We start from the raw sequence: 42,221 nt of genomic DNA, 5'->3' as shown, positions 1-42,221 counted from the left end.
GGCCCAGCCGGGCCCGCCCGCGCCCGGCGACGGCGGCCCCGTCAACTACACCCACCCGCGCCGCCAGACCAGCGCGCCCCCGCCGCCCCCGCCCGCCGCACCGGCGGCCGCGCCCGGACAGCCCGCTCAGCCCGTCGCGGGCGACGCCACCGGCTGGTCCCTCGAGGAGCGCCTCTACAACCAGGTGTGGGGCATGTTCGAGGACCTGGCCCGCTCCACGGCGGCGTACCGCAGCGCCGTCGACTTCGCCGACTCGCGCATGGAGCAGGAGCTCGACAAGGTCCTCTCCGACCCGCGCAGCCGCATCGGCGGCGCGGGTGACGCCGCGCGCGAGACGGCCCGCGCCAAGCACGGCGACCTCGTCGACCAGGCCAGGGCCGCGCTCGACCGCGACCTGGGCCAGCTCGCCGCCGAGGCGGACGTCGTGGAGCCCGCGTTGCCCCCGGCCTTCGCCGACTGGTCGAGCCCCGTCTGGCACGCCTACCGCGCGCCCATGGAGATCCCCATGGCCGTGCGCCTCGGCGGGCTCCAGCTGCCGGAGCGCCCGGAGCTGCGCATCCCCATGCTGGTGCGGCTGCCTCTGGAGCGCGGTCTGTGGATCGACAGCGGCCGCTCGGGCGCCGACTCGCTCGCGGACGCCGACACCCTGCGCCGCCTCGCCCTGGACAGCGCCGTCGCGCACGCGGCGCGGCTGCTGGCCGTCTATCCGCCCGGCGAGTTCACCGTGCACGTCATCGACCCGGCGGGCACCGGCGCGGCCGCGCTGGCCCCGCTCGTGACGTCCGGGGCCCTCGACGAGCCGCCCGCCTCCGGGGCCGCGGGCACCGGCGCCGTCCTCACCAAGCTCACCCAGCGGGTGGACCTGCTGCAGATGGCCGTCCGCGGCGGCGTCACCTCGTCCCTGCCGCCGGACCTCGACACGGGCGAGCACCTCCTGGTGGTCAACGACTTCCCGCACGGTTTCGACGACCGCGCCGTGACCCAGCTGCGCTACCTGGCCGACGAGGGCCCGGCTGTCGGCGTCCACCTGATGATGGTCGCCGACCGCGAGGACGCCCGGGAGTACGGCCCGCTCCTCGACCCGCTGTGGCGCGCGCTCCTGCGGCTGACCCCGGTGCCCGACGACCACCTCGCCGACCCCTGGGTGGGTCACGCGTGGACGTACGAGCCGCCGCTGCCGCCGTCCGGCAGCGAGGTCCTCCACCACGTCCTGGCAGGCGTGGGCAGGGCCCGGCGCACGGGCAGCCGCTGAGTCATCCGCTGACGCGCGAGGGCGTCCCTGGCGAGTGATGCGTAAGTCGACTAAGTGACCGCTTGCGGTTCTGACCTGGTCATTTGGTAGCCGTTTGCCGTGGCCTTTACCAAACCTTGGTCTTTCGCGTAGGCTTCTCCGTGCGGAGGGGAGTACTCCCGTACGCGACGTGCCCGTCAATACGGACCGCCATCGGTCCCGGGGCGTCGGCCCGGCAGGCACCGAGGGGGCCCGGGTGGAAGAGACCTCCGGCAGCGACGACGCTGATCAGTAGCCGTACGACGCCGGAGGCGCAGTGGACGTTTCTATGACCTTGTGGGTGACGACCGTTCTCGGTCTGTGTGCCCTGATCGCGGTCGACTTCTTCATCGGGCGCAAGCCGCACGATGTGTCGATCAAGGAAGCCGGTATCTGGACGATCGTCTGGATCGTCCTCGCGGCGCTCTTCGGACTCGGCCTGCTGATCGCGGGCGAGAGCCAGGCCTCGGGTGAGTTCTTCGCCGGCTTCATCACCGAGAAGTCGCTGAGCGTCGACAACCTCTTCGTCTTCATCCTGATCATGGCGAAGTTCTCGGTGCCCTCACACCTCCAGCAGCGCGTGCTGCTGTTCGGCGTGCTGATCGCCCTGGTCCTGCGAGCGATCTTCATCGCCGCCGGCGCCGCGGTCATCGCCAACTTCTCCTGGGTCTTCTACATCTTCGGCGCCTTCCTGATCTACACCGCCTGGAAGCTCATCCAGGAGGCGCGCGCCGACGAGGAGGAAGAGGACTGGGAGGAGAACCGCCTCCTGAAGTCCATCGAGAAGAAGTTCGGCGTCTCGGACCGCTACGAGGGCACGAAGCTGTTCGTCCAGAAGAACGGCAAGCGCATCATGACGCCCCTGATGGTCGTCATGCTCGCCATCGGCACCACCGACGTGCTGTTCGCGATGGACTCCATCCCCGCGATCTTCGGCCTCACCCAGGACCCGTACATCGTCTTCACCGCCAACGCCTTCGCCCTGATGGGTCTGCGGCAGCTGTACTTCCTCATCGGCGGCCTCCTGAGGAAGCTGGTCCACCTCAGCTACGGCCTGTCGGTGATCCTCGGCTTCATCGGCGTGAAGCTGGTCCTGCACGCCCTGCACGAGAACGGCGTGCACGTCCCCGAGATCTCCATCCCGGTCTCGCTCGGCGTCATCTGCGGTGTCCTGGTGATCACGACGATCACCAGCCTCATCGCCTCCAAGAAGCAGCAGGAGCGCGAGGCGGCCGCCGCGGCGACGGGCAAGGACGACGCCCCGAAGGACAGCATCGAGGCGTAACCGCTCTCTCCGTAGAGAGGTAGTACGAAGGCGCCCCTCTCCGTAGGGAGCGGGTACCGCCGAAAGGAACCACCGGAGCGGTGCACAGTCCACGACTGTGCACCGCTTCCGCATAGAGAGGAATGTATGGAGTCGCGGCCCTCCCGCGCGCGGGGCAGCATCGAAGACATGATCCCTAGACTCCGGGCCATCGCCTCGCGGTGGACAACCGCAGTGCCCGCTCTCGGAGTCGTCCTGCTCGCCTGCACCTGGGGGCGGGACCTTCCCGGTGGCATCGTCGCCCTGGTGACGGTGGTCCTCGCCGGGGCCGTGCTCGCCGCGGTGCACCACGCCGAGGTCATCGCGCACCGCGTGGGCGAACCGTTCGGCTCCCTCGTCCTCGCCGTCGCCGTGACGATCATCGAGGTGGCCCTGATCGTCACCCTGATGGCCGACGGCGGCGACAAGAGCTCCACCCTGGCGCGCGACACCGTCTTCGCCGCCGTGATGATCACCTGCAACGGCATAGTGGGTCTGTGCCTGCTCACCGCGGCCCTGCGGCACCGCGTCGCGGTCTTCAACCCCGAAGGCACCGGAGCGGCCCTCGCGACGGTCGCCACGCTGGCCACGCTCAGCCTGGTCCTGCCGACGTTCACGACGTCCAAGCCGGGCCCGGAGTTCTCCACCTCGCAGCTCACCTTCGCGGCCCTGGCCTCGCTCGTCCTGTACGGCCTGTTCGTGGCGACGCAGACCGTGCGCCACCGCGACTACTTCCTGCCGGTCACCAAGGAGGGCGAGGTCCGCGACCCCGACGACCACGCCGAGGTCCCCTCCGCCCGCACCGCCATGATCAGCCTCGGGCTGCTCGCGCTCGCCCTGGTCGGCGTCGTCGGCCTCGCCAAGGGCGTGTCGCCGACCATCGAGTCGGGCGTCGAGTCCGCGGGCCTGCCGCACGCCGTCGTCGGCGTGATCATCGCGCTGCTCGTGCTGCTCCCGGAGACCATCGCGGCCGTGCGCGCCGCCCGCCGCGACCGCGTGCAGACCAGCCTGAACCTGGCCCTCGGCTCGGCGATGGCCAGCATCGGCCTGACCATCCCCGCCGTCGCCATCGCCTCCGTGTGGCTGACCGGACCGCTCGTGCTCGGCCTCAGCTCGACCCACATGGTGCTGCTCCTGCTCACGGTCGGCGTCAGCACGCTCACCGTCGTGCCGGGCCGGGCCACCCTCCTGCAGGGCGGCGTCCACCTGGTGCTCTTCGCGGCCTATCTGGAGCTGGCCATGAACCCGTGAGCCCAGGGCGGTGCCCGTCACCCGGTGACCGGCACCGCCCGGCTCGCGGGCCGCGTCTCCGGCAGCAGCGCGAAGCAGCCGAGGCTCAGCAGCGCCACGCCCGTCAGATACGCCGCCACGCCCCAGGGCGTGCCCTCGCCGCGCGCCATCGCGGTCGCCACGATCGGCGTGAGCGCGCCGCCGAGCACCCCGCCGAGGTTGTAGCCCACCGAGGCCCCCGTGCAGCGCACACGCGGCTCGTACAGCTCCGGCAGATACGCCGCGACCACGCCGAACATCGCCGTGAACGCGATCAGGGCCACCAGGAAGCCGAGGAACATCAGCAGCGGCTGTCCTGTCGCCAGGAGCGCCACCATCGGGAACATCCACAGGGCGAGCGCCGCGCACCCGAGCAGGCACAGCGGACGCCGCCCGTAGCGGTCCCCCAGGTGCGCGGACACGGGCGTCAGCGCACCCTTGGCGACGACGGCCGCCATCACGCACGCCAGCATCACCGTGCGGCTCACACCGAGCCGCTCCACTCCGTAGGCCAGCGACCACGTCGTCACGGCGTAGAACACCGCGTACCCGACCGCGATGGCGCCCGCCGTGAGCAGGACGAGCCGCCAGTGGCCGCGCAGCACCTCCGCGAGCGGCACGCGCGCGGGCTCGCGTACCCCCAGGAAGTCCGGGCTCTCCTCCAGGGAGGCGCGCAGCGCGAGCCCGGCCGCCGCGAGCAGACCCGCCACCCAGAACGGAACCCGCCATCCCCAGGAGGCGAACTGCGCTTCCGTGAGCATCACCGAGAGCCCCAGGGTGATGCCGTTGGCGAACAGGAACCCGATCGCGGGGCCCATCTGCGGGAAGCTCGCCCACAGCCCGCGCCGCTCGGCGGGGGCGTGCTCGGCCGCCAGGAGCACCGCCCCGCCCCACTCACCGCCGAGCCCCACGCCCTGCACGAAGCGCAGGACGAGCAGCAGCAGGGGAGCGGCGACGCCGATCGACTCGTACGTCGGCAGGCAGCCGACGGCGACGGTGGCGAGGCCCGTCATGAGCAGCGAGACCACCAGGACGGGCCGTCGGCCGTGCCGGTCGCCGACGTGCCCGAAGATGACGGACCCCAGCGGCCGGGCGACGAAGCCCACCCCGAACGTCGCGAACGCGGCGAGCGTCCCCGCCAGGGGCGAGAACGTCGGGAAGAACAGCGGCCCGAGCACGAGCGCCGCCGCGGTGCCGTACACGAAGAAGTCGTAGAACTCGATGGCGGTCCCCGCGAGCGCGGCGGCGGCGAGCCGCGGCAGCGACGGAGCGGCACCGGTCCGGGGGTTCGACGGAGAGTCACTGGTGTGCACGGTGCGTCAACCAGGCGCCGTGCGGGGCGGTTACGGGAAGCGCTTCAGTACGTGACCGTAATGCGCCTCTCCGAGCCGTCCACCCGGATCACGCCCCCATAGGGGATCACGTACTGCGGATCCGTGTGCCCCAGGTCCACGTCGAAGACCGCCATGGTGTCCGGGGCGTACGCGTCGAGCGCGCGGAGCACCGCCGCGCGCTGTTCGAGGGCGTAGCGGGTCCGCTCCTCCGGGCCGTTGGGCCGGTCGAAGCTCCAGCTCTTCGCGCGGCCCATGACGAGCGCGCCGAAGCGGGCGAGGAGCCCGCGCTCGCCCATGTTGCGCAGGATGCGGAACACCTCGGCGGCGGAGGGCAGTTCCTCGGACGTCTCCAGGAAGAGCACATGACCGTCGTACGCGGCCGGATCGGAGGCGATCTCGCGGTCCGCCATCAGGAGCCAGGACAGTACCTCCAGACTGCCGCCCCAGGTGCGCCCCTCCACGACCCGCTCGGCCCCTTTGGGTAGGCGCCAGGTCCAGCCCTCGCCCGGTTCGGTCGCCGGCTCGTCGACGAACGTGTCCGGGTCGTCCCAGGGGACGTCCATGACCCGGAAGCGGTCGGCGGGGACCACTTCGTAGGGGCCCGGTACGAAGAGGGCGGCCCGAAGGGAGTCGGCGGTCTGCCGGGCCACGGCTCCCGGCCGCCCCAGCTCGCACATCACGGACGCGCCGTGGAAGCTGACGACGCCCGTCTGCCACAGGAAGGCGTGCAGGACGGTGTTGTCGCTGAACCCGAAGAACGGCTTCGGGTGCGCGCGGATCAACTCCCGGTCCAGGAACGGCAGCAGGGTGATCTGGTCGTCGCCGCCGATGCTCGCGATGACGGCCTTCACCGTCGGGTCGGCGAACGCGGCGTGCAGGTCGTCGGCCCGCTCGCGCGGCGAGGCGCCCATCTTGCGCGTCGTGGGGTACTCCACCGGCTCCAGGTGGAACTGCCCCTGGAGGCGCGCGAGCCCGAGGTTGTAGGGCAGCGGGAAGAGCTCCGGCAGTCCGGAGGACGGCGAGACGACCGCCACGCGGTCACCGGGCTGGGGCTTCGGCGGGTACTGGGGCGGTACCACGGACGGCGTCATGCCCGGCAGCGTACGTCGGTCCGCCCGGCACCCGCACCGCGATAACCGGCACCCGCACCGCGAGAGACGGCCCGTGCCGCAGCGCGGCCGACGGCCCGTGCCGCAGCGCGGCGGACGGCCCCCGGCACACCGTGCCGAACGGCCCCTGACGCGCCGTGATAGACCGTCTGTGAGCAGCCGCCCGACGCACGGAGGTCCCTGTGCCCCACACCCTCGCCACCGCCCCGATCATGATCCTGAACGGGCCCAACCTGAACCTCCTGGGCAAGCGGCAGCCGGAGATCTACGGCACCGACACGCTCGCCGACGTGGCCGCCCGGTGCGCCGAGGCGGCCGCGGCGCACGGCGGGACGGTCGACCTCAGGCAGTCCAACCACGAGGGCGAACTGGTGGACTGGATCCACGAGGCGCGCGAGCACCACGTGGGCATCGTCATCAACCCCGCCGCCTACTCCCACACGTCCGTCGCGATCCTGGACGCGCTCAACGCCTGCGACGGCATGCCGGTGGTGGAGGTCCACATCTCCAACATCCACCAGCGGGAGCCCTTCCGGCACCACTCGTACGTCTCGCAGCGCGCCGACGGCGTCATCGCGGGGTGCGGGGTGCAGGGGTACGTGTTCGGCGTCGAGCGGGTGGCCGCGCTCGTGGCGCGGGGCTGACGGCGGCGCCGGGGTCCGGCGCCGCCCACCGGTTCACCAGCCGCGCTCGCGCCACTCCGACAGGTGCGGGCGCTCGGCGCCCAGCGTCGTGTCGTCGCCGTGCCCGGGGTAGACCCAGGTCTCGTCCGGAAGCGTGCCGAAGATCTTCGTCTCGACGCCGTCGATGAGGCTCTTGAACCGCTCCGGGTCCTCCCACGTGTTACCGACGCCGCCGGGGAAGAGGCAGTCGCCCGTGAAGACGTGCGGGTGGCCGTGCGGGTCGTCGTAGACGAGCGCGATCGAGCCCGGGGTGTGGCCCACAAGATGGCGCGCGGTGAGCGAGATCCGGCCGAATTCGATCGTGTCGCCGTCGTCCACGAGGACGTCCGTCGGCACCGGGATGCCCTCGGCGTCCTCACGGCCCGCGTACGTCCGCGCGCCCGTCGCCCCGACGACCTCCTCCAGGGCCTGCCAGTGGTCCCCGTGCTGATGCGTGGTGACGACGGCCGCGATGCCGTCGCCGCCGATCAGGGTCAGCAGGGTCGCGGACTCGTTCGCCGCGTCGATCAGGAGCTGCTCGTCGGTGGCCCGACAGCGCAGCAGATAGGCGTTGTTGTTCATCGGCCCGACCGCGACCTTCGAGATCATCAGGTCCCGCAGCTCGTGCACGTCCGCGGGTCCACCGACCTTCACCGCTCCGCTGTACGTCATGGAAGTCAGCCTAATCCGTCCTACAGAGGGGGCAGCGAGGGGAGCGGGCCACCCTCGACGGTCAGGGCGGCGGTGAGCTCCGCCGGGTCGCGGCGGCCCGCGAGCCAGCCGAGCAGAGCGGGGGCCGGGCCACTGACCGTGACCTCCGGCTTCTCCCCGCTCTCCTGGACGCGGCCCGTGCTCCACGCGCGCGTGCCGTCGGTGACACGGGTCGCGGGGACGCCGGCCTTCCCCAGGAAGCGGTCCGTGAGGAAGTCGATCTCGCGCTCCACGAAGTCGGCGGGCAGGTCCTCGAGCTCGTACCCCACGCCCAGGTCGACGTGGTGCAGCTCCATCTCGATCCAGCGCCGGAACGGCACCCGGGACGCGGAGTCCGTGACGCCGTTGCGCAGCTCCACCGTCCGGGACCAGTCCGCGGGCCGGTCGGCCTCGTCCTGGAAGCGGGCCGCGGAGAGCCGCAGGTCCTCGATCTGCTCGGCCAGCGGGCGCGGCGCGCCCCGCTCGATGTCGCCGTCGCGGGCCTCGGCGCTCGTGTACATGGGGCGGCCTGCGAGAACGTTCACCAACGCGTCGGCGTTCCGTGCCAGGTGGGTGAGGACGTGGCCGCGGCTCCAGCCCGGAAGCCGTGACGGCTCGGCGGTCGCGGCGTTGTCCCATGCGGAGACTGCGCTCAGCAGCCTTTCGGTCGCGTCACGTACAGACGCCAGGTCGCGCACATGATCAATCATGGGCCAGACGATAGCCCCGCCACACGTTCGGGTGAAGGCGGTGGAGGACCCCCTCAAATCGAATGTCCGTGCTATACGCTCGGTAGCAGCATCGGGCACTCTTGATGGTCCGGGTTTCACCAACCACAGGATCCGGCCCGTCGTTGTCAGTGGGTCGCCCTAGTCTGTGAAGGACGGGGGCCCCGCCCCTGTCACTTCTCTCAAGAAAGGTGCGGACCGGCGTGGCCGACCGTCTCATCGTCCGTGGCGCGCGCGAGCACAATCTCAAGAACGTCTCGCTCGACCTCCCGCGTGACTCCCTCATCGTCTTCACCGGTCTGTCCGGGTCCGGCAAGTCCTCGCTCGCGTTCGACACGATCTTCGCCGAGGGTCAGCGCCGGTACGTCGAGTCCCTCTCGTCGTACGCGCGCCAGTTCCTCGGCCAGATGGACAAGCCGGACGTCGACTTCATCGAAGGCCTCTCGCCCGCGGTTTCCATCGACCAGAAGTCGACCTCGCGCAACCCGCGCTCGACGGTCGGCACCATCACCGAGGTGTACGACTACCTGCGCCTGCTGTTCGCGCGCATCGGCAAGCCGCACTGCCCCGAGTGCGGCCGCCCGATCAGCCGCCAGTCGCCGCAGGCCATCGTCGACAAGGTCCTGGAGCTGCCCGAGGGCAGCCGCTTCCAGGTCCTGTCGCCGCTGGTGCGCGAGCGCAAGGGCGAGTTCGTCGACCTCTTCGCCGATCTCCAGACGAAGGGGTACAGCCGCGCGCGGGTCGACGGCGCCACCATCCAGCTCTCCGAGCCGCCCCAGCTCAAGAAGCAGGAGAAGCACACCATCGAGGTGGTCGTCGACCGCCTCACGGTCAAGGAGAGCGCCAAGCGCCGCCTGACCGACTCCGTGGAGACCGCGCTCGGCCTCTCCGGCGGCATGGTCGTGCTCGACTTCGTCGACCTCCCCGAGGACGACCCCGAGCGCGAGCGCATGTACTCGGAGCACCTGTACTGCCCGTACGACGACCTGTCCTTCGAGGAGCTGGAGCCCCGCTCCTTCTCGTTCAACGCGCCCTTCGGAGCCTGCCCCGACTGCACCGGCATCGGCACCCGCATGGAGGTCGACCCCGAGCTGCTCGTCCCGGACGAGGAGAAGTCGCTCAATGAAGGCGCCATCCACCCCTGGTCGCACGGCCACACCAAGGACTACTTCGCCCGGCTCGTCGGCGCCCTCGCCGACGCGCTCGGCTTCTCCATGGACATGCCGTGGGCCGGCCTCCCGCAGCGCGCCAAGAAGGCCCTGCTGTACGGCCACAAGACCCAGATCGAAGTCCGCTACCGCAACCGGTACGGTCGCGAGCGGGTCTACACCACCGCCTTCGAAGGCGCCGTCCCCTTCGTCAAGCGGCGCCACTCCGAGGCCGAGAGCGACTCCAGCCGCGAGCGCTTCGAGGGCTATATGCGCGAGGTACCCTGCCCCACCTGTGAGGGCACGCGTCTGAAGCCGATCATCCTGGCCGTCACGGTGATGGGGAAGTCCATCGCCGAGGTCTCCGCGATGTCCATCAGCGACTGCGCGGACTTCCTCGCCCAGCTGAAGCTGACCGCCCGCGACAAGAAGATCGCCGAGCGCGTCCTGAAGGAGGTCAACGAGCGGCTGCGCTTCCTCGTCGACGTGGGCCTCGACTATCTGTCGCTGAACCGCGCCGCGGGCACCCTCTCCGGCGGCGAGGCCCAGCGCATCCGCCTGGCCACCCAGATCGGCTCCGGCCTGGTCGGCGTGCTCTACGTCCTCGACGAGCCCTCCATCGGCCTGCACCAGCGGGACAATCACCGCCTCATCGAGACGCTGGTCCGGCTGCGCGACATGGGCAACACCCTCATCGTGGTCGAGCACGACGAGGACACCATCAAGGTCGCCGACTGGGTCGTCGACATCGGCCCCGGTGCGGGCGAGCACGGCGGCAAGGTCGTGCACAGCGGCTCCCTGAAGGAGCTGCTCGCCAACGACAAGTCCATGACGGGCCAGTATCTGTCGGGCAAGAAGGAGATCCCGGTCCCCGACGTGCGCCGCCCCGCCGACCCGAGCCGCCAGCTCACGGTGCACGGCGCCCGGGAGAACAACCTCCAGGACATCGACGTCTCCTTCCCCCTCGGCGTGCTCACCGCCGTCACGGGCGTCTCCGGCTCCGGCAAGTCGACCCTCGTGAACGACATCCTGTACACGCACCTGGCCCGGGAGCTGAACGGCGCGAGGTCGGTCCCCGGCCGCCACACGCGCGTGGACGGCGACGACCTCGTCGACAAGGTCGTCCACGTCGACCAGTCGCCCATCGGCCGCACCCCCCGGTCGAACCCGGCGACGTACACCGGCGTCTTCGACCACGTCCGCAAGCTCTTCGCGGAGACCACGGAGGCCAAGGTCCGCGGCTACCTCCCCGGACGCTTCTCGTTCAACGTGAAGGGTGGCCGCTGCGAGAACTGCTCCGGCGACGGCACCATCAAGATCGAGATGAACTTCCTCCCGGACGTGTACGTCCCGTGCGAGGTCTGCCACGGCGCGCGGTACAACCGCGAGACGCTGGACGTGCACTACAAGGGCAAGTCCATCGCCGAGGTCCTCGACATGCCCATCGAGGAGGCGCTCGACTTCTTCGAGGCGGTCCCCGGCATCGCCCGTCACCTGAAGACCCTCCACGAGGTGGGTCTCGGCTACGTCCGCCTCGGCCAGCCCGCGCCCACGCTCTCCGGCGGCGAGGCACAGCGCGTCAAGCTGGCGAGCGAGCTGCAGAAGCGCTCCACGGGCCGCACGGTCTACGTCCTGGACGAGCCGACCACCGGTCTGCACTTCGAGGACATCAGCAAGCTCATCAAGGTCCTGTCCGGCCTCGTCGACAAGGGCAACACGGTCATCGTCATCGAGCACAACCTCGACGTGATCAAGACAGCCGACTGGGTCGTCGACATGGGCCCGGAGGGCGGCAGCGGCGGTGGCCTCGTCATCGCCGAGGGCACCCCCGAGCAGGTCGCCGGAGTCCCCGCCAGCCACACGGGCAAGTTCCTGCGGGAGATCGTCGCCGCCGACCGCATCAGCGACGCGGGCCCGCCTCCGGCACGGCGCACGCGGAAGAAGGCGGCCGTCGCGGCCACCTCCGCCCCCGCGAAGAAGACGGCGACGGCCAGGACGACCAAGACCGCCGCCACCAAGAAGACGGCGGCCGCCACCAAGGGCGCCGCTGAGAAGGCCCCCGCGAAGAAGGCCACCACCAAGAAGGCGGCCGCGAAGAAGGCCCCTGCGAAGAAGGCGACGCGCAGCCGCAAGGCCTGACCGAGCGGGCCGCAGGGCCCGACCGTGCCCAGGCCCCAGGGCCGGGCCGCACACCAGGGACGTGCCCTCCGTAAGGACGGCGCGTCCCTGGCTTGTCGCGCGGCGCGCCCCCGTGATCGGCTGGGGCGGCCAGGACCGATCGTGCCCGGTGCTTGGAGGCGTATGACCACCGGGGAGCCTGTACGACCACCAGGGAGACGGACGACATGCCCACACCCGCAGCGCCCGCCGTCCGCACCGAGCGGAGCGGACCCGTCACCACCGTGGTTCTCTCCCGCCCGGACGTGCGCAACGCCGTCGACGGACCCACCGCCCGCGCCCTCGCCGACGCCTTCCGCGCCTTCGACGCCGACCCGGACGCGTCCGTCGCCGTCCTGTGGGGCGAAGGCGGCACCTTCTGCGCGGGCGCCGACCTCAAGGCGCTGAACACCCCGGACAGCAACGACGTCGCCGAGGTGGACGGCGTGCACGACGGCCCGATGGGGCCGACCCGCCTCGCGCTGACCAAGCCCGTCATCGCCGCGGTCTCGGGGCACGCCGTCGCGGGCGGCCTGGAGCTCGCCCTCTGGTGCGATCTGCGGGTCGCCGAGGACGACGCCGTGCTCGGCGTGTTCTGCCGCCGCTGGGGCGTGCCGCTCATCGACGGCGGGACGGTACGGCTGCCCCGGATCATCGGGGAGGGGCGCGCCATGGACCTGATCCTCACCGGGCGCCCCGTGGACGCCGCCGAGGCCCTCGGAATGGGCCTCGTCAACCGCGTCGTACCGAAGGGCACCGCGCGTGCCGCCGCCGAGCGGCTGGCCGCCGAGATCGCCGCGTTCCCGCAGACCTGTCTGCGGCACGACCGGCTCTCCGCCCGCGAACAGCACGGGCTTCCCGAACAGCAGGCATTGGCGGGCGAGTTGCGGCACGGCCTGCACGCGCTCGCCGAAGCGGCCGAAGGCGCCGCCCGGTTCACCGCAGGAGCGGGACGGCACGGCGCCTTCGGCGACGGCTGAACGACGGCTGAACGACGGCGGCAACAACAGCGGAGGCCCGCCCTACGCGTCGCCCTTCCCGGGCTCCAGGAACTGCATGTCCAGCTGGATCTTGACGACCTCGCCGAGCATCCCGGGCGCGAAGGAAAGCCCGTACTCGCTGCGCCGGATCTCACCCGTCGCCTCGAAACCGGCGTGCCGGACGTCGCCGAACTCGCCGAGCCCGCCGAACTCCACGGCGAGCGTCACCGGACGCGTCACCTCGCCGATGGTCAGCTCGCCCTCCATCGTCCAGTCCTCGCCCGCGCCGTGGAGGCGCGTCGAGCGGAAGACCATCGTGGGGCGGCGCTCCACGTCGAGCAGGTCGGACGCGCGGACGTGCGCGTCACGGTCCGCGTTGCCGGTGTCGATCGACGCCAGCTGGATCGTGGACGTCACGGAACTGGTCTCCAGGGTCTCGCCCACGACGAGCTCCGCGTCGAACTCGGCGAAGCGGCCCCGCACCTTGGAGATGCCCAGGTGGCGGATCGTGAAGTTCACCGCGGAGTGGAACGGATCGATGGCCCAGCGGCCCGCGGGCAGGGGAAGAGGGGTGGTGGCAACGGCGGCGTCAGTGGTTTCGAAGCTCATGCCGACCACTCTGGGGCGGGCCGGAAGGCGGAGGAAGGCCGGGCTGAGACTGGTAGTGACAGGGCCACGATCAGGGCCCGCGACCGGCACGGCCCCCTGATACGTTCGCGGGGTGAGCGACAACGAGTTGGGCGCCTTCCTGCGCACACGCCGGGAAGCCGTCACTCCCACCGAGGTCGGCCTGCCCAGCGGGCCGCGCCGGCGCACCCCCGGGCTTCGCCGCTCCGAGGTCGCCACGCTCGCGGGCATCAGCGTCGAGTACCTGACCCGCCTCGAACAGGGCCGCGACCGCAACCCGTCGGCGCAGGTGCTCGGCGCGCTCGCCGACGCGCTGCGCATGACCATCGAGGAGCGCATCCATCTGCGCCGTCTCGAAAAGGCCAGCAACGGCGCCGAAGGCCCGTGCTGCTCGGCGGCCCCGCCCCCGGCCAGGGAAGTGCGCCCGACCGTGCGGGCCATCGTCGACCGCCTGGAGCCCACCCCGGCCGTGCTGCTCAACCGGCTCAGCGACGTCATCGCGTACACGACGGGCTACGAACGCGTCGCCCGCCCGCTGGGGCTGCTCGACGGCGACCGGCCCAACCTGCTGCGGTTCGTCTTCACCGACGAGCGGGCCCGCACCGCCTTCCCCGAGTGGGAGCGCGTCGCCGACGAGCAGATCGCGCACCTCAGAAGCGAATCACCGATGATCGACCCCCATGTGGTGCAGCTCGTGGACGAGTTGACGGTCCTCGCCGGAGCGCCGTTCGCCGATCGCGTCCAGGCCGTGCCCGGCGTGCCGCGCCGCAGCGGCGTGCAGCGCCTCGCCCATCCGCAGGTGGGCGTGTTGCGGCTCGCGTACGAGTCGCTCGCCACGCCCGACGTCGACGGGCAGCGCCTCCTGGTGCACCTCCCGGCCGACGACGCCACGTCGGCCGCGCTCGACCGGCTGAACGGCCGCCAGCCGGGCGGCCTGCGCGCGGTCAGTGGCTGAGGCGAGACCCACCGGCGCACGCACCCCACCGACCCACGCACCCCACAGACCCACGCGAGCACGCGTAGGCGGTGTCGGCGTGCCCTACGCCCTACGCGTCCACCTCCGCCGCGTACGGCGGCTCGGCGCCCGCCCGTGAGCAGGTCACGGCCGCCGCGCGCGCCGCGAACCGCAGGACGTCCGCCCACGCCCCGGCGTCGAGCCCGGCCACGGCGTCCGCCGACAGCGCGTCCCGGGCGGCCAGACCGTGCAGCAGCGCGGCGTTGACCGTGTCGCCCGCGCCGATCGTGTCCACGACGTCCACGGGGACGCCCGGCACGCTGACCTCGCCGCACGCGCGCGTGAGCACCGACATGCCCGCGCCGCCCCGCGTGACCACGACGGCGGCGGGCCCGGACGCCAGCCACTCCTCCGGCGTGCCGCCCAGCCACCGCGCGTCCTCCTCCGACAGCTTCAGGAGCGCCACCGACGGCAGCCAGCTCTTGAAGCGGGCGCGGTAGGCGTCCGCGTCCCGGATGAGCCCGGCGCGGATGTTGGGGTCGAGGGCCGTGAACACGCCCTCCGCCGCCGCGCGCCGCATCAGCTCCTCGTACGCGCTCGCGCCCGGCTCCAGGACCATGGAGCAGGTCCCGAAGATCATGGCCCGGACACCGTCGGGAAGGCGGTCGGGCGCGGCGAAGAGCCGGTCGGCCGTGCCGTCGACGTAGAAGGAGTAGCCGGCCGAGCCGTCCGCGGAGATCGAGGCCACGGCCAGCGTCGTCGGCTCGGCTCCGCGCTGCACCGACGAGACGTCGACGCCCGCCGCCCGCAGCCGGGCGAGCAGGGCCTCGCCGAACGCGTCGTACGAGATCCGGGAGCAGAAGGCGGCGGGGGAGCCGAGGCGGCCGAGCGCGACCGCGGTGTTGAAGGGGCCGCCGCCGAGCCGGGGTGCGAGCGGGGCGAGCCCCGCACCTTCGCCCGCGGGCGGACCGGCGTCCTGCGGAACGAGGTCGATGAGGGCTTCACCTGCGGCGACTATCACTGAGGGATCCTTTCCTGCGCTCCGCTTGCGCACAGGCTAGAGCCTGCGCGAGGGGCCGGACCGGGACGGGCGGCACTCGGTCACGGCTCGGGCCGACACGGTCACGCCCGTCCCTGTCGCGGTCCCGAAGGTCCGTAACGGTAGGGTCTGCCCCGTCGCCAAACCCTCCTGACCTGTGGAGACCTCATGTCCGGCACCCCCCACGCCCGTCGCGCCGTGCTGCGCGCGGCCGCGCTCGTCCCGGTCGCCGGGCTCGGTCTGACGGCCTGCTCGTCCGGCGACGGCAACGGCAACCGCTCGGCGCCGACCGAGCCGGTGGACCTGGGCGCGGCCGACGAGGTTCCGGTGGGCGGCTCGAAGCTGTACACCGACCACAACGTGGTGGTCAGCCGGATCGCGGACGACGAGTACAAGGCGTTCAGCACGATCTGCACGCACGCGCGGTGCCCCATCAACAGGCTCCAGGGCAGCAAGCTGATCTGTCAGTGCCACGGCAGCCAGTTCGACGCGAAGAACGGCAAGGTGCTGCAGAAGCCCGCGGTGGCTCCCCTGGAGGAGCTGCCCGTGAAGGTGGCGGGCGGCAAGATCGTGGCGGGCCCCGGAGCCTGAGCGGGGCCAAGGGGCGGGGCCTGGTCCGCGGGGCCGGGTGCGCCGGGCCGCGGCGCTCACTCCCAGTCCCACTCGATCCCGATGATCCCGGCCCGCACCTGCGGCTCCACGAGGTGCACCGACCGGTGGCTGCCGCTCAGCGTCAGCTCCTGGCGGCTCGCGCGCGGGGCGGCCGTCGAGTGCTGCGTGAAGCGGTGGCAGCGCACGGGCAGGGCGCCCTTGGCGAAGCGGACCTGGAGGGCGTACTGGCCGCCCGCAAAGCTGAAGCCGCGAAAGTACTCGCTGCTCGCTCCGGCCGTGCCGTCCTCGAAGCCGTAGCGGAACATGTGCGTCTCGCCGGTGCGCAGGCGCGTGTCGAAGAGCAGCTCGGCGACCAGGACGCCGGTGTCGTGGTGCCAGCGGACGCGCCCGGTACGGCAGTTGTCCAGGGCGAGGACCCGGGTGCGCTCGGGCGCGCAGCCGGGGTCGCCGTGGTGGATGGCCACGTAGCGGTCCACGCCGTCCCGGTGCGCGCGCACGACGTGCTCCGAGTCGCGGCCGAGCAGCTCGCGGTCCGCGCCGATGCGGACGCGCTCGTGGTGGCCCACGGTGTGCAGTCCGCCGTCGAGCGGGGACCCCAACTCGGCCAGGAGGGCCTGCAGGACATCGGCCGCCTCCACCAGGGAGCGGTACGAACGGGCGGGCGGCCGATCCCCGTCGGGGCCCTCGTCGGCACGCGCGAGCAGCCGGATCAGTGACTCCTCGGGAAGGTCGAGTATCTCCTCCAGAGCGCGGACGGCCCGCAGCGACTCGGCGCGCTGCGGGCGGCGCGCGCCCTGCTGCCAGTAGCTGAGGCTGGTCACCCCGACGCTGACGCCGTGGCGCGCGAGATGGTGGCGGACGCGTTGCAGGGGCAGTCTGCGCGCGGCGATCGCCGCGCGCAGCGCGACGTGGAAGGGGCCGGTGCGCAGGGCGGAGGCGAGCTCCGCGGGGTCGGTGTCCGCGAGGGGAGGGGCGGGCAGGCGGGTGGGGGGATGCGTGGGGGAGGGCGCGGGCCGCACCGCGGGTCCTTTCTGTGAACGTTCACACAGGCCGTGGGTGTGTACGCGCTGATCGGAGCGGGCGACCAGGTGAGCGTACGGCCGGTGTTCACAGGGGTGGGCTGTTGTTCACGGTTCCATCAACTCCGCATTGAAGCGCGTTGACCGGAAGTCAACAAGGCTTGATGCTCAATCCAGCGTCCGGACGCGTTCCTCCACCTCAAACCCCCACTGCTCGGGAGGACCGCGATGCACCACAGATCCAGCAACTCCAGTCGGCGGAGACGGCTTTCCGCCCTCGCCGTCGCCGTGACGGCCGTGCTGGCCGTACCGACGGCCACGGCCGCGGCGGCCCCGCACGACACCTCGGCGGCGCGCTCCGTAGCGTCCGCGGCGTCCTCCGTGTCGAGCCCGGCGGCCGGCGCCCGCGCCGCCGCCGACCCGTCCGTCCTCGCCGCCAAGCGCCTGAACATCACCATGCAGGCGCAGCAGAAGACCAACTGGTGCTGGGCGGCGGCGGGCAACACCATCGCCACCTACCTGGGCAAGAACTACTCCCAGAACCAGTTCTGCAACGCCGCGTTCAACCGCAGCCAGAACACCGAGTGCCCCAACAACCAGGCCACCCTGGGCAACGTGCAGAACGCCCTGGGCTGGATGGGCATCAACCGCGGCTCGTACGTCACCGGCTGGCTGCGCTACGACACCGTGCAGGCCGAGGTCAACGCCAACCGCCCCGTCGAGACCCGCATCCAGTGGTCCAACGGCGGCGGCCACATGCACACCATCTACGGCTACGACACCGCTAACAGCTGGGTGTACTGGGGCGACCCGTGGCCGTCGAGCGACCGGTACAACTGGGCGTCGCACTCCTGGTACGTCAACAACAACACCTTCTCCTGGACCCACTCGCTGTACCGGATCGGGGCGTGAGCGCGATGACCCGTCACCTGCCCCGCGTCTCCGTAGAGAGCCGTTACGCCAGTGGCCGCCTCCTGAAGGCCGCGCTCGCCGGTTCCGCCGCCGCGCTGCTGCTCGGGCTCGCGGCGCCGCACGCCACCGCCGACTCGGGCCCCGCGGCGCCACCCGCGCCCTCCGAGGCCACCCGGGGTGCCGCCCACGACGCGGCCGAGGCCCCGAAGACCCTCGACACGCTCTCCCGGTTCTTCGCCCGCGACGGGGCCGTCAGCAAGGCGAAGGCCGCGCCGCGCGTGACGGGGGAGCGGGCCGTACCCGTCTACTACATGTCGCCCGACTTCGTCGCGGGCAAGCGGGGCGCGCCGATCGCCCGCATGGAGTTCCTCGCCAGCGAGGCGGTCTCCTCCGACGGCCAGAAGGCGTCGCTGTGGACGGCCGAGCAGGCCGGCTCCTGGCAGGTGGTGAACATAGCCACCGGGAACGACGAGACGCGCTACGCGCGCGTGGGTGCCGACAAGCTCCCCGGCGGCACCGTCTTCCTCGAACCGCAGATCAACGCCTGGTACGTACAGAAGGGAGAGCGGGTCCTTCCGCTCGACCGGGACGCGATACGCGCCGTCGGGAAGAACGGCACCACGGTCGCCGCCTACCAGCGGCGGGTGCACAAGGCGTACGGGGACAAGCTGCCGGGGTCCGCGTACGCGAAGTCCGGCAAGGCCGGAGGCTATGACAAGCCCGGGGCCGCGCCCGGCTCCCGCCCGGCCCCCCCCGCCCCCCCCCGCCTGCCCGCCCCGCCGGTACGTCCCCCGCCCGCCCCGCAGGGGCGGGCGGGTCGTCCCGGTCGGGCCGCGGGGATGTCACACCCCGCCAGTAGGCTGTCCGACATGGCCGACCCGTCTGTCTACAAGATCACCATAATTCTACCTTCGCGGTGATCCGACACAGACCCTACTCAGGGGCGCGAGACCAACTCTCCAAAGCAGCCTTGCTAGTTGACTTGTCCAGAAGCCGCAGTTCCCACGGCCCCGTGTTCACATCAAAGTCCTTCCCGAACCCGACCCACTTCCCGGCCATCCGTCGCCCGGTCGGCTCGACCAGAAGCTGAATAGCCCCGTGATACCGGGCCCCCTGGTAGTAGCCATCCGTGGCCGTCTGCTCCGTCCACGAACCCGTGACCACGTTCCGGTCAACGGTCAGATCCAGGTGAATCGGACTGTCAGGGTTGCTGGACGCCCCAGGCAGGCTCTCGACCGTCAGCCGGTTCCCCCGATGCACCACCAACACGTGATGAGCAGCCGTGAACGTCTGCTCCCGGCTAGAGCTGAAGAACTCGTACCGGCTGAGCCAGATACCCGAGAAGTCCTCTCCCTGGGGCTGTGCGGCCGTCTCAGCGTCCCCCACGGGCTGAGAGACACCCTCGGCCCCAGAGTCCATGTCATGGCCTCCTGCGCCGTCCTCGTGGACCCGGGAAGCGAGAGCGAACCCTAGAGCTTCCACCGGTCGCCCCGTGGCCTTTTCCAGAGCACGCGCGTACGCCGGACGACAGGTGCGAGTCTGGCCCGACTCCCACCGCTGTACGAGCCTCTTGGAAGCGTCGTTGGGCTCCCCGAGAGCCTTGCCCGCGTCCCTGACTGCCTTGGCGAACTCGTCCTGAGAAAGGCGCATGCCGATGCGTACGGCGCGCAGAACATCGTTTGCCTGAACCGTCGTTGTCATGATCCGAGGCTAGACCCGTGACCGGCGTAATGACACCGGTTTGACGCCCCCGTACGTCGCCAGAGTGACGCCCCATGGACGCCCCGTCTGTCGTCGCAGTGACCGGCCGTCCTGCGGACCCTGGTCACCATGGCCCCCAAGACTCAGACGTACCCCGACCCCATCCCGGTACAGCTCCCCATCGACCCATGGCTGTATGACTGTGCGCCTCAGCGCGACTGTGCCCACTGCTCGCACTGGTACCGCAAGCGGCAAGCCGCACTCAGAGCCCGGAACGTCACCGAAGCCTGCCAGGCAGCGAGCAAGGTTCGAGACCATGACGCGGGACTCCACACGGGGCCGGTGTCCAAGTGAAGGCACCCACGTTCACCACGCTCCAGGACTGCAAGGAGTGCAGGAAGCCAAAGAACTACGGGCCACGAGACCAACGCTGCGATTGCGAGGAATGATCACACGGCCCGGACCCCGCCGTGACCGCCCCACCAGGACCCCCGACCTGGTGGGGTTCTTCTATGTCGAGTTGAGAACTGAAAACGGACATAACCGCAGGTAGAATCCCTGGCCGGCTCACCCAACTCGGATCAACGAAGGTAGGAGTGTGCTCCCTACCGAGTGATGACGTTGTAGGTCGCGTACCGCACGAACGGCGAACCCTCGTTCTCCTGCGTCAGAGGAGACGGCGCGCTGATCTCCGTCACCTTGCCCATACGACCCTTGGCGGTCGAGAACTGGGCGGCCTCAGCCGCGTACAAGGCATCACGGAGAGCCTGCCCCAGCTCCGCAGCCTCAGAGAAGCGACCGCCGAACACGCGGAACTGATACGTGCCCTGGTCCACCTCCCCCGGAGAGGCAGCGACACCACCCGTGCGCTTCAGGTACACAGTCGGCTCTACCGGCAGCTTCCCCGGGGCCACAAGCAGAACCTTGACCCCCTTCAGGTAGTGGTCGAGAGCAGCCTTAATGATCAGCTCCCCGACAGGGAGCGAACGCGTACGCATCACGTCACCCCCTTCGCAGCCTCAATAGCCCCGTGCCCGTCCACCCAACGACCCGTCTTGTGGTCCTTGTGGCCGTAGCTCTTCTCCAGAGACAGCGGGTCAGCAAAGTTGATGTAGTAGTCCACATCGCCCTTACTGACGCTGATACCGGCCACAAAGGCGCCACTCTTCGAGTGCGGTTCTGCCACGGCGTGAGCCCTAGCGGCGCCGCGCTCAGCAACAGCCCTCATGGCATCGTCAGCGAAACCCTGCTGTGCGATCCACGCGTCAAGGTCCGGTCGTACCTCAGCCATTATGCTGCCTCCTTCTCGCCCTCAGACTTGCGGTGATCTTCCTCGATCTGCTTAACCGCACGCTGACCCTCTTCGGTATAACCAAACCAGCGGTTAGCCATGGAATGCTTATCCTCATCAGAGAAGTCCTTGACTTCCTGAATCTGGTCAGCAGTGAGCTTCCCCGCAGGGATCAGCTCTACCAGGACCGAAGTCGGGAAACCAATGCTCTTCAGGTTCATCAAACCCTGATACAGGGCCAGCGGGTCATGGGCCGTGTTGTCGTACCAAACCACCGTGGCGTCATGCTTAAACGCAGACGTGACATAGCCAGCCGCGAACTCGGCAAGGTTCAGGACCGTAGACCAGGCGCGGCCAAAGGCGCGCTGACGGTCGGCGACCTTCTGGTTAAGGTCCTTCTCCGCAAACTCCAGAGCATCACCCGACACGTTCACCATATCGGGGCTCATGGCACGCATAGGCAGAGACGACCTCGCGGCGAACTCCTTGTACGTCAGCTCAATGGATTCCTTGTAGCCGCGCGTGTCCGTCTGCGGGAAGTCTCCAAACTTACCCGGCTGGTCATTCGAACCATCCGACTTAGCGACCCAAACAGCATTAGGGCCAGGCTTCAAAGACCCAGGCTTGATGTCCATGTTGATGGCGTACTTCTGACGGAACGCGCTGTACTTACCCGCCGTCGCCATATCCAGATGCAGGGACGTGAGCCGCTCCTGAATCGCGAACAGAGGCTCAACCTCAGACATAGGCGGCTGAGACTCGGAAAACGACTCCTGGTTAACAAACCGCACGACAGGGCAAACGCCAAGCCCGTGCGCATACTCCTCAACCAGCCTGTACTGGTCACCCGCCGAATCCGCTTCACCAAGGAACACCTTGACCGACTCGGCATCAACGACGGTCCACTCTTCAAGGTCCGGCTCACCATCGTTATAGACCTTGGTCTTGAAACCGGCCAGCATCGGAAAACGATCCTGCGCCCGCTGGTAGATCGCAGTCATCTGCATAGGCGTAAAAGCCTTGATAGTCGGTCCGTCCTCACCCCGAGGCATAACCATCACAAACGAAACACCGTAAGTCAGTGCGCCACGGTGAACAAGGTCCTGATGATCCTGCATACCGTTCCTGACAAACAGCTCCCAGCCCCTAGCGTCCTCACCGGACTTAGGGTCACGGAAGCCAACCACGTTCAGCCGCTCGCCAATGGCCTCAACAACCTTCGGAAGCCAATTGGTCTGAGACTGCTTAACAATCGAAACCCACTCGCGCTTAAGCTCCTGCGGAACCCAAGGCATCGGGTGAAACCCATTCATCCGGGAGTCAATGCGGGACAGTCGCCCGTACTCCCTGCTGCGGAACTCCCGCAGCTTATCTATCGCGTGCTTCTTCTCAGTCATTATCTGTAGTCCATTCATACGTACTTGCCGTCATCACCCCACGGGGCTTAACTCCCTGTTCGATGACCTTCTGTCGGGCCTCCCACGCCAAAATCAAAGCGTGAGCAGCATCAACTTTCTTAGGAGAAAACTTGGTTCGCTTACCCGGGAACACCATTGCCGGACGCCCCCGAGCCTGCTTCAACAGCCGCACCGCATTCAAACAATGCGCCTGGAGAAGTGAGCCGCTAATGCGGATCGTGCGGCGCGCAAACGCATCCACCACGAGCTCAGCCGTCTTCATGAAGTTGTAAGACAAGGCACCCATGTTGTAAGCCACCGCGCACGTACCCGAAGCACGTACAGCCCGCTTACCCTTACGGTGAATGATCGGGGCCATAAGGTCCTCAGACCATTTAGCAACCATGGCTTCACACTTGTAGGCATCAGCGAAGAATGCCTGTACCTCGTACTCCTCGAAGCACCGGCGAACCTCAGCGTCAATCTCGCCAAACGGATGCTCGTAATCGTCCTTAGCCTTCTCAGGGCGCGTCCAGACGGCCACCTCGTGGCAGATATCCGAATCAATCTCGCAAGCCACAAGCGCAACAGCATCATTGTTCTCTGCACCATCAAAGCCAAGCGCAATACGCGAGCCGGCGAGTAGCTGACGGTCATTCAGAGTTGCCCGTTTAACCCACGCCGGGCGAATCCACGCGTCACCACCATCAACAACCTGAGACAAATGGAAACGCCTAAGCCGCTCGGTCGTAATACGACCCTCCATGTATGCCTTCGCGTGATCCTCTACCGGCGCCCACGGGGCATCTTCATAAGCTTCACGCAGACCGGCAAGAAGCTGCTCAGGGTCAGAGAGATCAACCTCTTCCGGAGCCTGCCTCACCGCGTACAGCACCGACAGAGGCTTACTCTCACGCTTAGCCTTCGCCACCTTGTCGTAAAGCGTCTCCATCACAGAATCAAGGCCAATTTGGTGCGCATTCGACGTAGACAACGGGCGACACTTGTTGTCCCGCTTCGTCTTCTGAGCGTTCCCGCTCATCGTCTCGTAGACCTCTTTAGCCTCAGGCAAATGCCAATGGTGGATCTCATCAAAGAGAATCGCTGAAGGCTCATGGCCTTCCTGCGACTTACCAGAGGCCGTTACCGTGTAAATCTCAGCCGACTTAGTCTTGTCCTTATAGGACACCTTCGACGACGTAACGTCGATACCGAAATAGTCGGCAGCCTCGCGAGGCAGCATCGAACGAAGCTGCTTCATCGTGTTCTGAGATTGCTCCCGCGACACGGCAGCAATCTGAACTAGAGCCTTATCCCCGACCGGCTTAGCCAGAGGCCTACCGGTCTCAGGGCACCACCTATCGAACCTGACAGGGGCCAGGAACTCGGCCCAGCAATAGGCGGCAGCGAACGGAGTCTTACCTACACCCTTCGGACCGGCACTGACCCCTTCGTCCCAAATGAAGCGGCCGTCATCGTCAATCGCATACCACCAGCGGAGAAAGTGCTTCTGTCCCGGGGTGAACTCCCACGGCTTCCCCTCATGCCGAAGAAACATTCGGCACCACTGAAAAACGTACGGGGCAAGAGTGTGCTTAGGTCGCTCCTCAGGGAGCGTCCCCCATATCACCAGTCCCCCGGTTCCGGAATAACCTCAAAAGGCTTCATGGCCTTATTTGCATCATCCCAAGCAACCTCTTTAGCGAGCACCTGCCGCAAATTGGTTTCAACGTCGTTAATGTCCTTAAGAAGAGGGTGGGAAACCCAAGAATTCTGAGTACCCTTAAAGGCCGTATAGCCCAAGCCTTCCTTCTTCAGGTCCTCATTCACAGCGGCCTCAAGCTCGCGAATACGGCGAGCGAGACGCTTCCGATGGGCCGAAAACGGGTTAGTTTTAGCCATGTTTTTAACCCCCTTCCAGGGCAAAAATCGTTGAGAATACTGGGCAAGAGCCACCCGCACACGCGGAAAAAACACCCCGAGCACACGATTTACTATGACGTCTTGGTCAAGGGGCCCCTGTTGGGGGGGGCGGGGAGTCGGTGGGGGTGCCTTGAATTCAGGACTCTTTTGCGTACGCGTAGTAGAGCGGGCGAAGCTTTTGCTTCATTTCGATGAATTGTTCTTTGCTTTTTGCTTTGAAAAGCATTTTGTGAACTTCGTTAAAGAGTTCGTTGTCTGTGTCGCTATCGCTGTGTAGTGCTGCACTGCCTATCATGCTGTGTGCGATAGCTCTGCTATATCGCTGTGTGCTGCTGCGTGCATTGGATATTGGTGTGATAGTGCTGTGTAGTCTTTGATTGAGGCTTAAAGAGCGAGAGCTTTTGTCTTGCTTCCTTTAGCGTGCTCTAGTGACTCGCACTGCATAGTGAGTGATGCTGCCTGTTGTGTCGATGCCAGCAATAGCCTTACCGGTCTCGTACCAGTAGGGGTTATCGGAGAGCGGGTCAGGCTCAATCTCGTACCGTGGGTTTTCGGCACCTTCGGGCAGGTTCTTGAATGCCCGGGGCTCCAACAGGAGCTTGCCGGTATCAAGGTCCCACCATTCACCATCCTGAGACCGGGGGTTACTGAGCCGGCCTCGGGCAGTTACGGAATGTAGGGGCTTTTCATAGTCGGCTACCTCTTCCCCGTACTCGTCCTCTGTGAGTGTCGGCCACACAATGCGAACGGTGCGGTTAAGCAGGAGACTGCCAGTCATGTCAGGCATAGGGATTCTCCTCAGGGTCACGCAGCCTCTTAACGGGCTTGTGCTTTAGCTGGTACGCCTTCAAGCGCTCAGCCTTCGACTTCGCCATATGGCACGGCTTACAAACAGCCACCAGGTTCATAAGGTCATCACTGCCGCCCTCCCAAAGGGGGCGAACGTGATCTACCTCTGAAGCCTCTTCACCGCAGCCACGGCACACGTAGCCATCACGTGTCATTACCTGGTGTCGTTTACGGGCCCACCCGCGCCGGTCTCTACCGGTCGACCAGCCCATTACAGCCACACCGTCCGGGACTGCTCACCGCAGATACGGGCGAGTTCCTTACGCTCAGCGGCCGTCAACCGCATACCCATACCCTGGTTAGGGGAGAACGAGTGAGAGCCGTCACCGGCGCTTTCCTGAGTAATCTGGTTAGGATTAGCGACTGTACGAGCGATTATCCGAAATGCCAGATTGAACAGCGCATCCCAGCTAACGAAGGGCGCGTCAGACCCCGGCATGATCCCCGATTCGACCATGTTCTGACTGCCCCAGTAATGAGGCTGAGGAACAAGTGGGGCTTCCGCGATAAGAACCCCGCCCGCTATCTCAGCGAGCGTCGCGTAACGCTCCTGGCTCACCTTGTCCTCAAGGTGCGGGTACAAAGCAACAAAGCTCGGGTACTGCTTGCAGATCTCTTCCTGAACGTACGTCTTACTGTCGCGACAGTCCATGTGTAATCTCTCCAATCACAGCAACAGAAAAGGACCCCCGCATTTGTCCCTACGGGGGCCCTAATCAGAAGTTGCGTTTACTTGTCGTCGGCCTTGACGGTGGCCTTGGTCGGAACCTTGACCGTGCGCAGCTTGCCCGGGGCGGTAACGACCCAAGAGGCACGGAACGTGCCACGGACGCCGGTAGCGTCAAACTCGGCGTAACGCTGGTCGAACAGCTTCACGTCCATGGTCTTGCGGACGACGGCGGTAACGGCCTCACGGTCAGCGATAAGCGCGGTGCCACGGGTCATGGCCTTGTGCTCGATAACGGTCAGGCCGTCCGCGATCTGGTCGCCCTGGAGAAGGTAGGTGTTGCCGTCGGTCTTGTCGGCAAGCTTGACCTTGATCTTCCGCATCTCGGCAGCGTCCAGCGGGTGAACGATGAACAGCGACGCCGAACCCTCAGCGTCGGCAATCTCCGCAACCGCGTCCTTCACGGCGTCAAGGTTGTCCTTGACCTCACCAGCGGACTTCAGCTCAGCGTGGTTCAGAACGCCGGTCGGGGCGGTCTTGTTCACGTCGGTCTGCTTGGCGGCGGTAAGGAAGTCCTCGTCAATGCCCTTGTAGATGGCAGAGGCGAGCTTCTTCGTGTTCCGCTCCAGGATGCCGGGGGTGGTGTCGGCAATGGCCTCGTTGGAGATCTTGCGCATCTGCGCGTACTTCACCGGCTCCGACTTAACCTCGGTCTGGTCGGTCTCGGCAAGCGGGATCTCCTTGTTCTCACCAACGACCCCGGCACGATCAACCTCGTTACCGACAAGGAGAGTTACGTCCTTCTTGTCAGTGGTGAGGCGGTCGAACGCAGACAGGAACACGGAGCCAGAGACGATCTGGTCGTGAAGGATGCGCGCGATCCGGTCAGTGGGGGTCAGCTCTTCGTTCCCAGCGCGAAGCTGGGTGTTCGGGTTCTCGGCCATAGGTATGGCTCCTCTCATGAGAAAAGCCGCCCCGGACGGGACGGCCACAAGTCAGTAATCAGTCCGTCACTACGGACGGCAGTAGTAGAAGGGAGGTCAGTCCTCCCAAGGGGTAGAGCGCTCGCCGGCTCGACGCCACTACGGGGCGCGGTAGTAGACCGCGGGGCTAGTTCAGTCGCGCTCAAGAGCAGCGCGAAACAGGTCCGACTGAGACTGTTTCGGCGGGGCCTCTTCCTGGGCGCCGGACGCTGCCGACACGGGAGCACCCTCACCGATGTGCGTCGGCACCTTCGGGGGTGACTGCCTCAGGTCATCAAGCTGACTGGCGAGAGCGCTGTACGCCTCCTGGAGAGCCTTGAACTCCTCCATGGACGGGCCAGGCTCCATGTGGGCCTCTGTGGGCTCCTCGGCCTCCGGCTGGACCTCCGGGGCATCGCTCGGTTCCTCGGCCGTCTGAGGCTCAACCGCCGGGGTCTCCGGCTGCTCCTCGGCGGGGGCAATCTGGTGCTCAGACATGGGCGGTCTCCGTTTCGCTGACGACGGTGTAATGAGGGCGGGGGTTCGTACGGGTCGGGTCGGACAGTCGTCGCCAACAGTGCGACGCAGGGACGGGGAGAGCGGTTACGAGAGACCAGCAGTCGTCACACGCCGGACGGACCCGCGAGAAGCCAAGCTGATGGCCGTAAGCGGCCTGCCCGGCACAACCGACACAAAGACCCGCTTCGAGATACCGGCCCTTGACCGTCTCCCATGTACGGGCCTGCCTCAGAGTCTCCGGGGCTTCAGTCACGCGCAATCGAACTCACCCCACTCAAAGAAATCGGAAGGCTCAGCATCAAGGGCGAGCGACAGACGCCACAGCGTCAGAACCGAAGGGAACCGCTCCCCAGACTCAAACCGAGAAATGGTCTGCTGCGATACGCCACAGAGGCGCGCTAGATCCTCCTGGCTAAAGCCAAGCTCTTCCCGCCGCTTCCTGATGAAGCGTGCGGCGAAGTAGTCATCCATCTAAGACACCTCCTAGGTGTATCGAAGGGCAAATAAAGGAAAGGGCCCGCGCTTCACAGCGAGGGGCCCTGTCCCTGACATTTTCCGCTTCGTGGCCACATACATGGTCGCGACAGCGGGAAGGTCACCTGTTGATGACCCGTACCTGTCCTGGAATCGAACCAGGACCCCCGAGGGACGGGGGGTGCAAACCTGCACAGGCTGACAGCGGAGAATGCCCCCGGGTACCAAACCGGGCCTCTGTCTGCGTCTCCTTTGTCTGCACCGGAGAGAACGCATATCCGGCCCCCAGCGCTTTCCGAACGCGCGGCTGAGGTAGCACGTCCACCTATATCCCGGGTGGCACGGTTTGAAGGAGAGTCCATGACTCAACACTAGGTGTCCACAAGACACCCTAGGAACGCATCCGTGTCCGCATTCGGATGCGCTCTTAGCGTGGCTCGTTCCCTTCAGGGCTTACATACATAAGGTGGGTGTTCTGGAAAGTACACCCGTGGGGTGTCCCCACTCGGCTTACTTCTATAAGGTGTCCAAGCCTGAAAGCTGGACAACTGGCCGTGGTGATCGTGGTCACCGTAGATGCGACAAAGCCCCGGCTCGAAAACCGGGGCTCTCGTCAGAATGGCGGACAGTCGCAGTAAGGCTGTCCCGGAACGGTAGGACAGCCGCACTGTCTCGGCTGAATCTCTTCAGCCTCTACTGTCGTAGGAACCTTTGTAGGTTCCTTTGTAAGTACGGGTGCCTGGATTGGGCACGGTTCGCGTCCAGATTGGGCACGGTTCGCGTCCAGATTAGGCACGGTGCCCAGATTAGGCACGGTGCCCAGATTAGGCACGGTGCCCAGATTAGGCACGGGTACGAGCTGATAGACCGTGGCCTGTCGAACCTTCTCGCCAGTGTCCACCATCCACCCCTCACGCTTGAGAGCCTTCCGGCGATCCTTCACCTTGCGCTCAGTGATCCCAAGAATCCCTGAGAGCCGTTCTGAGCCGATGTAAACCCGGCCCGTGGTGTAGTTGGCGTGCTGTCCGATTACGGCCCCGAGGAGCCGTTCAGAAGGTGTCAGGTTGGAGTCTGCGGACATGGCAAGGGTCCATCGCTTGACGATGTTCGACCCGTCGTTATCGGTGCTGGTCATTGGTGGTGTCTCTTCCTAGTTCAGAATCCGGGTATCTGCTGAAGCCTGGCCGGTGCGCGGGGCGGAATGGTCGGCGGTTCGGTATCCAGGGTGAAAGTGTGAGTCCCCGGCGTGAAGTGACTCGGGCCTTCTGCGATCACGCGACTCCCGAGGATTCGCCGAACGCGTGCCACTTCGTGAGGGGGCACCTGAACCATCCAGCACTTACCGGGGGTGACTTCCTGAATCTTGACGTGCATGTTCCTTGTTTCCATGTGGGGGAGGGTGCGCCGGATCGAGGCGCGACCACCAATTACGCCAGGTCGCGACCATTTCCGCAAATTGATCATGCCGTCATTAGGGATAAGCGTTAGGCGCTATTAGCCCTAAGCGCTTAGCTAAGCATTAGCGCTAAGCCCTTAACGCGTTAGCGGCTAAGCCTTATGAAACTTCACGGTCATCCCAAAAGCGGTCCCACAAGGGGCGGCTCATCATTAGGGCGGACTCTCGCGCGTCCTCGTTCGCCTGCTCCAGGAACCCCGGCTCGATCATTCCCGAGATCACGTCACCGGCCCGCGCCTCAAGGTCGTGCGGGATGAACGTATGGATGATCGGGACCGTGGGGTTCTTAGGCGAGCCACCCAAGTACACGCGGATACCCGCCTTCCGAAGCATGTCGCCACGGGCGTACCAGTCCGTCTCGCGGCTCCACCACTCGCCGTACGTCTCCCCGGTACCCGACACCTTCCAAGCGGCCTCTACGACCGGCTCAGCCTCAAGCGTCTTCAGGTTGGCTTCATGACGCTTCATGGTCTCTACGGTCTGCGTGTGCGCGATGCTGCCAGGCTCGAACTGACCGAGGGTCGCAGCAAGGTTCCCGATAGCCGTCCGAAGATTCTTGATCTCGGTCCGGTTGTCCTTGCCGGGGATGAACTCCTTAGTGGTCATCTCCTTGTCCCCAAGCTGGACCATGAACTCTTCCGTCAGGAACTCGTGAGCGATATCGACCGGCCACGACACGCGGTAGCGGCACCGCTTGTATGTGCTGAAGGTGCGGCACCTGAAGTAGCGGTAACGCTTGCCTGTCTTCGACTCGGACGAGTCAGAGTTCATGTGCTGCCCGCACGGACACCAGAGGACTTCTCGGAGGGGGTTCGGGACAGGCTTGTTCGACGGCGAGATAGACCGGACGGACATGCGCTCTTGAAGCTTCTCGAACTCCGCCGGGGAAAGGATCGGCTCCGACCACTGGACCGGCAGACCGTCACGCATCCGAACCTCACCCTTGTGCGTGGCGTAGCCCATGAGTGCGGGCTTAGAGAGGACGATCTTCAGGCTTGCGTGAGACCACTGGAAGCCCTTGATCTCCGTCATCTTCTCGTCGCGGCCCTCGGACGCGTTCACGTGAGCTTGGTAGTCCTTGGCCGTCATGACCCCACGCGCGTTCCAGTCGCGCGCTACGTCCGTGACGGTGTGGGCCTGGTTCACGATCCGGTCGTACGCCTCCCGGATCAGCTTGGACGTCACAGGGTCCAGGAACAGCCGCTTACGGCGCTTCCCATCGACCATGACAGTCATGGCGCGGTACCCGAACGGCCAGAGACCACCCGGCCACAAATCCTGATCCCGGAAGCTCTGAGTCTGGTCCCGCCGCTTCTGAACGATCACGTCCCGGTACTGCTGAGCCTGAGACGCCTTGACGTACGCGATCAAGCGGCCCTGACTGGTGTGGATGTCCAAGCCAGGATCATCAAGACAGATGATCTCTTTGCCACCCTGGTGGCATCGCTCAGCGAACAGTTCCCAATGGAACTGGTTGCGGGTGATCCGGTCCAACGTCGTGACCATGATCGCGTCCCACTGCTCCCACTGAGGGGACCGCATCCACTGACCGAGAGACGGCCGGTCATCAAGGTTGATCGCACCCGATACGGTCGCGTCCTCCACGATGCCCACGGCCACGTGACCGCCGTCGCGGATGCCCCGCTCTAGCCGCTCTCCTTGTGCTGTGAGCGCGTCTGACGACTCGGTGTCCCGACTGATGCGCTTGACCGCTAGTACCCTCACGACCGGGGGGTGTCCTTCCGTGCCTTGCGGGCCCACCCCTCAATGACCAGCCTAAGAAGCGCACGGCGAGCGTGCCTGTCAGAGTGTGGTGATCTTCGTCGTGGACCCTTCCAGCTACCGCCCCAAGCCGGGACAGATCCCCGACTCGCCCGGGGTCTACAAGTTCCGCGACGAGCACCGCCGTGTGATTTACGTCGGGAAGGCCAAGAGCCTGCGCCAGCGCCTCGCCAGCTACTTCCAGGACCTGGCGAACCTGCACCCGCGCACGGCCACCATGGTGACGACCGCCGCCTCCGTGGAGTGGACCGTCGTCGCCACGGAGACCGCCGCGCTGCAGCTGGAGTACACCTGGATCAAGGAGTACGACCCGCGTTTCAACGTCAAGTACCGCGACGACAAGAGCTACCCCTACCTCGCGGTGACGATGAACGAGGAGTTCCCGCGCGTGCAGGTGATGCGCGGTCAGAAGAAAAAGGGCGTGCGCTACTTCGGTCCGTACGGCCACGCCTGGGCCATCCGCGACACCGTGGACCTGCTGCTCCGCGTGTTCCCGGTGCGGACGTGCTCGGCGGGCGTCTTCAAGAACGCCGCCCGCACCGGCCGCCCCTGTCTGCTCGGCTACATCGGCAAGTGCTCCGCGCCGTGCGTGGACCGCGTCTCCGCCGAGGAGCACCGCGAACTGGCCGAGGACTTCTGCGAGTTCATGACCGGCCGCACCGGTACGTACATCCGGCGCCTGGAGCGCCAGATGACGGACGCGGCCGAGGAGATGGAGTACGAGCGCGCGGCCCGCCTCCGCGACGACATAGACGCCCTCAGGAAGGCGATGGAGAAGAGCGCGGTCGTCCTGGCCGACGCCACCGACGCCGACCTGATCGCCGTCGCCGAGGACGAGCTGGAGGCCGCCCTCCAGATCTTCCACGTACGCGGCGGACGCGTGCGCGGCCAGCGCGGCTGGGTCACCGACAAGGTGGAGGCCGTCACCACCGCCGACCTCGTCGAGCACGCGCTCCAGCAGCTGTACGGCGAGGAGCGCGGCGACGCCGTGCCCAAGGAGGTGCTCGTCCCCGCGCTGCCCGACCCCGTGGCGCCCGTCCAGGAGTGGCTCACCCAGCGCCGCGGGTCGAACGTGTCGTTGCGCATCCCGCAGCGCGGCGACAAGAAGGCCCTCATGGAGACCGTCGCGCGCAACGCCCAGCAGTCGCTCGTCCTGCACAAGACCAAGCGCGCCTCCGACCTCACCACCCGCTCCCGGGCCCTGGAGGAGATCGCCACCGCCCTGGAGCTGGACAGCGCGCCGCTGCGCATCGAGTGCTACGACATCTCGCACCTCCAGGGCGACGACGTCGTCGCCTCCATGGTCGTCTTCGAGGACGGACTCGCCCGGAAGAGCGAGTACCGCCGCTTCCAGATCAAGGGCTTCGAGGGGCAGGACGACGTCCGGTCCATGCACGAAGTGATCACGCGGCGCTTCCGGCGCTATCTCGTGGAGCAGGCGAAGACGGGGAGTGGGGTCTCCCCTGCTCAAGCGGAGCCGAGAGCTTGGGGAGGGTCCGCTGAAGAGGTCCAGGAGAGCCTGACCGAGGAGGACGGGCGCCCCAAGAGGTTCGCCTACCCGCCGCAGCTCGTCGTCGTGGACGGCGGCCAGCCGCAGGTCGCCGCCGCCCAGCGGGCCCTGGACGACCTCGGCATCGACGACATCGCGGTCTGCGGCCTCGCCAAGCGCCTCGAAGAGGTCTGGGTGCCCGGCGACGACGACCCCGTGGTGCTGCCGCGCACCAGCGAGGGCCTCTATCTGCTCCAGCGCGTACGAGACGAGGCGCACCGTTTCGCGATCGCGTATCAGCGGTCCAAACGGACCAAGCGCTTCAAGGCGAGCCCGCTGGACGCCGTGCCCGGCCTCGGCGAGTCCAGGAAGCAGACACTGATCAAGCACTTCGGGTCGCTGAAGCGGCTCAGGTCCGCCACCATCGACCAGATCTGCGAAGTTCCCGGCATCGGCCGCAAGACGGCGGAAGCCGTTCTCGCGGCCTTCGCCCAGGCGGCCCCGGCGCCCCCCGCCGTGAACACCGCCACAGGAGAGATCATGGAAGACGAGGACCCCGCGGGGGCGGGAGACTCGGACGAAGGCGAGCAGCCCGCACCGGCGGGCGACTCGCTCAACGGCAAGGGGGCCACACCGACCGGGGCCCCCGGTGAAGGCGGGACGACCACGCACGTGGGCGCCCCGGAACGACGACGGGGGATGGAGACATGAGCGAGCACGACGAAGGCGGCACCCAGGTGAGTACGAGCACGACCATCGAGCCGGGCGAGGCCGCGGAAGCGGCCATCCCGGAGCTGGTGATCATCTCCGGCATGTCCGGCGCGGGGCGCAGCACGGCCGCCAAGTGCCTGGAGGACCTCGGCTGGTTCGTCGTGGACAACCTGCCCCCCGCGCTGATCCCCACCATGGTCGAGCTGGGCGCCCGCTCGCAGGGCAACGTCGCCCGCATCGCGGTCGTCGTCGACGTGCGCGGCCGCCGCTTCTTCGACAACCTCCGCGAGTCCCTCGCGGACCTGGAGTCCAAGCACGTCACCCGGCGCATCGTCTTCCTGGAGTCCTCGGACGAGGCCCTGGTGCGCCGCTTCGAGTCGGTGCGCCGCCCGCACCCGCTGCAGGGCGACGGCCGCATCGTCGACGGTATCGCCGCCGAGCGCGAGCTCCTGCGCGAGCTGCGCGGCGACGCCGACCTGGTCATCGACACCTCCAGCCTGAACGTGCACGAGCTGCGCGCCAAGATGGACGCCCAGTTCGCGGGCGACGAGGAGCCCGAGCTGCGGGCCACGGTGATGTCCTTCGGCTTCAAGTACGGCCTGCCGGTCGACGCGGACCTCGTGGTCGACATGCGCTTCCTGCCCAACCCGCACTGGGTTCCGGAGCTGCGCCCCTACACCGGTCTCAACGAAGAAGTGTCGGCGTACGTCTTCAACCAGCCGGGCGCCAAGGAGTTCCTCGACCGCTACACCGAGCTGCTCCAGCTGATCGCCGCGGGCTACCGCCGCGAGGGCAAGCGGTACGTGACCATCGCCGTGGGCTGTACGGGCGGCAAGCACCGCTCCGTCGCCACGTCCGAGAAGCTCGCCGCGAGCCTGTCCTCCGCTGGCATCGAGACGGTCATCGTCCACCGGGACATGGGGCGCGAATGAAGCCCAACCGCCGGGTGCTCCGTCTGAACCGCCTGGGCCGCAAGCGGGGCACCCAGCCCAAGGTCGTCGCCCTCGGCGGCGGCATGGGCCTGTCCGCGTCGCTCGCCGCCCTGCGCCGCATCACCGGAGACCTCACCGCCGTCGTCACCGTCGCCGACGACGGCGGCTCCAGCGGCCGGCTGCGCCAGGAGCTCGGCGTGCTGCCGCCCGGCGACCTGCGCAAGGCGCTCGCCGCGCTGTGCGGCGACGACGACTGGGGCCAGACCTGGGCCCGCGTCATCCAGCACCGCTTCCAGTCCCGCGGCGACCTGCACGAGCACGCGGTCGGGAACGTGCTGATCGTTGCCCTGTGGGAGCAGCTCGGCGACCACGTCCAGGCGCTCGACCTGGTCGGCAAGCTGCTCGGCGCGCACGGGCGCGTGCTGCCCATGTCCGCCGTGCCCCTGGAGCTCCAGGCGCTGGTCAAGGGCCACGACCCGGAGCGTCCCGACGACGTGGACACCGTGCGCGGCCAGGCCACCGTGGCGCTCACGCCCGGCGAGGTGCAGTCCGTGCACCTGGTCCCGCAGGACCCGCCCGCCGTCCCGGAGGCCGTCGCCGCCGTCCTGGACGCCGACTGGGTGGTCCTCGGGCCCGGCTCCTGGTTTTCCTCCGTGATTCCGCACCTGCTGGTGCCCGAGCTGCTCGACGCGCTCACGGAGACGAAGGCCCGCCGGGTCCTGTCGCTCAACCTCGCACCGCAGCCCGGAGAAACCGAAGGCTTCTCTCCGCAGCGTCATTTGGAGGTTTTGGCCCGACACGCCCCTAAACTCGCCCTGGACGTGGTGCTGGCCGACGAGGCCGCCGTGCCCGACCGTGGGTCCCTGACCGATGCCGCCAAGCGGTTCGGTGCCACGGTGGAGCTGGCGCCGGTGGCCCGCGAGGACGGCAGCCCCAAGCACGACCCGGAGCTGCTGGCCGCCGCGTACGACCGTATTTTTCGGATGCATGGAAGGATCGGCCCATGGCGATGACGGCAGCGGTGAAGGACGAGATCTCCCGGCTCCCCGTCACCCGGACCTGCTGCAGGAAGGCGGAGGTCTCGGCGATCCTGCGGTTCGCGGGCGGCCTGCACCTGGTCAGCGGCCGCATCGTGATCGAGGCGGAGCTGGACACGGCGATGGCGGCACGCCGGCTCAAGCGGGACATCCTGGAGATCTTCGGACACGGCTCCGAGCTGATCGTGATGGCCCCCGGCGGCCTGCGCCGCGGCTCGCGCTACGTGGTCCGCGTGGTCGCGGGCGGCGATCAGCTGGCCCGCCAGACCGGCCTGGTGGACGGCCGCGGCCGCCCCATCCGCGGCCTGCCGCCGCAGGTGGTCTCGGGGGCCACCTGCGACGCCGAGGCCGCCTGGCGCGGGGCCTTCCTCGCGCACGGCTCACTGACCGAGCCCGGCCGCTCGTCCTCTCTCGAGGTGACCTGCCCGGGCCCGGAGGCCGCCCTCGCCCTGGTCGGCGCCGCCCGGCGGCTGCAGATCGCCGCGAAGGCCCGCGAGGTGCGCGGCGTGGACCGCGTCGTCGTCCGTGACGGGGACGCGATCGGCGCCCTCCTGACGCGCCTCGGCGCCCACGAGTCGGTGCTCGCCTGGGAGGAGCGGCGGATGCGGCGCGAGGTGCGCGCCACCGCCAACCGCCTCGCCAACTTCGACGACGCCAACCTCCGCCGCTCGGCCCGTGCCGCCGTCGCCGCGGGCGCCCGCGTTCAGCGCGCCCTGGAGATCCTCGGCGAGGAGGTCCCCGAGCACCTCGCGGCCGCGGGCCGGCTGCGCATGGAGCACAAGCAAGCCTCCCTGGAGGAGCTGGGCGCGCTCGCCGACCCGCCGCTGACCAAGGACGCCGTCGCGGGGCGCATCCGCCGCCTGCTCGCGATGGCCGACAAGCGGGCGCAGGACCTGGGCATCCCCGGCACGGAGTCCAATCTGACCGAGGACCTGACCGAGGAGATGGCGGACAACCTCGCGGTCTGACGAAACGGTCGGACGAAACGGTCGGACGAAACGGTCCGACGCAGCGGTCCGACGAGACGAAGCGGTCCGACGAAAACGGTCTCTCACGGAGGGCCTTCCGGGTTCCGGAAGGCCCTCCGTCGGCGTCCGAAACGCGGAATTTGCGCTCACCCGTGCGCGAGGTGAAACGGGTGAGCGCCATGGTGAGCGTGGTGCTTCTCACTACCGGACGGTATTGCCTTCGAGGGGGGTTCTCGATGTCACCCGGAGGCCTTCGGAGAGGTAGGGTCGGAGGCGGTCGGGGACATCCCAATACATCTCGCCGGCGTCTCAGACCGGCGTACCAACGAGGAGATCGGTTCGTGACGATCCGCGTAGGCATCAACGGCTTTGGCCGCATCGGTCGTAACTACTTCCGCGCGCTCCTTGAGCAGGGTGCGGACATCGAGATCGTGGCTGTCAACGACCTGGGTGACACCGCGACCACCGCACACCTGCTGAAGTACGACACCATCCTCGGCCGCCTCAAGGCCGAGGTGTCCCACACCGAGGACACCATCACCGTCGACGGCCACACCATCAAGGTGCTGTCCGAGCGCAACCCCGCCGACATCCCGTGGGGCGACCTCGGCGTCGACATCGTCATCGAGTCGACCGGCATCTTCACCAAGAAGGCCGACGCCGAGAAGCACATCGCCGGTGGCGCGAAGAAGGTCCTCATCTCGGCTCCGGCCAAGGACGAGGACATCACCATCGTGATGGGCGTCAACCAGGACAAGTACGACGCGGCCAACCACCACGTCATCTCCAACGCCTCCTGCACCACCAACTGTGTGGCGCCGATGGCCAAGGTCCTCGACGAGAACTTCGGCATCGTCAAGGGCCTGATGACGACGGTCCACGCGTACACCAACGACCAGCGCATCCTGGACTTCCCGCACTCCGACCTGCGCCGCGCCCGCGCCGCCGCGGAGAACATCATCCCGACCACGACCGGTGCCGCCAAGGCCACCGCCCTGGTCCTCCCGCAGCTCAAGGGCAAGCTGGACGGCATCGCCATGCGCGTCCCGGTCCCGACCGGCTCGGCCACCGACCTGGTCGTGACGCTGCAGCGCGAGGTCACCAAGGACGAGGTCAACGCCGCGTTCAAGAAGGCCGCCGACGACGGCGACCTCAAGGGCATCCTGTTCTACACCGAGGACCCGATCGTGTCCTCGGACATCGTCAGCGACCCGGCCTCCTGCACCTTCGACTCCTCCCTGACCATGGTCCAGGAGGGCAACTCGGTGAAGATCCTCGGCTGGTACGACAACGAGTGGGGCTACTCCAACCGCCTCGTCGACCTCACGGTCTTCGTCGGCGGTCAGCTCTGAGGCGCGAGCGCGCTTAGAGCAGGCACCCAGATGTGAGCAGCAGGGTCCGGACCGTTAACGTCCGGACCCTGCAGCATGTCAAAGCCCTCTTCGGAGCCCCTTCTCAAGGAGTCCCCCTCTATGAAGACGATCGATGAACTGCTCGCCGGCGGTGTCGCGGGCAAGCGGGTCTTCGTCCGCGCGGACCTGAACGTTCCCCTCGACGGCACCACGATCACCGACGACGGCCGCATCCGCGCCGTCGTGCCCACCGTCAAGGCCCTCGCCGACGCGGGCGCCCGCGTGGTCGTCGCCTCGCACCTGGGCCGCCCCAAGGGCGCCCCGAACCCCGCCTTCTCGCTGGCCCCCGCCGCCGCCCGGCTCGGTGAACTCCTGGGCACGGACGTGCGGTTCGCCACCGACACGGTCGGCGACTCCGCCAAGGCCACCGTCGCGGGCCTGGCCGACGGCCAGGTCGCCGTCGTGGAGAACCTCCGCTTCAACGCCGGTGAGACGGCCAAGGACGACGCCGAGCGCGGCGCGTTCGCGGCGCAGCTCGCCGAGCTCGCCGACGTGTACGTGGGCGACGGCTTCGGCGCCGTGCACCGCAAGCACGCCTCCGTCTTCGACCTGCCGGGCAGGCTGCCGCACTACGCGGGCTACCTGATCGCCACCGAGGTCGGCGTCCTGAAGAAGCTCACCGAGGACGTCAAGCGCCCCTACACCGTCATCCTCGGCGGCGCCAAGGTCTCCGACAAGCTCGCCGTCATCGACGAACTGCTCGGCAAGGCCGACCGCCTCCTGATCGGCGGCGGCATGGCCTACACCTTCCTCAAGGCCAAGGGCTACGAGGTCGGGATCTCCCTCCTGCAGGAGGACCAGATCCCGGTCGTCACCGAGTACATGGAGCGCGCCGAGAAGAACGGCGTCGAGCTGGTGCTCCCCGTGGACGTCCTGGTCTCCACCGACTTCCCCGACCTGAAGACCAAGGCCCCGGCCGACTTCGAGACGGTCGACGCCGACAGCATCCCGGCGACCATGGAGGGCCTGGACATCGGCCCCAAGACCCGCGAGCTGTTCGCCGAGAAGATCGCCGACGCCGAGACGGTCTTCTGGAACGGGCCGGTGGGCGTCGCCGAGCACCCCGACTACGCCGGTGGCACCGCCGCCGTCGCCCGGGCCCTGCTCAACTGCGACGGCTTCACCGTGGTGGGCGGCGGCGACTCCGCCGCGGCCGTCCGTAACCTGGGCTTCGACGAAAACGCATTCGGCCACATTTCGACCGGTGGCGGCGCGTCCCTCGAATACCTCGAGGGCAAGACGCTCCCCGGCCTCGCTGCACTGGAGGACTGACCCTGATGAGCACGCGCACGCCGCTGATGGCGGGCAACTGGAAGATGAACCTCAACCACCTCGAGGCCATCGCGCACGTCCAGAAGCTCGCGTTCGCGCTCGCCGACAAGGACTACGAGACCGTCGAGGTCGCCGTCCTGCCGCCGTTCACCGATCTGCGCTCCGTGCAGACCCTGGTCGACGGCGACAAGCTCAAGATCAAGTACGGCGCCCAGGACATCTCGGCGTACGACTCCGGCGCGTACACCGGTGAGATCTCGGGCCCGATGCTCTCCAAGCTGAAGTGCACGTACGTGGCCGTGGGCCACTCCGAGCGCCGCCAGTACCACAACGAGACCGACGAGGTCTGCAACGCCAAGGTGAAGGCGGCCTTCAAGCACGGCATCACGCCGATCCTGTGCGTCGGCGAGGAGCTGGAGGTCCGTGAGGCGGGCAACGCCGTCGCGCACACGCTCGCCCAGGTCGAGGGCGGCCTCAAGGACGTCCCGGCCGAGCAGGCCGAGTCGATCGTGATCGCGTACGAGCCCGTCTGGGCCATCGGCACCGGCAAGGTCTGCGGCGCCGACGACGCGCAGCAGGTCTGCGCGGCCATCCGCGGCAAGCTCGCCGAGCTGTACACGCAGGAGCTCGCGGACCGCGTCCGCATCCAGTACGGCGGCTCCGTGAAGTCCGGCAACGTCGCCGAGATCATGGCGAAGCCCGACATCGACGGCGCCCTGGTGGGCGGCGCGAGCCTGGACACGGACGAGTTCGTCAAGATCGTTCGCTTCACCGAGCAGTGAGTATGCGCTAACGCCGTTACGACGTACCCTTGCGGGGGTCGGGGCTTGAAATGTGAGCGGAAATCGCTCGCGGAGTAAGCTTCGGCCCCCGTCGTCGATTCAGATCCGAGGAAGTTGGTCCAGCCGTGGTTATGGGGTTCTCGATCGCCCTGATCGTCTTCAGCGCGCTGCTGATGCTGCTGGTGCTGATGCACAAGGGCAAGGGCGGCGGCCTTTCCGACATGTTCGGTGGCGGAATGCAGTCGTCGGTCGGCGGCTCCTCCGTCGCCGAGCGCAACCTGGACCGCATCACCGTCGTGGTCGGTCTGCTCTGGTTCGCCAGCATCGTGGTGCTCGGCATCCTGATGAAGGTCAACAACTGACAACAGGAACGGGCCGCTTGCCACGCCACCGCGGCCAAGCCCTGAAGTCCCGCTCATAGCCCCATGTTCCGTACGCGCCCGCGCGCGCGGCTTATCATGGGGCTTGCGTGTCGGGGTGGGGTGTAACTCCCAACACTGGACGCGCGTTGGGCCTTACGTAGACTGAGGCGCCCGCAGCGGAGCCGGCAGTCGACCCCGCGGCGCAGCCGCCGTTCGAACAGGCAGCACCATCACGCAGGGAGTTACGACCGTGGCAAGTGGCAACGCGATCCGAGGCAGTCGGGTCGGGGCGGGGCCGATGGGCGAGGCCGAGCGCGGTGAGTCCGCGCCGCGACTGCGCATCTCCTTCTGGTGCTCCAACGGGCACGAGACGCAGCCCAGCTTCGCCAGCGACGCGCAGGTCCCCGACACATGGGACTGCCCCCGCTGCGGCTTTCCGGCAGGTCAGGACCGGGACAACCCCCCGGACCCGCCGCGCACCGAGCCGTACAAGACCCACCTCGCGTATGTGCGCGAGCGGCGCAGCGACGCGGACGGCGAGGCCATCCTCGCCGAGGCGCTGGCCAAACTGCGGGGCGAGATCTAGAAGTTGAGAACCGGCCGGGCACCCTGAGGTGCCCGGCCGGATCCGTTTCGCCGCCGCCCCCGCCGAAACCTCCCGCCGGTCCGGAACGCGCAGGTCAGCGTGTGTCCTCCGGCGGTTGTCAGTGGTGCCCCCTACCGTGGTGGATGATCGTGAACCACGCGGCGGACGGGGGGAGTTGTGACGGCAGCGGAGACCGCGGAGGCCGGCACCGACAGGGCGCGGGGCCTCGCCTGGCGCGGGGGATTCGGGAGGCTGTGGAGCGCCGCCGTGCTCTCCAGCTTCGGCGACTCGCTGCGCAAGGCGGCGCTGCCGCTGCTCGCCGCGTCGCTCACCGACGATCCGCTGCTCATAGCCTCCGTGACCGCCTGCGGCTATCTGCCGTGGCTCGCCTTCGGGCTGCTCGGCGGCGCCGTCGCCGACCGCGTGGACCAGCGGCGCGCCATGTGGCGGGTGGACGTGGCGCGCGGCGTGCTCGTCGGGGCCTTCGCCCTCGCCGTCGCGCTCGGCCACGCCTCCATCGGCCTGCTCATCGCGCTTGCCCTGGTGCTCACGACGCTCCAGACGCTGTTCGACAACGCCGCCACGGCGCTGCTGCCCGCCCTCGTGGACCGCGATGCCCTGGGCAGTGCGAACGCCCGGCTGCTGACCGGCCAGCAGCTCGCCGGCGGCCTCCTCGCCGTGCCCGCGGTGCCCTTCCTGATCGCCGCGGACCCCGGCCTGCCGTACGTGGCGGACGCGGTGACGTATCTGGTGGCGGCCGCGCTCGTGGCCTCCCTGCGGGTGCCCGCGCCCGCGCATCCGCCCAGACCCGCCGGGGCCTCCCTGCGGTCCGACATCGCGCACGGTCTGCGGGCCCTGGGGCGGGACCGGGTCCTCCGGGGGCTGTGCGCGGCCACCGCGGTGGGCAACGTCGGCATAGGCGCGCTCCTCGCCACCCTCGTCGTCCTCGTCACCGACTGGCTGCACGCGGGCAGCGGCGGGTACGCGGCCGCCATGACCGCGTACGCGGCCGGGAGCCTCGTGGGCGGGCTGCTCGCCGGGCGCCTCGCGCGGCGGCTCGGGCGGGTCCGCGGTGTGCTCGCCGCCGGGACGGCACAGATCGCCGCGCTCGTGGCCATGGGCACGGTCCGCGACATCACGACCCTGACCGCGAGCATGGCCCTGTTCGGAGCCATGGGGATGGTGTGGAACGTCAGTACCCACACCCTGATGCAGGAGCGTGCGCCCGTCGCCGTCCTCGGACGCATCAGCGCGGCGTTCCGGACCCTGGCCCTCGCGGGGGCGCCGCTCGGGGCGATGCTCGGCGGGGCCGCGGCCGCGCTCCGGGGGACCAACACGCCGATGCTGCTCGCGGCCGCCCTGTTCGCGCTCTCGGTCGCCGTGCTCGCCCCCGCCCTCAAGTCGGCCGACGGCGGACAGACGGCTCAAACCGCACGCTGATCAACTAGGTTGGGAAGGCAGTGGGGCGTACGCACGGTACTCAGGTTGTACGAGAGAGGGCTGAAGTACAGATGAACGCAGTTGGCCGCACCAGGCTCAACCAGACGGCCGAGTGGGCGGCCCTGGCCAAGCACCGGGAGCAGCTGGGGGAGGTGCGGCTGCGGGAGCAGTTCGACGCCGACCCGGCCCGCGCCGAGCGCTATACCATCCAGGTCGGCGACCTGCACGTCGACTACTCCAAGCACCTGGTGACCGACGAGACGCTCGCGCTCCTGCGGGACCTCGCCGCGGCGACGGACGTGTTCGGGCTGCGGGACGCGATGTTCCGGGGCGAGAGGATCAACACCACGGAGGGGCGTGCGGTGCTGCACACCGCGCTGCGCGCGCCTGCGGAC

39 protein-coding genes and 2 pseudogenes are annotated in these 42,221 nt (G+C 68.0%); 21 read left to right on the top strand and 20 right to left on the bottom strand.

Annotated features, from left to right (window positions below):
* The 3 genes and pseudogenes from IG74_RS0140680 to IG74_RS0140670 form a co-directional block, all read left to right on the top strand.
* Positions 1-1,252: pseudogene (locus IG74_RS0140680) on the top strand (export associated protein); the annotation flags it as partial.
* Between the two features lie 295 nt (positions 1,253-1,547).
* Entirely contained in the window at positions 1,548-2,555 is a 1,008-nt protein-coding gene (locus IG74_RS0140675) for a TerC family protein (RefSeq protein ID WP_030687946.1), read from the top strand.
* A gap of 168 nt (positions 2,556-2,723) precedes the next feature.
* Positions 2,724-3,824: a calcium:proton antiporter gene (locus IG74_RS0140670; protein WP_030687943.1), complete on the top strand. Its 1,101-nt coding sequence runs from the start codon at positions 2,724-2,726 to the stop codon at positions 3,822-3,824.
* A 17-nt stretch (positions 3,825-3,841) separates the two neighbouring features.
* Here IG74_RS0140670 and IG74_RS0140665 read toward each other — a convergent pair whose 3' ends face one another.
* Together IG74_RS0140665 and IG74_RS0140660 are read right to left on the bottom strand one after the other, a co-directional pair.
* Entirely contained in the window at positions 3,842-5,104 is a 1,263-nt protein-coding gene (locus IG74_RS0140665) for an MFS transporter (protein ID WP_030687941.1), read from the bottom strand.
* Positions 5,105-5,199: 95 nt separating this feature from the next.
* A complete protein-coding gene (locus IG74_RS0140660; protein WP_030687940.1) occupies positions 5,200-6,267 on the bottom strand; it encodes a S66 family peptidase in 1,068 nt (355 codons plus the stop codon).
* Positions 6,268-6,467: 200 nt separating this feature from the next.
* Here IG74_RS0140660 and aroQ point away from each other — a divergent pair, with 200 nt between their 5' ends.
* Positions 6,468-6,929, top strand: a complete 462-nt coding sequence (gene aroQ, locus IG74_RS0140655; RefSeq protein ID WP_030687938.1) for a type II 3-dehydroquinate dehydratase — start codon at positions 6,468-6,470, stop codon at positions 6,927-6,929.
* Positions 6,930-6,962: 33 nt separating this feature from the next.
* Here the strand turns inward: aroQ and IG74_RS0140650 are convergent, their stop codons facing one another.
* On the bottom strand, positions 6,963-7,619 hold the full coding sequence (locus tag IG74_RS0140650; protein ID WP_030687932.1) for an MBL fold metallo-hydrolase: 657 nt from the start codon (positions 7,617-7,619) through the stop codon (positions 6,963-6,965).
* Between the two features lie 20 nt (positions 7,620-7,639).
* The gene (locus IG74_RS0140645) at positions 7,640-8,347 is read right to left on the bottom strand and encodes a maleylpyruvate isomerase family mycothiol-dependent enzyme (protein WP_030687930.1); all 708 of its coding nucleotides are present in this window, start codon (positions 8,345-8,347) and stop codon (positions 7,640-7,642) included.
* A gap of 221 nt (positions 8,348-8,568) precedes the next feature.
* Between IG74_RS0140645 and uvrA the strand changes: the two genes are divergently transcribed.
* Positions 8,569-11,652 carry an excinuclease ABC subunit UvrA gene (gene uvrA, locus IG74_RS0140640; RefSeq protein ID WP_037826961.1) on the top strand — a complete coding sequence of 1,028 codons (3,084 nt, stop codon included), beginning with the start codon at positions 8,569-8,571 and terminating at the stop codon, positions 11,650-11,652.
* Between the two features lie 206 nt (positions 11,653-11,858).
* A complete protein-coding gene (locus IG74_RS0140635; protein ID WP_030687927.1) occupies positions 11,859-12,650 on the top strand; it encodes a crotonase/enoyl-CoA hydratase family protein in 792 nt (263 codons plus the stop codon).
* A gap of 42 nt (positions 12,651-12,692) precedes the next feature.
* Here the strand turns inward: IG74_RS0140635 and IG74_RS0140630 are convergent, their stop codons facing one another.
* Entirely contained in the window at positions 12,693-13,259 is a 567-nt protein-coding gene (locus IG74_RS0140630) for a YceI family protein (RefSeq protein WP_037826950.1), read from the bottom strand.
* A gap of 112 nt (positions 13,260-13,371) precedes the next feature.
* On the opposite strand from IG74_RS0140630, the gene IG74_RS0140625 reads away from it, so the two are divergent.
* Positions 13,372-14,232, top strand: a complete 861-nt coding sequence (locus tag IG74_RS0140625; RefSeq protein WP_030687925.1) for a helix-turn-helix domain-containing protein — start codon at positions 13,372-13,374, stop codon at positions 14,230-14,232.
* Positions 14,233-14,323: 91 nt separating this feature from the next.
* On the opposite strand, the gene IG74_RS0140620 is transcribed toward IG74_RS0140625, so the two are convergent.
* Positions 14,324-15,253, bottom strand: a complete 930-nt coding sequence (locus IG74_RS0140620; protein WP_030687921.1) for a carbohydrate kinase family protein — start codon at positions 15,251-15,253, stop codon at positions 14,324-14,326.
* A 186-nt stretch (positions 15,254-15,439) separates the two neighbouring features.
* Between IG74_RS0140620 and IG74_RS0140615 the strand changes: the two genes are divergently transcribed.
* The gene (locus tag IG74_RS0140615; RefSeq protein WP_030687920.1) at positions 15,440-15,862 is read left to right on the top strand and encodes a Rieske (2Fe-2S) protein; all 423 of its coding nucleotides are present in this window, start codon (positions 15,440-15,442) and stop codon (positions 15,860-15,862) included.
* A gap of 56 nt (positions 15,863-15,918) precedes the next feature.
* Here IG74_RS0140615 and IG74_RS0140610 read toward each other — a convergent pair whose 3' ends face one another.
* On the bottom strand, positions 15,919-16,863 hold the full coding sequence (locus IG74_RS0140610) for a hypothetical protein (RefSeq protein WP_030687919.1): 945 nt from the start codon (positions 16,861-16,863) through the stop codon (positions 15,919-15,921).
* Between the two features lie 267 nt (positions 16,864-17,130).
* Between IG74_RS0140610 and IG74_RS0140605 the strand changes: the two genes are divergently transcribed.
* Positions 17,131-17,814: a papain-like cysteine protease family protein gene (locus tag IG74_RS0140605; protein ID WP_030687918.1), complete on the top strand. Its 684-nt coding sequence runs from the start codon at positions 17,131-17,133 to the stop codon at positions 17,812-17,814.
* A 5-nt stretch (positions 17,815-17,819) separates the two neighbouring features.
* A complete protein-coding gene (locus IG74_RS0140600; RefSeq protein WP_234334613.1) occupies positions 17,820-18,734 on the top strand; it encodes a hypothetical protein in 915 nt (304 codons plus the stop codon).
* A gap of 13 nt (positions 18,735-18,747) precedes the next feature.
* On the opposite strand, the gene IG74_RS0140595 is transcribed toward IG74_RS0140600, so the two are convergent.
* The 13 genes from IG74_RS0140595 to IG74_RS0140550 form a co-directional block, all read right to left on the bottom strand.
* Entirely contained in the window at positions 18,748-19,515 is a 768-nt protein-coding gene (locus IG74_RS0140595; RefSeq protein WP_030687914.1) for a helix-turn-helix domain-containing protein, read from the bottom strand.
* Between the two features lie 605 nt (positions 19,516-20,120).
* On the bottom strand, positions 20,121-20,516 hold the full coding sequence (locus IG74_RS0140590; protein ID WP_030687912.1) for a DUF3168 domain-containing protein: 396 nt from the start codon (positions 20,514-20,516) through the stop codon (positions 20,121-20,123).
* On the bottom strand, positions 20,513-20,806 hold the full coding sequence (locus IG74_RS46735; protein WP_037826946.1) for a DUF5403 family protein: 294 nt from the start codon (positions 20,804-20,806) through the stop codon (positions 20,513-20,515). Before IG74_RS46735 ends, IG74_RS0140590 begins: the two co-directional genes overlap by 4 nt.
* Positions 20,806-22,203, bottom strand: coding sequence for a phage portal protein (locus IG74_RS0140580; RefSeq protein ID WP_030687910.1), 1,398 nt, complete (start codon positions 22,201-22,203; stop codon positions 20,806-20,808). Before IG74_RS0140580 ends, IG74_RS46735 begins: the two co-directional genes overlap by 1 nt.
* On the bottom strand, positions 22,196-23,491 hold the full coding sequence (locus IG74_RS52490; protein ID WP_158857997.1) for a hypothetical protein: 1,296 nt from the start codon (positions 23,489-23,491) through the stop codon (positions 22,196-22,198). The genes IG74_RS0140580 and IG74_RS52490 overlap by 8 nt, the downstream gene beginning before the upstream one ends.
* A 338-nt stretch (positions 23,492-23,829) precedes the next feature.
* Positions 23,830-24,189 (bottom strand): hypothetical protein, encoded by a 360-nt coding sequence (locus IG74_RS52485; protein WP_158857995.1) that lies wholly within the window; start codon positions 24,187-24,189, stop codon positions 23,830-23,832.
* Between the two features lie 716 nt (positions 24,190-24,905).
* Positions 24,906-25,130 (bottom strand): HNH endonuclease, encoded by a 225-nt coding sequence (locus IG74_RS54865; protein ID WP_158857993.1) that lies wholly within the window; start codon positions 25,128-25,130, stop codon positions 24,906-24,908.
* A gap of 56 nt (positions 25,131-25,186) precedes the next feature.
* The gene (locus IG74_RS0140570; RefSeq protein ID WP_030687908.1) at positions 25,187-25,627 is read right to left on the bottom strand and encodes a hypothetical protein; all 441 of its coding nucleotides are present in this window, start codon (positions 25,625-25,627) and stop codon (positions 25,187-25,189) included.
* Between the two features lie 77 nt (positions 25,628-25,704).
* On the bottom strand, positions 25,705-26,586 hold the full coding sequence (locus tag IG74_RS0140565; RefSeq protein WP_030687905.1) for a phage major capsid protein: 882 nt from the start codon (positions 26,584-26,586) through the stop codon (positions 25,705-25,707).
* Between the two features lie 171 nt (positions 26,587-26,757).
* Positions 26,758-27,102, bottom strand: a complete 345-nt coding sequence (locus tag IG74_RS0140560) for a hypothetical protein (RefSeq protein ID WP_030687903.1) — start codon at positions 27,100-27,102, stop codon at positions 26,758-26,760.
* Positions 27,103-27,372: 270 nt separating this feature from the next.
* The gene (locus tag IG74_RS46725) at positions 27,373-27,594 is read right to left on the bottom strand and encodes a helix-turn-helix transcriptional regulator (protein WP_037826943.1); all 222 of its coding nucleotides are present in this window, start codon (positions 27,592-27,594) and stop codon (positions 27,373-27,375) included.
* Between the two features lie 616 nt (positions 27,595-28,210).
* Positions 28,211-28,678 (bottom strand): helix-turn-helix domain-containing protein, encoded by a 468-nt coding sequence (locus IG74_RS54860; protein WP_420710029.1) that lies wholly within the window; start codon positions 28,676-28,678, stop codon positions 28,211-28,213.
* A 474-nt stretch (positions 28,679-29,152) separates the two neighbouring features.
* A complete protein-coding gene (locus IG74_RS0140550; RefSeq protein ID WP_030687900.1) occupies positions 29,153-30,778 on the bottom strand; it encodes a recombinase family protein in 1,626 nt (541 codons plus the stop codon).
* 91 nt (positions 30,779-30,869) lie between these two features.
* Between IG74_RS0140550 and uvrC the strand changes: the two genes are divergently transcribed.
* The 11 genes and pseudogenes from uvrC to IG74_RS0140495 all read left to right on the top strand — a co-directional run.
* Entirely contained in the window at positions 30,870-33,035 is a 2,166-nt protein-coding gene (uvrC, locus tag IG74_RS0140545) for an excinuclease ABC subunit UvrC (protein ID WP_030687898.1), read from the top strand.
* The gene (gene rapZ, locus IG74_RS0140540) at positions 33,032-33,967 is read left to right on the top strand and encodes an RNase adapter RapZ (RefSeq protein ID WP_030687895.1); all 936 of its coding nucleotides are present in this window, start codon (positions 33,032-33,034) and stop codon (positions 33,965-33,967) included. Before uvrC ends, rapZ begins: the two co-directional genes overlap by 4 nt.
* On the top strand, positions 33,964-34,980 hold the full coding sequence (locus IG74_RS0140535) for a gluconeogenesis factor YvcK family protein (RefSeq protein WP_030687893.1): 1,017 nt from the start codon (positions 33,964-33,966) through the stop codon (positions 34,978-34,980). The genes rapZ and IG74_RS0140535 overlap by 4 nt, the downstream gene beginning before the upstream one ends.
* A complete protein-coding gene (whiA, locus tag IG74_RS0140530; protein WP_030687891.1) occupies positions 34,971-35,972 on the top strand; it encodes a DNA-binding protein WhiA in 1,002 nt (333 codons plus the stop codon). Before IG74_RS0140535 ends, whiA begins: the two co-directional genes overlap by 10 nt.
* A 341-nt stretch (positions 35,973-36,313) precedes the next feature.
* On the top strand, positions 36,314-37,324 hold the full coding sequence (gene gap / locus IG74_RS0140525; RefSeq protein ID WP_030687888.1) for a type I glyceraldehyde-3-phosphate dehydrogenase: 1,011 nt from the start codon (positions 36,314-36,316) through the stop codon (positions 37,322-37,324).
* 120 nt (positions 37,325-37,444) lie between these two features.
* Positions 37,445-38,656: a phosphoglycerate kinase gene (locus tag IG74_RS0140520; protein WP_030687886.1), complete on the top strand. Its 1,212-nt coding sequence runs from the start codon at positions 37,445-37,447 to the stop codon at positions 38,654-38,656.
* 5 nt (positions 38,657-38,661) lie between these two features.
* A complete protein-coding gene (tpiA, locus tag IG74_RS0140515) occupies positions 38,662-39,438 on the top strand; it encodes a triose-phosphate isomerase (RefSeq protein WP_030687884.1) in 777 nt (258 codons plus the stop codon).
* 131 nt (positions 39,439-39,569) lie between these two features.
* Positions 39,570-39,800, top strand: a complete 231-nt coding sequence (gene secG, locus IG74_RS0140510; RefSeq protein ID WP_030687882.1) for a preprotein translocase subunit SecG — start codon at positions 39,570-39,572, stop codon at positions 39,798-39,800.
* 250 nt (positions 39,801-40,050) lie between these two features.
* Positions 40,051-40,386, top strand: a complete 336-nt coding sequence (locus tag IG74_RS0140505) for an RNA polymerase-binding protein RbpA (protein ID WP_003957010.1) — start codon at positions 40,051-40,053, stop codon at positions 40,384-40,386.
* A gap of 177 nt (positions 40,387-40,563) precedes the next feature.
* Positions 40,564-41,826 (top strand): MFS transporter, encoded by a 1,263-nt coding sequence (locus IG74_RS0140500; protein ID WP_051856440.1) that lies wholly within the window; start codon positions 40,564-40,566, stop codon positions 41,824-41,826.
* Between the two features lie 71 nt (positions 41,827-41,897).
* Positions 41,898-42,221: pseudogene (locus IG74_RS0140495) on the top strand (glucose-6-phosphate isomerase); the annotation flags it as partial.

Source organism: Streptomyces sp. NRRL B-1347 (assembly GCF_000720325.1).
Lineage (GTDB): Bacteria > Actinomycetota > Actinomycetes > Streptomycetales > Streptomycetaceae > Streptomyces.
This window is presented reverse-complemented; position numbering and strand designations above follow the sequence as displayed.

Bases quoted from the DNA above. Each gene is read 5' to 3' on its own strand.
- IG74_RS0140670 (WP_030687943.1), top strand. From the start codon at position 2,724: ATGATCCCTAGACTCCGGGCCATCGCCTCGCGGTGGACAACCGCAGTG.
- IG74_RS0140660 (WP_030687940.1), bottom strand. From the start codon at position 6,267: ATGACGCCGTCCGTGGTACCGCCCCAGTACCCGCCGAAGCCCCAGCCC.
- IG74_RS0140650 (WP_030687932.1), bottom strand. From the start codon at position 7,619: ATGACGTACAGCGGAGCGGTGAAGGTCGGTGGACCCGCGGACGTGCAC.
- IG74_RS0140645 (WP_030687930.1), bottom strand. From the start codon at position 8,347: ATGATTGATCATGTGCGCGACCTGGCGTCTGTACGTGACGCGACCGAA.
- IG74_RS0140635 (WP_030687927.1), top strand. From the start codon at position 11,859: ATGCCCACACCCGCAGCGCCCGCCGTCCGCACCGAGCGGAGCGGACCC.
- IG74_RS0140630 (WP_037826950.1), bottom strand. From the start codon at position 13,259: ATGAGCTTCGAAACCACTGACGCCGCCGTTGCCACCACCCCTCTTCCC.
- IG74_RS0140615 (WP_030687920.1), top strand. From the start codon at position 15,440: ATGTCCGGCACCCCCCACGCCCGTCGCGCCGTGCTGCGCGCGGCCGCG.
- IG74_RS0140605 (WP_030687918.1), top strand. From the start codon at position 17,131: ATGCACCACAGATCCAGCAACTCCAGTCGGCGGAGACGGCTTTCCGCC.
- IG74_RS0140600 (WP_234334613.1), top strand. From the start codon at position 17,820: ATGACCCGTCACCTGCCCCGCGTCTCCGTAGAGAGCCGTTACGCCAGT.
- IG74_RS0140595 (WP_030687914.1), bottom strand. From the start codon at position 19,515: ATGACAACGACGGTTCAGGCAAACGATGTTCTGCGCGCCGTACGCATC.
- IG74_RS46735 (WP_037826946.1), bottom strand. From the start codon at position 20,806: ATGGCTGAGGTACGACCGGACCTTGACGCGTGGATCGCACAGCAGGGT.
- IG74_RS0140580 (WP_030687910.1), bottom strand. From the start codon at position 22,203: ATGACTGAGAAGAAGCACGCGATAGATAAGCTGCGGGAGTTCCGCAGC.
- IG74_RS54865 (WP_158857993.1), bottom strand. From the start codon at position 25,130: ATGACACGTGATGGCTACGTGTGCCGTGGCTGCGGTGAAGAGGCTTCA.
- IG74_RS0140570 (WP_030687908.1), bottom strand. From the start codon at position 25,627: ATGGACTGTCGCGACAGTAAGACGTACGTTCAGGAAGAGATCTGCAAG.
- IG74_RS0140565 (WP_030687905.1), bottom strand. From the start codon at position 26,586: ATGGCCGAGAACCCGAACACCCAGCTTCGCGCTGGGAACGAAGAGCTG.
- IG74_RS0140560 (WP_030687903.1), bottom strand. From the start codon at position 27,102: ATGTCTGAGCACCAGATTGCCCCCGCCGAGGAGCAGCCGGAGACCCCG.
- IG74_RS46725 (WP_037826943.1), bottom strand. From the start codon at position 27,594: ATGGATGACTACTTCGCCGCACGCTTCATCAGGAAGCGGCGGGAAGAG.
- IG74_RS54860 (WP_420710029.1), bottom strand. From the start codon at position 28,678: ATGTCCGCAGACTCCAACCTGACACCTTCTGAACGGCTCCTCGGGGCC.
- rapZ (WP_030687895.1), top strand. From the start codon at position 33,032: ATGAGCGAGCACGACGAAGGCGGCACCCAGGTGAGTACGAGCACGACC.
- IG74_RS0140535 (WP_030687893.1), top strand. From the start codon at position 33,964: ATGAAGCCCAACCGCCGGGTGCTCCGTCTGAACCGCCTGGGCCGCAAG.
- whiA (WP_030687891.1), top strand. From the start codon at position 34,971: ATGGCGATGACGGCAGCGGTGAAGGACGAGATCTCCCGGCTCCCCGTC.
- IG74_RS0140520 (WP_030687886.1), top strand. From the start codon at position 37,445: ATGAAGACGATCGATGAACTGCTCGCCGGCGGTGTCGCGGGCAAGCGG.
- tpiA (WP_030687884.1), top strand. From the start codon at position 38,662: ATGAGCACGCGCACGCCGCTGATGGCGGGCAACTGGAAGATGAACCTC.
- secG (WP_030687882.1), top strand. From the start codon at position 39,570: ATGGGGTTCTCGATCGCCCTGATCGTCTTCAGCGCGCTGCTGATGCTG.